Genomic DNA, 53,406 nt, shown 5'->3' with positions numbered 1-53,406 from the left:
AAAGCATGCCGCCAGCGTTCAATCTGAGCCAGGATCAAACTCTTCAGTTCAATCTCTGTTTAAAGTCATTGCTGACTTGGTCGCCCTTCAAAATAACTGACGATTCCTTCTTTCGAAGGTCACGTTTGTTTTTCGTTGAGCGTTTAAATAATTTGAGTTTCGCAGCTTGCGCTGCGGGCCTCATCATCAAACGCCCACACTTATCGATTGTAAATTTTTAAAGAATTCTGCGTTGTTGCTGAAGCGTTTTGTTCAGCAGCAGAGAGATGAGATTATGAGGCGTTTCGTTTAAACCGTCAACCCCTCATTTTCCTACTCCCCTGCGCTGCGTATGCTCAGCAGCGCGGGGACAGAACTATAACCGAACCCCGCCCCGCGCGCAAGGGCCGCCGCCCGGGCAGTCCCTATTCCCTTCCAGACGCCGTTTTATGCAGACTGTCGCAAGCCCGTGGCGGATCGCGGCCGTATTGCGTACAGTTGCACCATTCATGAAATTGAAAGCATTACATGTTTCCTCAACCCAAAGTACAAGACACGCTGAAGACCATACTGGCCTGGCTGCACAAAGGTTTCGATACGACCGCAACCTGGGTCACCCAGCTGTCGTGGTGGAAGTTCTTCCTGTTTGCGGCACTGGCCCTGATCGCCGGATCCATTCTGCAGGACGAGCTGTTCTCCTCGCGGCCGGACGAGGAGTATGTAGTGACCAAGGAGCGCAAGCGCGCCCGTCCCGGCAGCGACACTAATATATTGATCGACGACAGCGGCATCCACTTCAATCCGCGCGGCGGCAAGATCCGCAAGGACGCGCCGCCCAGCAACACGGATGAAGCCGAAGCCGCAGCGCCAGCCCTGCCCGAACCAGCTGCACCGGCGGCGCCAGCCGAGGCGCCTGCAGCCCCCGCCGCCCCTGCCGCGCCCGCAGCACCGGCCGTAGCCGGCAAAGCAGACAGCGCCGGCCGCGCCGGCCGGGCTGCGCGCGCCCCCGCTGCGCCGGCCGCCCCCTCCCTCCCCGGCGAGGAAGTCCATATCGAACTGCCGCCGCAAATCGGCGAAGAACTGTCCAATGCCATTGAAGAAGCCGTGGACGACGCGGCCGAACAGAAGGTGTCGCGCTACCACAAGCAGGCATCGACCTGGTTCAAGAGCTTCGTGTCGCTGCTGGTGCTGGCCCTGTTCGCCACCAAGGCGCTGATGGGCGGCAAAAAACGCGCCGAGGCGCAAACCCAGTCCGCCAATGCCGCAGCAGAGCGCGAATCCATGCAGCGCCAGCTGAGCGAAGCAAAGATGCAGATGATGCAGGCCCAGGTCGAGCCGCACTTCCTGTTCAACACCCTGGCCTCGGTTGAGCACCTGATTGAAACCGACCCGCCGCGCGCGTCGGCCATGCAGCGCAGCCTGATTAAATACCTGCGCGCCGTCCTGCCCCAAATGCGCGACAGCAATCTGATCACCAACCTGGGCCGCGAGGCCGACATGGTGGCGGCCTATCTTGCGCTGCTGAAGATGCGCATGGAAGAGCGCCTGATCATCGACTTCGACGTGCCTGACGGCCTGCGCACCGCCGCCTTCCCGCCCATGATGCTGCAATCGATGGTGGAGAACGCCATCAAGCACGGCCTGGAAGGGAAGCCCGAGGGCGGCACGCTGCAAGTGCGCGCCGAGGTGGCGCACAACAAGCTGCGCGTGATTGTGGCCGACGACGGCCTGGGCTTCGGCGCCAAGCCCAGCGACGGCACCGGCCTGGGCCTGAGCAACATCCGCGAACGCCTGAAGCTGCTGCACGGCAGCCAGGGGGCGCTGAACATCGAGCCCAATCAGCCCAGCGGCGTAATCGCCACGATAGAAGTGCCTTACGCGCTGGCCGCCAAATAGGCTGCGCCAGTAATCGATTGCGCACGCCGCCGATTCGTTGAATAATTAGTACTCACTTTTAACATGATTATTAAAAATGCCAACAGCAATTCTTGCCGATGATGAAAGACTGATGCGCGACCAGCTGCGCATGCGCCTGGGCCAGGTATGGCCGGAACTCGACATCATCGGCGAAGCCAAGAATGGCGAAGAAGCGATTGAGCTGGTGGACCAGCTCAAGCCCGACTTCGCCTTCCTGGATATCCGCATGCCGGGCAAGACCGGCATGGAAGCGGCCGCCGCCATCGGCAACAAGAGCAATGTGGTGTTCGTGACCGCCTACGACGTGCACGCGGTGGAGGCCTTCGAGCGCGGCGCAGTGGACTACGTGCTGAAACCAGCCGAACCCGAGCGCCTGCAAATTACCGTGGAGCGCCTGAAGCACCGTCTGAGCGCGCCGTCCGGCGCCGGCGGTGCGGACGTGAACGCCAGCGTGACGGCCATGCTGTCGCAGCTGGCCGAAAAGATCGCGGCGCCGAAAAAGACCTATCTGCAATGGATACAGGCCAGCATCGGCCAGGACTTGCGCATGATACCGGTGGAGGAAATCCTGTTCTTCCGCTCGGACGAAAAATACACCTGCGTGCAGACCGCCAAGTACGAGGCGCTGATACGCAAGCCGGTGCGCGACTTGGCCGAAGAGCTCGATCCCGACCTGTTCTGGCAAATCCACCGCGCCACCCTGGTCAACGTGAACGCCATCGAAGGCGTGACCCGCGACATCCGGGGCCGCCACCTGGTGCTGATCAAGGACCGCTCCGACAAGCTGGAAGTCTCGCGCAGCTTCCTGCACTTGTTCAAGCAGATGTAATCCACGCCGCCCTGCGCCAGATCAAAGTCCGGCGTGGCGGCTGCCCTATTGTGTGAGCGTGGGGCCGGCTCTCCGGCGCCCCGGTCACCGAGGGGCGCACATGAATACTCCCGACAAACCCGCACCGCCGCAGTCCAAGCCCGCAGGCCACGGCACGCGCCGCGACGGCCAGGCGGCCGGCCGGCGCGCCACCGACAGCGCCAGCTCCTACGAGCAGCTGCGCGAACTATCCGCCGCCCTGCAAGCCATACGCGAAGAAGAGCGCACCCACATCGCGCGCGAGCTGCACGACGATCTGGGCCAGCTGCTGGCCACGCTGCGCGTCGACCTGAGCCTGTTGCAGCAGCAAGGCCCCGCCACCCCGCAGGCGGTGCGCCAGATGCGCTCGATGGACAAGCTGCTGCAGCGCGCCATCACCTCGCTGCGCCGCATCGCCGCCGATCTGCGGCCGCACGCGCTCGACGAGGGCGGCCTGTACTATGCACTGCAAACGCTGCGCCAGGAATTCAGCCAGCGCCACGGCATTGCCTGCCAGCTCGACGCGCACGAGCAGGAACTGGTGCTGGACGACCGCTACAGTACCGCCGTGTTCCGCATCGTGCAGGAATCGCTGACCAATGTGTCGCGCCACGCCGGCGCCGACCATGTGTGGATCACGCTGCAACGGCAGGACGACCGGCTGGACCTGACCATAGAAGACAACGGGCGCGGCATCTCCTCAGCCGATCTTAACAAGGCGCACTCCTTTGGCCTGCTGGGCATGCGCGAGCGCGTGTGGGCGCTGGACGGCGCCATCGACATCCAGGGCCGCGACAGCAGCGGCGACGGCGGCACCCGCATCGTGATCGAGCTGCCGCTGCCCGGCAATTAAAAAGGCGCCCCGCAGGGCGCCCTTTCATGCCAGCAAGACCAGCTTAGAACGAGTGGCGGATGCCCACGTTGAAGGCTTTGTCGCCAGTACCGGCTTCGTTGTTGTTGCCAACGGTGTAGCCGGCGCCGTTCTTGTTCTTGATCTTGGCGTAAGCAACGTAGGTGCTGGTACGCTTCGACAGCGGGTAGATGTAGCCCAGGGCCCACTGGGTGGCGTCCTGGTTGTTGACGGTCTTGTCATCCTTGCTGGTGTAGGAAGCCAGCACATTGCCTGGGCCTGCAGGTACGGAAACGCCGATCAGGATGTCGCGCGCGTCGGTGCTTGGCTTCGGTGCGGTCTTGTAGCCGAAAGCGTTGGCGACCGGGATAGGCGAGCTGTTCAGGCCCTTGTCGGTGGCGTAGGCGAAGAAGGCTTTGACCACGGTGAAGTCATAGTTCACGGCCAGCAGGGTGTTCTTGGCTTCGTCCTGCTTCTTGGCAGGGGTGGTGCCGACGGCGGCGGTGTCCTGGTTGCGGTTGTTGTACACCAGGCGCGCGTTCAGCGGGCCTTGGGCGTAGTTCAGGCCGAAACCGATCTGGCGGCCGGCGGTGCTGTCGCCAGCCTGTTCGCCCAGCGCGTACAGCAGCTCGCCCGAGAAACCGTTCACGACTGGCGACGCGTACACCATGGCGTTGCTGACGCGGGTGTTGGCGCCGGCGGTGGCGAACAGGTTCTTGATCGAACCGGCGTAGCCCGCGCCGAATGGGTCGGCGACCTGGCTCATGGCGTTGTACAGCATGGTGTACTGGCGGCCCAGGGTGAAGGAACCCAGTTCCTTGCTCTTCAGGCCAACGTAGGCCTGGCGGTTGAACAGGGTGCTGGTGCTGTTGTCGAGCGCGCCGTCGTCCACCTTGATGCCGCTTTCCAGGGCGAACACAGCCGACAGGCCGTTGCCCAGGTCTTCCACGCCGCGGAAGCCGAGGCGCGACTGGCCGCCGATGCCGCTGGTGACTTTGGTCACGCTACCGGCCACGCCGCCGCTTTCTTTCACCAGGCCCGCGTCCACCAGACCGTAGATGGTCACGTTGGATTGCGCTTGTGCGCTTGCCGAGAAGGCGCCGATTACCAGTGCTGCCAGAGTAAGTTTTTTCACTTGTTGATCCATTGTTTGTTGAGGAAAGCGTCGCTTGAAACTTGACGGGACGAATCTTGCCTAACAAATGCTTCAACAATATGACATCAACAATTGTTGTTCTTTCCCAACAAACGCCAAAAAACAAAGGGGTCAGGGTTAATTACATGGTCCGCATGTGAACCGCGTAATCAACCCTGACCCCATTTTGTTGGGCGGCGGTGTTACTTCAGGCGGCAGGTGGCGAGCCAGTAGTGTTCCAGGCGTTCGACGCGCACTTCCTTGGCGGCGATCGAAAGGCGCTTGCGCAGCCAGCTGTCGGACGGGTAGCTTTGCGCCACGTCGTAGCGCTCGCCCTTGGTGTCGGTGAGGATGTGGAAGGTGTTGCCGTCCAGGTCGGTACGCGCGATGGGGGCGCTGTAGCCGTCGACGTAGTTGCTGTCGAGTAGCACCAGCAGCACGTCCTTGCCCAGCTTGGCGCGCAGATGGGCCAGGTATTTGTCCTGCGCCGAACGCGGCACTTGCGACCACCAGCCGGCGGCGAAGCAGGCCGTGAACTGGCCGGGGGCGATGTCTTCCGGCAGCTTGAAGGCGTCCGCTTCGGTGAACTGCACGAAATCCTCGTCCAGGCCGCGCTCGCGCGCCGCCGCCAGCATCTGCGGGCTGTTGTCGATGGCGCGCACCGAGTCGGCCACGTCCGAAATCACCTCGGTCCAGTAGCCGCTGCCGCAGGCCAGTTCCAGCACTTTATGGCCGCGCAGCAGCTCGGACAGCGCTTCGTGCAATTCTTCCAGGTCTTCTTCCACCTCGGGACGCTCGTATTGCAGGTCGTAGGTGGCGGCGACGGCCGCGTAGTATTGTTCTTGGGTCTTCATAGTCAGTTTACAACTCGTAAGTGTCTTTTTCACCGTTCATGGCCTGCTCGATCAACTTGCGGTTGAGCGTGGGGGCCAGCAGTTCGATGAAGGTATAGATATAGCTGCGCAAATAGGCGCCCTGCTTGACCGCCACGCGCGACACGTTCATGCCGAACAGGTGGCCGGCCGGGATGGCGCGCAGGCTGCGGTCGCGCTCGGGATCGAAGGCCATGCCGGCAATAATGCCTATGCCCATGCCCAGCTCGACGTAGGTCTTGATCACGTCCGCGTCGATGGCTTCCAGCAGCACGTCCGGCTTCAGGCCGCGCAGCGAGAACGCGTGGTCGATCTTGCTGCGGCCGGCGAAGGCGCCATCATAGGTGATGAGCGGGAATGCGGCAATCTCCTCCAGCGTGACGGACTTCGATTTCAGCAGCGGATGGTCGGGCGGCACCACCACCACATGCTCCCATTGGTAGCACGGTAAGGTGATCAGATTGTCAACTCCGGCGATCGATTCGGTGGCGATCGCCAGGTCGGCCTGGTCGCGCTGCACCATCTCGGCGATCTGGCGCGGATTGCCTTGCAATAATGACAAGCGCACCTTGGGGAACTTCAGCATAAAAGCCTGCACCACCTTGGGCAACGTGTAGCGCGCCTGGGTGTGGGTGGTGGCGATGGTGAAGCTGCCGCTGTCCTGCGCCGCGTACTCCTTGCCGATGCGCTTGAGGCTGTCGATCTCCTGCATGATCAGTTCGACCGAGGACAGCACCAGCCGGCCCGGCTCGGTCAGGCCCCGGATGCGCTTGCCGTGCCGCGTGAAAATGTCCACCCCGAGCTCTTCCTCCAGTTCGATAATGGCCTTGGACACCCCGGGCTGGGAGGTGAACAAGGCCTTGGCGGCGTCGGTCAGGTTGTAGTTCTGGCGTACTGCTTCTCGGACGAAACGCAATTGATGAAGATTCATTGTTGTTCTCAGGGTCGGTCTAACCGTATTTTACGCTCATGCTTATACCCAATACGTATATAAGCAAATAAAGACTAAGTCGTTTGGAATAAAGATGAAGTTTATTACCATTAGCGCCAGTTTGGGATACTTTGAAAGAGCCAGCCCCGCCGGCAAGCGATTTTTTTAGGAATGATATGTATCAATACGATCAATACGACCACCTCATCGTCCGCGAACGCATCGCGCAGTACCGCGACCAGGTGCGCCGCCGTCTGGCCGATGAGCTGACCGAAGCGGAATTCCTGCCCCTGCGTTTGCAGAATGGCCTGTACTACCAGCGCCATGCCTATATGCTGCGCATCGCCGTGCCGTATGGCATGCTGGCCAGCAAGCAGATGCGCATGTTCGCCCACATCGCGCGCAAGTACGACCGGGGCTACGGCCACTTCACCACCCGCCAGAACATCCAGTTCAACTGGATCGAGCTGGAACAGTCGCCCGACATCCTGACCGACCTGGCGTCGGTGGAAATGCACGCCATCCAGACCTCGGGCAACTGCATCCGCAACACCACCACCGACGAATTCGCCGGCGTGGCGGCGGACGAGATCATCGATCCGCGCCCCTACTGCGAGATCCTGCGCCAGTGGTCCACCTTCCACCCTGAATTCATCGCCCTGCCGCGCAAGTTCAAGGTTGCCGTCAACGGCGCCGTGGAAGACCGCGCCGCCATCGCCGTGCACGACATCGGCCTGACCGTGGTGTACAACGAGCAGAACGAAATCGGCTTCAAGGTCATGGTCGGCGGCGGCATGGGCCGCACCCCCATCCTGGGCAGCGTGATCCGCGAGTTCCTGCCGCGCGAACACCTGCTGACCTATGTGGAAGCCATCATGCGCGTCTACAACCTGCACGGCCGCCGCGACAACAAGTACAAGGCCCGCATCAAGATCCTGCTGAAAGCCATCGGCGCGGAAGAATTCGCGCGCCAGGTGGAAGCCGAGTGGGAAGACCTGAAGAACAGCGAAGAAACGCTGACGCTGGAGGAAATGGAGCGCGTGATCGCCTACTTCCAGCCTCACCCGTACAAGCAGCTGGAAGCGATCGACCCGCTGGCCGCGCAGGCGGACAACAAGGCCTTCGCCAACTGGCTCAAGCGCAATGTCAAGCCGCACAAGCAGCCGGGCTACGCTTCCGTGGTGCTGTCGCTGAAGAAAACCGGCGTGCCGCCGGGCGACGCCACCGCCGAGCAGATGGACTTCATGGCCGACCTGTCGGACCGCTACAGCTTCGGCGAACTGCGCGTGACGCACGAGCAGAACATCGTGCTGGCGGACGTGGAACAGACCCAGTTGTTCGCGCTGTGGCAGGAAGCCAAGGCGCACGGACTGGCCACGCCCAACATCGGCCTGCTGAACGACATGATCTGCTGCCCGGGCGGCGACTTCTGCGCCCTGGCCAACGCCAAGTCGATCCCGATCGCTTCGGCCATCGCCGAGCGCTTCGACAGCCTGGACTTCCAGCATGACATCGGCGACATCGAACTGAATATCTCGGGCTGCATCAACGCCTGCGGCCACCACCACGTCGGCAACATCGGCATCCTGGGCGTGGACAAGGACGGTAGCGAATGGTACCAGGTGTCGATCGGCGGCGCGCAGGGCAACCACTCGGCCATCGGCAAGATCATCGGACCGTCGTTCTCCGCGCTGCAAATGCCGGAAGTGATCGGCCGCCTGCTGCAAGTGTATGTGCGCGAACGCGTGGAAGGCGAACGCTTCGTCGACACCACGCAGCGCATCGGCGTTGCGCCGTTCAAGGAATTTGTATACGCCACGCCTATCGTCGATGCGGGCCGCCTGGTTGGAGAAGATGAATATGTCTGAACAAAAGCTGATTATCAAAGGCCGTGAAGTTGTCGGCGACGACTGGACCGTACTGCGCGCCGCAGGCGAAGCGCCTAGCGCCGAAGACGTGGCCGCGCTGGCCGTCCCGGCCGGCAAGGTGATCGTGCCGCTGGCCACCTGGCTGGCGCAGGCCGAGGCACTGGCCGCGCGCCGCGCCGCCGGCGAGATCGGCGTGTGGTTCGGCCCGGACGAGCGTCCTGAAACGCTGAAAGGCCAGCTGGACGCCTTCGCCTTGGTGGCGGTGGACTTCCCCAAATTCACCGACGGCCGCGGCTACTCCATCGCCTACAACCTGCGCACCCGCCTGGCCTACGCCGGCGAGCTGCGCGCCATCGGCGACGTGCTGCGCGACCAGCTGTTCTCCATGCAGCGCGTGGGCTTCAACGCCTACGACGTGCGCGCCGACCGCAGCATCCACGATGCGCTCAAGGGCCTGTCGGACTTCTCGGAGACCTACCAGGCGTCCGTGGACCAGAAGGTGCCGCTGTTCCGCCGCGCCGTCCGCGCCGCGCCGTCGGCCAATGTAGCCAACGGCGGCGACGCCGGCTACGGCATCTGAATCGGAGCGCCAGCCATGAGCGAGCTCAATGCCCTGATCCAGTCCACGCAGCAGACGCTGGAGCGCATCGCGCGTGATTTCACGCCAGCGGTGTTCGCCTCCAGCCTGGCCGCCGAAGACATGGTGCTGACCGACCTGATTTTGAAGGCCAAGCTGCCTATCGCCATCTTCTCGCTGGAGACCGGCCGCCTGCACGCGGAAACCCTGGCCATGCTGGACAAGGTGAAGGAAAACTACGGCTACGAGATCGCGCTGTACCGCCCGCAGCCCGAGGCGGTGGAGGCCTACGTGGCGCAGAACGGCCTGAACGCCTTCTACGACAGCGTGGACATGCGCAAGGAGTGCTGCCGCATCCGCAAGGTGGAGCCGCTGGGCCGCGCCCTGGCCGGCAACAAGGCCTGGGTCACCGGCCAGCGCCGCGCGCAGGCCGCCACCCGCACCTCGCTGATGGTGGAGGAAGACGATCCGGCGCACTTCATGACCAAGTTCAATCCGCTGGCCGACTGGTCCGAGCAGGACGTGTGGGACTACCTGCGCGGCAACGGCGTGCCGTACAACGCCTTGCACGACAAGGGTTTCCCCTCGATAGGCTGCGAGCCCTGCACGCGCGCCATCGAGCCGGGCGAGGATGTGCGCGCCGGCCGCTGGTGGTGGGAGAACCCGGAGTCGAAGGAATGCGGCCTGCACGTGGTAGACGGCAAGCTGATACGCATCAAACCCGTGGCCGCGTGAATGCCGGCGGGTTACGCGCTCCGCGCTAACCCGCCCTACTCACCGGACACCGCTGCACCGTAGGGCGGGTTAGCGCTTGCGCGTAACCCGCCAAGCACCAACAGACACAATAGAATAGGCAAAGCCATGAACACTGTAGTTGACCGTTACGCCTCGACGATAGGCCTGAGCGCCGTGAACGCGCGCCACCTCGACACGCTGGAGTCGGAAGCCATCCACATCCTGCGCGAAGTGGCAGCCGAGTGCAGCAACCCTGCCCTGCTGTTCTCCGGCGGCAAGGACTCCGTGGTGCTGCTGCGCCTGGCCGAAAAGGCTTTCCGTCCCGGCAAATTCCCCTTCCCGCTGGTGCACATCGACACCGGGCACAACTTCCAGGAAGTTATCGACTTCCGCGACCAGCGCGTGGCCGAACTGGGCGAGCGCCTGATCGTGGGCTCGGTGGAAGACTCGATCAAGAAGGGCACGGTGCGCCTGCGTAATCCGCAGACCGACTCGCGCAATGCCGCGCAGGCGGTCACGCTGCTGGAAACCATCGCCGAACACGGCTTCGACGCCTGCATCGGCGGCGCCCGCCGCGACGAAGAGAAGGCCCGCGCGAAAGAGCGCATCTTCTCCTTCCGCGACGAATTCGGCCAATGGGATCCGAAGGCGCAGCGCCCGGAACTGTGGGACCTGTATAACACCCGCGTCCATCCAGGCGAAAACATGCGCGTGTTCCCGATCTCGAACTGGACCGAACTCGATGTGTGGCAGTACATCGCCCGCGAAAAACTGGCGCTGCCGCCGATCTACTTCGCGCACGAGCGCCAGGTGATCCCGCGCAACGGCCTGCTGGTGCCGCTGACCGATTTGACCCCGGCGCGCGAAGGCGAAGCCGTGGAAACCCAAGTGGTGCGCTTCCGCACCGTGGGCGACATCTCCTGCACCTGCCCCGTGTCCTCGGACGCGGAAACGGTGGAAGCGATCATCGCCGAAACGGCCATCACCCAGATCACTGAACGCGGCGCTACCCGGATGGACGACCAGACCTCCGAAGCCTCCATGGAAAAACGCAAGAAAGCAGGTTACTTCTGATGAACGCACGCATAGACAACACCGACAACCAGGCCAGCCTGCTGCGCTTTATCACCGCCGGCTCCGTGGACGACGGCAAGAGCACGCTGATCGGCCGCCTGCTGTTCGACAGCAAAGGCATCTTCGCCGACCAGCTGGCCGCCGTGTCGCGCGCCAAGAACAAGCGCACCGTGGGCGACACCATCGACCTGTCGCTGCTGACGGACGGCCTGGAAGCGGAACGCGAGCAAGGCATCACCATCGACGTGGCCTACCGCTACTTCGCCACGCCCAAGCGCAAATTCATCATCGCCGACACCCCGGGCCACGAGCAGTACACCCGCAACATGGTCACCGGCGCCTCCACCGCCGACGCCGTCATCATCCTGATCGACGTGTCGAAAGTGAAGCTGCGCGAAGACGGCGGCGTGGACTTGCTGATCCAGACCAAGCGCCACTCCACCATCGCCCACCTGCTGCAGATCGAGCACGTGGTGGTGGCCGTGAACAAGATGGACCTGGTGAACTACGACCAGGCGATCTATGACCGCATCATCAAGGCCTACCAGGAATTCGCGCAGTCCCTGGGCCTGAAAGACATCACGCCTATCCCGCTGTCGGCCCTGAGCGGCGACAACGTGGTGGACGCGGGCGAGAACATGCCCTGGTATAAGGGCCCGACGCTGATCGAGCTGCTGGAATCGCTGTCGGTGTACGACGAAGCCCACCACGCGCCGTTCCGCTTCCCGGTGCAGCTGGTGGCGCGCCACAACGGCCACGAAGCGAACGACTTCCGCGGCTACATGGGCCGCATCGAAGCGGGCAATGTGAAGGTGGGCGACAAGCTGGTGGTGCAGCCTTCGGGCCAGGCCGCCACGGTGAAAGACATCCTGACGCTGGAAGGCTCGCACCAGTCGGCGTCGGCCGGCCAATCGGTCACGCTGCTGCTGAACGAATACCTGGACATCTCGCGCGGCGACCTGCTCGCCAGCAGCGAGCAGCCTGCCACGCTGCTGAAGACCCTGAGCGCGGACGTGTGCTGGCTGTCGGAAGACGCGCTGGACCTGCGCCGCAAGTACTGGATCAAGCACGGCACCAAGCAGACCGCCGCCAAGATCACCAAGATCGAGTCGCTGCTGGACATCAACACCCAGGAACGCAGCAGCGCGGAAGTGCTGAAGCTGAACGATGTGGCACGCATTGCGCTGACCGTGCAGCAGCCGCTGGCCGCCGACGACTATACCGACAGCCGCGCGACGGGCGCCTTCATCCTGATCGATGAAGTCACCCACCAGACCGTGGCGGCCGGCATGATACGCCTGGCCTGATCGATGTCCGCGCCTGTTCCCAGCTACGGCAAGGTCTACCTGATAGGCGCAGGTCCCGGCGCGCAGGATCTCATCACCCTGCGCGGCGCGCGCCTGCTGCAGCAGGCGGACGTGGTGCTGCACGATGCGCTGGTAACGCCGGAGATGCTGGAACTGTGCCCGCAGGCCGAGAAGATTTCGGTCGGCAAGCGCTCGGGCCAGCGCTCCACCGCGCAGCAGGCCATCAACGCGCAGCTGGTGGAATGCGCCAGCCGCTACGCGCTGGTGGTGCGCCTCAAGGGCGGCGATCCCATGCTGTTCGGCCGCGCCGACGAGGAGCTGCGCGCGCTGGAGGAAGCGGGAATTGAAGTGGAAGTGGTGCCCGGCATTACCACCGCCGTGGCGGCGGCGGCGGCCACCAAGCAGCCGCTGACCAAGCGCGGCGTGTCACGCAGCGTGGCCTTCTTCACCTCCAGCACCGCGCCCGAACACCCGGCCGACGTGGACATGCCCGACAGCGACACGCTGGTGCAGTACATGGGCGGACGCGAAGCCATCATCACCGCGCAGCGCCTGCTGGAGCAAGGGCGCTTGCCGGACACGCCGGTGGTCGTGATTGAAAACGTCAGCCGCGCCGACCAGCGCATCCTGCGCCTCACGCTGGACACGCTGGCGCACGGACTGGAGCCGACGCACGGACCGGTGCTCGTCATGCTCGGCCACGCCATGGCCCGCCGTCCGCATCAAGCCGCCGACTGAGCACGGCGGGTTACGGCGTTCCGCCTAACCCGCCCTACGCATTGCGGCTCGCCCCGTTGCCCCTTGCGTAGGGCGGGTTAGGCGCTCGCGCCGTAACCCGCCAGCGCCGCCGCGATTGCCATTTCAATAATTCCCGCCGTAGAATAGCTGCTTCGACTCACGGAGCACCACATGCGCAAATTCGCCCCCTTGCTGCTGGCCCTCAGCGCCAGCACCGCCTACGCCCAATCGTCCGACGCGCCGCTGCCCTCCCTGCCCTACACGCCAGGCCTGGACGTGACGGCCATGGACAAGACCGTGGACCCGTGCGAAGACTTCTACCAGTACAGCTGCGGCGGCTGGATGAAGAACAACCCCATCCCCGCCGACCAGAGCGCGTGGAGCGTGTACGGCAAGGCCGCGCAGGACAACCAGCGCTTCCTGTGGGGCATCCTGGCCACGCTGGCCGCCCAGCCGGCGCAGGACGGCGTCCGCACCGCCTCCCAGCAAAAAATAGGCGACTACTTCGCCGCCTGCATGGACGAGAAAACCGTCAATGAACGCGGCGCGGCGCCGCTGCAGGAATACCTGGCGCTGATCGCCGGCATGGCGTCCAAGCAGGACCTGCCGCGCGTGCTGGCCAAGCTGCACACCAGCATTGCCAACAGCATGCTGTTCGGCTTCTCGTCCAACCAGGACCTGGGCGACTCCACCCAGGTGATCGCCTTCGCCACCACCGCCGACGCCGGCCTGCCCGACCGCGACTACTACCTGAAGAACGACGCCAAATCGAAGAAGATGCGGGCAGACTACGCCGCCCATATCGCCCGCTCGCTGGAACTGGCGGGCGACACGCCGCAGGCGGCCAAACGGGCCGCCGCCGCCATCCTGAAATTCGAAACCGTGCTGGCCCAAGCCTCGCTGTCCCGCGTGGACCAGCGCGACCCCTACAAACTGTTCCACAAGACCGACCTCAAAGGCCTGCAGTCCATGACGCCGGCCTTCAGCTGGAAGGACTATCTGCAAGCGGTGGGCATGGAAGGCGTGAACAGCTTCAACGCCACCGAGCCGGCCTACCTGCGCGCGCTGAACAAGAGTCTGAAGCAGCTGAGCCTGGACGACATCAAGACCTATCTGCGCTGGCACACCACGCGCGCGATGGCGCCCTTCCTGTCACAGGACTTTGTGGCCGAGAACTTCGCCTTCTATCACAAGACCCTGCTGGGCACGCCCGAGCAGAAGCCGCGCTGGAAGCGCTGCGTGCAGCTGGTGGACCAGCAGCTGGGCGAGGCGCTGGGCCAGGAGTTCGTCAGCCGCGCCTTCAGCCCGGAGCTGAAGGAAAAGACGCTGCACATGACGCGCCAGATCGAGGCCGCCATGGAGCAGGACATCAACGCGCTGACCTGGATGAGCGAGCCCACCAAGGAAAAGGCGCGCGAGAAGCTGCACGCGGTGGCCAACAAGATCGGCTACCCGGATAACTGGCGCGACTACAGCGCCTACAGCGTCTCGCGCGGCGACTTTGCGGGCAACGTGGTGCGCGGCACCGCCTTCGAAGTACGGCGCCAGCTCGACAAGATAGGCAAGCCGCTGGACCGCTCGGAATGGGGCATGACGCCGCCCACCGTGAACGCCTATTACAACCCGCAGATGAACGACATTAACTTCCCTGCGGGCGTGCTGCAGCCGCCGCTGTTCGATTCCAAAATGGACGATGCGCCCAACTACGGCAACACAGGCGGCACCATAGGCCATGAGCTGATACACGGCTTCGACGACGAAGGCCGCCAGTTCGACGCCAAGGGCAACCTGAAGGACTGGTGGGGCAAGCAGGACGCCAAGGCCTTCACGCAGCGCGCGCAGTGCATCGTGGACCAGTACGCGCAGTACACCATCGTGGACGACATCAAGATCAACAGCAAGCTGACGCTGGGCGAGGACGCGGCCGACCTGGGCGGCCTGGTGCTGGCCTGGATGGCGTGGAAAACCGAAATCGCCGGCAAGGTGCTGGAAAACCGCGACGGCCTGACGCCCGAACAGCGCTTCTTCGTCGGTACGGCGCAATGGACCTGCGAGAACGAGCGCCCCGAGCGGCTGCGCGTGAATGCGCTCACCAATCCGCATTCGCCGGGCAAATACCGCATCAACGGCCTGGTGGTCAATATGCCGGAATTCGCCAAGGCCTTCTCCTGCAAACCCGGCCAGGCCATGGTCAAGCCCAAGGAGAAGCTCTGCCGGGTCTGGTGAAGCATCAGGCTGCGCCTGTTAGAATATCGCCTTCGATTTCCAAGGAGGTGATATGCAGCAGCCGAATGAAGTATTTGAACGCGCCCGCGAAGCCCGTCTCGCAGGCCGTTACCAGGACGCGCTGAAGGACCACCTCTGGCTGCATGACCATGCGCTGGAGGTGTCGCCGGATTGGCGCGGCGTGCGCCTGTCCTTCGCCCTGCGCGACTGGATCTACCTGGCCGACGCCTTCCCGCCGGCCCTGGCGGCCCTGAAAAGCATCCGCGACCGCGAATCGTCGCGCATGCTGCTGGGCGCCGCCACCGTGGAGCGCTTCCGCGAAGTGGCCGCCATCAACGAGGCGCTGCGCGAAGTGGGCGCCACCCATGCGCTGTTCCTGAAACTCGATGAAGTCGACTCCGCCCTGGCTGAACAATGCGCCGAACTGGCCATGACCGCGCTGGTGAAGTGCAACGACTTCCAGCTGGCGCGCCGATTCCTGCCTTCGCCGTCCGGCCGCATCGAGGCGCTGGCCGCGCGCCTGAACGACGGCGCCGACGCGCTGGCCAACCAGCCGGCATCGGCCGCGCCCACGCTGCTGGCCTATGTGCTGAACTATGCGAAGGAAGTGCGCCTGGTGCTGGCCGTGCTGAACGGCCTGGAAGAAGACGGCGAAGCGGACAATATGCAGAAACTGGCGCTGGACGCGATCCGTTCGGACGGCCTGCGCGCCATTATCCAGCGCGAGCTTGAGCAGCCCGGCTCCACGCTGGCGGCCATGGCCGCCCAGTCCGAAGCCGAAGGCGAGGAGTAAGACCTAGCCGCCCGGCGGCGCGCCGGCGACCGTGCCAATGCAGTAATCGGCAATGGCGTTCAGCACAGCCGGGTTTTCCCCCACCGCTTCGGCCACGCTGAAGCGGATCGCCGGGTAGGCGGCGCGCAGCTCATCGAGCATCAGCGGCAGATCGCGCAGCACATGGCCGCCCTGGCCGAGAAACACCGGCACCACCGCCACTTCCGCCACCCCGGCGGCGGCCAGCTCGGCCACCCGCTCCGGCAGGCGCGGCGACATCAATTCCAGGAAGGCCAGCGACACGTCCACGTCCGCCAAACGGGCTTGCGTGATGCCGCGCAGGCGCTCGAACGGCTCCGCCCAGCTGGCGGCGCGCGCGCCGTGCGCAAACAGGATGAGTGCTTTTTTGTTCATGGTTGTGTCCATCAGTGCCGCTCCACCCACCACAGCGCGCCCATGGCCAGCAGCAGATACAGCACGCTGGGGGCCGCCGCCGTGAGGAAGGGAGGCCAGGTGCTCAGCATGCCCACGTGCGAGAACAGGGTGTTCACCAGCAGGAAGCTCACGCCTATCATGATGCCGACGAAGACTTTCAGGCTCACACCGCCGCTGCGCGCGTGCAGGTAGGCGAACGGCAGCGCAAGCGCCATCAGCACGAACACGGCCAGCGGATCGATCAGCTTCTTCCAGAACGCGACCTTGAACACCTTGGTTTCCTGCTTGTTCTCCTGCAGGTGGCGGGTGTAGACCACCAGTTCATTGGCCGTCATGCGTCCTGGATCGCTGCGCGACACGGTCAGGATTTTCGGCGTGATCTCGGACACCAGGTCGCGCGATTCCAGCTTCACCACCTCGATCCGGCTGGTTTCCTGCGCAAAGTGGTTCTGCACCGTGGCCGCCGCGCCAGCCACCAGCAGGGCCGGATTGCTGAAACGGCTCTCGGTCACGTCATATAGCCGCCAGACGCTCTTGCCCTGGAAGTTGGCGCGCTTGGCCTGGATCAGCGCGCGCAGGCGGAAGCTGTTGTCGAATTCGTAGAGCTTCACGTCCAGCAGCTGGCCGTCCGGCCGCGCTTCGCGCACATTGAAAAAGCGCGAGCCCAGCACTTCGCCGGTCAGGCCGTCGCTCTTGATGATGTCCTTCGTCCACAGGCCTGAGCGGAACTCGGCCGACACCGTGGCGCCCTGCGCCGTCAGGCGCACCTTGTCCGCCAGCGGCGAAGTGCGCGGCACGATCAGCTCGCCGACGATAAAAGTCACCGCCACGATCACCAGGCCTATCTTGAACAGCATGCCGATCGCCATGCGGGTGGACATGCCGGCCGCGCGCATGATGGTGAATTCGGACGACGAGGCGAATTGCGCCATGGTGTAGATGGTGCCGATCAGCGTGGCCACCGGCAGCACGCGATAGATCTGCTCCGGCACCATGATGACCACGTACAGCAGCGCGTGCTGCAGGCTGTAGCCGTTCTTGCCCACGGACGGCAGCTCGCCGGTCAGGTCCAGGAAGGCCAGCAGGGCGAGCAGCGCGAGCAGCACAAAGGCCACCGCCTGCGCGATCGAGGAGGCGAAATAGCGTTGCAGGATACTCATTTGACGGATGCTTCCCTGGCCGGCTGCTTGCCGCGCTTGATGGCGGCCCACAGCACGAGCGGATGATAACGATGGTTCACGTTCTGGCGCCAGATGAACAGCAGCGCCACCAGCACGGCCAGGCCCACGTGCAGCGGCCACCACGACAGCGCGAATTTCAGGCGGCCCTGGCGCACGCTCGCTTCGAGCACCTTCACCAGGTTGATGTAGCTGAAGAAGACCAGCACGGCCACGATCAGGTTGGTCGAACTGCCCGCGCGCGGATTGACGAAGCCGAGCGGTATGGCCAGCAGCGGCAGCAGCAGGCCGGTAATCGGCAGCGCAACGCGCCACAGGATTTCGCCGTGGATAATGGGGCCGGTGCCCTTGAACAGTTCCGCGCTCGGCATGGCGTCCACGCCGCGCGCGCCGCCCAGTTCCTGCGACTTGCTGGCCACGCGCATGCTGTAGCGCTCAAATTCCATGGTCTGCACATCGGCGCTGCCGGGCGTGCCCTGGTAGCGGCGGCCGTTGTTCAGCACCAGGAAGCGGTCTCCCTCGGGCGTGGTGGTGACCACGCCTTCCTTGGCCACCACGGTGGCCGTGCCTTTTTCGTCGACGGTGTTGACGAATACATTGTGCACCACCGCGCTCTGGCCGGACACGCCTTCAACAAAGAAGATGCGGTTGGCGGACGCCGACTCGCGGAACTGGCCGGGCGAGACCTGCTGCAGGTCTTCGCGTTTCTGGAAGCGCTCGGAGTACTCGCTGCTTTTCTGCTTGGCCCAGGGCGTGGCGTAGAAACTGAGCACCCCGATCAGCAGCACGATGGGCAGCACAAAGGTCAGCACGGGGCGCAGCCAGCGCGCCAGACTCAGGCCGGAGGCGAACCACACCACCATCTCGGAATCGCGGTAGCTGCGGGTCACCACCATCAGCACAGAAATAAAGCTGGTGAGTATCAGGACAGTTGGCAGATAATTCAGGGCTGCGAACGCAATCAGCGCGACCACGTCGCTCGATGCGACCTTGCCGCCCGCGGCTCTGCCGAGGATGGTGATCAGGGTCCAGGTGACGATGAGGGAGAACAGCACCGTGAAGGTTGCCCCGGCGGCACTGGCCAGCTCGCGCTGAAGGGCACGTTGAAAAATCATTCGAAGTTTATAATTCGGTCGTCAAGTTAAGTAAGAACCAAGCCTACACGGAGAAATCTAATGGACTTTAGCATAAAAGCATTCGACGCAAAAAACACCATTGCGTCCGCCAAAACCGGCTGCATCGCCGTCGCGGTATTCGAAAACAAGAAGCTGTCGCCAGCCGCCAAGGCCCTCGACAGCGCCGGCGAAATCACGGCTGCGCTGAAGTCCGGCGACATCACCGGCAAAGCGGGCACCTCGCTGCTGCTGCGCGGCCTGAAGGGCGCCGCCGCCGAACGCGTGCTGCTGGTCGGCCTGGGCGCCGATGAAGCGGCCGGCGAGAAAAGCTTCGCCTCCGGCGTGCAAGCTGCGATCAAGGTGTTTTCCACCCTGGGCGCGGCGGACGCCATTATCGCACTACCAATGGAAGAAGTGAAAGAGCGCGACGCGGCGTGGGCCATCCGCACCGTGGTGCAGGCCGGCCGCGAGAGCATCTACCGCACCGACAGCCAGAAGAGCAAAAAAGACCCGGCCCCTGCCGGCGTGAAGAAAGTGGCGCTGGCTGTGGCCAACAACGCCGCCAACAAGCTGGCGCTGTCGCAAGCGGTCGCCATCGCCAACGGCATGGAACTGACCAAGGACCTTGGCAACCTGTCGGCCAACGTCTGCACCCCGACCTACCTGGCCAACACCGCCAAGAAGCTGGCCAAGGACTTCGGCTTCGACGTCGAGATCCTGGACCGCAAGCAGCTCGAAGCGCTGAAGATGGGCAGCTTCCTGTCCGTCACCAACGGCAGCGAGCAGCCGCCCAAGTTCATCGTGCTGAAGCACAAAGGCGGCAAGGCCAAGGACGCGCCGGTGGTGCTGGTAGGTAAAGGCATCACATTCGACACCGGCGGCATTTCGATCAAGGCCGGCCCCGGCATGGACGAGATGAAGTACGACATGTGCGGCGCCGCTTCCGTGCTGGGCACCTTCCGCGCCATCGGCGAAATGGGCCTGAAATCGAACGTGATCGGCGTGATCGCCGCCTGCGAGAACATGCCTTCCGGCCGCGCCACCAAGCCGGGCGACATCGTCAGCTCCATGAACGGCCTGACCATCGAGATCCTGAACACCGACGCCGAAGGCCGCCTGGTGCTGTGCGACGCCCTGACCTATGCCGAGCGCTTCAACCCGGCCGCCGTGATCGACATCGCCACCCTGACCGGCGCCTGCATCGTGGCCCTGGGCCACCACAACAGCGGCCTGTTCACGCGCGACGACGACGCCCACAACGCGCTGGCGGCCGAGTTGCTGGCAGCGGGCAAAGCTACCGGCGACACCGCCTGGCGCCTGCCGATCGGCGAACAGTACAACGAGCAGCTGAAGTCCAACTTCGCCGACCTGGCCAACATCGGCTCGCCGGGCGGCGCGTCGTGCACGGCGGCCGCCTTCCTGGAGAACTTCACCCGCAAGTACAACTGGGCCCACCTGGACATCGCCGGCACCGCCTGGAAGTCGGGCGGCGCCAAGGGCGCCACCGGCCGTCCGGTGCCGCTGCTGACGAACTTCCTGATCAACAGGGTATAAATAACAAACGGGCCGCAAGGCCCGTTTTTTTTGCTCAGTACACCGCGCGTCCCGCATCCGGCGGCGCGCGCCCGTCTCCCGCATCGAAACGCTTCATCTCCACCGTCAGCACGGCGGGATAGTCGAAGCCCTGCCCCGTGTTGCGGTCGACCACGATGCCCACGCCTGCCGTCAGGGCCACATTGCCCCACAGCGTACCGTTTTCCCTGGAATTGATTTTCTCGAAAGCCCAGGCGGCGCGCTCCAGGCGGCAGTCCACCCGCAGCTGGCCGGAGCTCTTGCGGATTTCCACGCGCGCAGGCGTGGTGACAAACCATTTGCCCGCGTCGTTGTACAGGATGCAGCCCACGCCCGCCACTTCGCGGTGGTCGAGCACGGTCTGCACCAGCACTTGCTGGGTCGGGGATTCGGTCAGAGTGCCGCAGCCGGCCACCAACGTCAGGGCGGCAGCAGCGGCAAACAAGGCTGGGCGGGACATATGAGTCCTTTAGGCAAGGCGGCAACTATCCGGGGCGGCGCCGTCAGGCGCTGCCCGCTGCAAGCCGTATCGGCGGCTGTTAGCGCTCGATGGCCTTGCTGTCCATTGCACGCTCGATGGCTTGCGGCTTGGCAGGCTGCTTCAGGCTCTGTATCACCTGGAGTATGTCTTCCATGCCCGACTCGCCATTCAGCCGCGAAAACGCGTCCAGTACCTCATTGAGCACCTGGTTGCGAACCACAGCGTCGTCCTGGCTCAAGGCCGGCGCGCGCTGCAGGCCCGGCGAACGCGCAGCGGCGGCTTTCTCGGCGGCAGCTGCTTCCTTCTGCGCTGCCGTCTTTCGCCCCGCCGGCGTTTTGCCGTGCTCCAGCGCCGCCTGCCAGATCACCCAGCGGCGTTGCGTTTCGAATACCAGGTATTCTTCTGGCTTGTCTTCGCGGCGGCGCACAATGTGGCCATCGCGTTGCGCCCATGCTTCAAATGCAGATCGCATTTCAGTCCTTTACAAATGCTTCGCGCACATCTCACTGTTTAAACAACAACTATTTCCCAATAGTACCATTTATTGATGCGTTCCAACGATATTCTAACTTTTTTTGCATCAAAAGTGTTGCTGCGTGGAAAATTCAGTGTCATCCCGAGTTCTTTAAGTATATTTCTGTTTTCGGCAGCCGTTTATGGAATATTAGTACCAATTTGATAACAATGAAGCACTATCGGCAATTATTTTTTAGATTGTTACATTTTGCAAACAGCTTGCCTATCGATAGTGCCATTTACAGTACGGTTTCCGGCCGGCTTTTTTACCAGGCTATATGATGCGGCTTTGTAAGATTTCCGCCAACACAATAGAAAAAGCCCGCTGCGACGCTAGCGGGCTTGGACTTACTTCGCGCTGAAAAATTCCACCCGCCGGTCCTCCAGCAGGGGCAGGATGCGCCCCACCACCAGGCCCTGGTAGTGGGACGACTGCTTGTGGGCGTCGAGCGCGGCCTCGTCGCGGTAGCGCTCGAACAGCAGCAGGCTGTTCGGCGCGTCCACGCCCTGGTACACCTCGTAGCCCAGGCAGCCCGGCTCGCCCAGCGACAGCGGACGCAATTCGGCAACGATGGCGAGCACTTCGCTGAAAGCGCCCTCCTTCACCTGCCAGCGGGCGGCGACGGTGATGTGGCCGGCCGCGCTCATTGCTGCGCTCCGTTCAGCGCGGCGACGATGGCTTGCGCCAGCGGCGCGCCCGAGGCCGGATTCTGGCCGGTCAGCAAGCGCCCGTCGACCACCACCTTCTCCTGCCACACTGCCGCCGCCGAGTACGCGGCGCCTTCTTCACGCAGCGCATCCTCCAGCTTGAAGGGCACGTCGGCCTCGGCGTAGCCCGCTTCCTCCTCGTTCGAGAAGGAAGTCAGCTGGCGGCCGCGCAGCAGCGGCGTGCCATCCGCCAGCGTCACACCCAGCAAGGCGGCGGGGCCGTGGCAGACGGCGGCCACGATCTTGCCCGCATCCCAGGCACGCGCCACGGCGCGCTTCACGTCCGGGTCGGTGGCGATGTCCACCATGGGACCCAGGCCGCCGGGGAAGAAGATGGCGTCGTAGTTGGCCACATCGACTTCGGACAGCTTGCGGCTGTGCGCCATGCGGCGCATGGCCGGGCTGCCGAGGAAGGCGCGCTGCGCCGGATCGTTCTCGTCGTAGCCGTCATGCGGAGGGGTGCCGCCCAGCGGCGACGCGTATTCCACCGCAACACCCGCATGCTCGAATACTTCCACCGGGTGGGCGACTTCAGGGAAGAAATATCCCGTAGCGCGTTTGTTCGGGCCGATTTCAGCGGCATTTGTCAAAATAAACAGTACATGTTTCACACTCATGGCAATCTCCTTCAGTCTGCAAGAAATCCCAGTGTTCCGGGGCATGAGCTAACTATAGGAGCGCGCAAGGATATCGGGTAGATACTGCCAGCATGACTCAATGTCAAACAATTTGATACAATCTTTGAAATGAAAGACCACTCCCCCATACTCGACGAGCTGCGCGCCATGGCGGTGTTTGCGACCGTGGTGCGCAGCGGCAGCTTCGCCGCCGGCGCCCGCGCGCTGGGGCTGACCCGCGCCGTCGTCAGCCACCACATTCGCGCGCTGGAAGCCAAGCTGGGCGTGCCGCTGGCCCAGCGCAGCACGCGCAGCTTCAGCCTCACGCCGGCCGGCGAAGCCTTCCGCGTGCATTGCGAACGCCTGCTCGACGAGGCGCAGGACGGCATACGCGGCATGGAGCTGCTGCGCGCCGAACCGCGCGGCGAGGTCCGCATCACCTGCTCCCACCACTTCGGCAACAAGCGCATCCTGCCGGCGCTGCTCGAGTTCCGGCGGCGCTATCCGGCCATCCGCCTGCACGTGGCCATGAGCGACGCCAATGTGGATCTGGTGCAGCACGGCATAGAGCTGGCCGTGCGCGCCGGGCCGCTGGCCGATTCCGCGCTCATCGCGCGCCGCCTGCTGCGCGAACAGACCATGCTGTGCGCCTCGCCCGCCTACCTGCGCCGCCACCGCGCGCCAGCCACCGTGGCCGAGCTGGGATCACACCGCTGGATCGCCTACCCGCCCAGCCAGCGCAGCCTGGCCGCGCGCGCCGGCGGGCAGGAGATCCTGATCCCCATCCGGGGCGACGTGGTGACCGACAGCGCGGCGGCGCGGCTGGCTTTCGTGCTGGCCGGCGAAGGCATGGCGCGCCTGCCCGCCTACGACGCGGCCGCGCTGATCGCGTCGGGCGAGTTGGTGCATGTGCTGCCGGAAGTGGAGACCGCGCCGCTGGAAATCTACCTGGTCCACGCCCAGCGCATCGGCCCCAGCGCCCAGCTGCTGCGGGACTTCCTGCTCGATGCGGAACGCGGCGAGGCATTCGGTTAGAATGCGTGAAAACTTGATTTACGAAGAAAGACAAACGCCATGAAACTCGCAACCTGGAACGTCAACTCGCTGAACGTCCGCCTGCCCCACGTGCTCAAATGGCTGGAGGAAAATCCGGTCGATGTGCTGTGCATCCAAGAGACCAAGCTGACCGACGACAAGTTCCCTACCGCCGCCATCGAGGCGGCCGGCTACCACGTGGTGTTCAGCGGCCAGAAGACCTACAACGGCGTGGCCATCCTGTCCAAGCAGCCGATGACGGACGTAGTGGTCAACAATCCGCATTACGAGGACGCGCAGCAGCGCATCCTGGCCGTCACCACGGCCGGCGTGCGCGTGGTGTGCGCCTATGTGCCGAACGGCCAGGCGGTGGGCACGGACAAGTATGAATACAAGCTGGGCTGGCTGGCGTCGTTCCGCCACTGGCTGGAACTGGAAGCGGCGCAGCACCCCAACTTGGCCGTGCTGGGCGACTACAACATCGCGCCGGACGACCGCGACGTGCATGATCCGGTGGCGTGGGCCGGACAGGTGCTGTGCTCGGAGCCGGAGCGCGCCGCGCTGCAGGCGCTGTTCGCGCTGGGCCTGACGGATTCCTTCCGCCTGTTCGAACAGGCCGAGAAGACCTTCAGCTGGTGGGATTACCGCATGCTGGGCTTCCAGAAGAACAAGGGCGTGCGCATCGACCATGTGCTGCTGTCGCCGCCGCTGGCCGCGCGCTGCACGGCCTGCATGGTGGACCGCGCGCCGCGCAAGTGGGAACAGCCTTCGGACCACGCGCCGGTGATCGCCACGCTGAGCGACTAAGCCGTTTTCCGGTCCAGCATGTGCTGGGCGTTGGCGTGGGGGACCGGCTGCGAGAACAGATAGCCTTGCGCATAGCGGCAGCCCTGGCGCTGCAGCAGGGCGAACTGCCCTTCCGTTTCCACGCCTTCAGCCACCACCGGCATCTGCAGGCTGTCCGATAGCGCGATGATGGCCGCCACGATGGCGCGGTCCTCCGCGCTCTCCTCCAGCTCCTTGATGAAGGCGCGGTCGATCTTGATCTTCCTGACCGGGAAGCGCTTCAGGTAAGCCAGGCTGGAATAGCCGGTGCCGAAATCGTCGATCGACAGCCGGATGCCCATGGCGTTGATCTGCCCCAGGATTTCCATGGTGTGCTCGCCGTGCTGCATCAGCGCCGTCTCGGTGATTTCAAACTCGATCATGGACGGGTCTATGCCGGTTTCGTCCAGGATGCGGCGGATCGATTCCACCAGGCCGCGGTGCATGAACTGGCGCGGCGACAAATTCACGGCCAGCGGCACCGGCTGCAGGCCCATCCTGAGCCACTCCATGCTCTGCTCGCAGGCGCTGCGCATCACCCACTCGCCTATCGGCACGATCATGCCGTTCTCTTCGATCAGCGGGATAAAGCTGTCCGGCATCACCAGCCCCTGGCCGGGACGGCGCCAGCGCAGCAGCACCTCCATGGCGTGCACGCGGCGCGTGGCGATGTCCATGATGGGCTGGAAATGCAGTTCGAACTGGCCCAGCGACAGCGCGCTGCGCAGGCTGTTTTCCAGCTCGAAGCGCTGCGCCGCCGACACGTTCATCTTCGGCGTGAAGAACTGGTAGTTGTTGCGGCCGGACGCCTTGGCGTGGTACATGGCGCCGTCGGCGTGGCGCATCAGCGTTTCCACGTCCTCGCCGTCGTCCGGGTAGACGCAGATGCCGATGGACGGCGTGATGTGCAGCATGCGCCCTTCCAGCGGGAAAGGCACAGCCAGCGATTCGATGATTTTCTCGGCCACCCGGCTCGCTTCTTCGATCGAGCGTATGCCCGGCACCAGCACCACGAATTCATCGCCGCCCAGGCGGGCCACGGTGTCGCTGGCGCGCACGGCGCGGCACAGGCGGCTGGCCACTTCCTTGAGCAGCTGGTCGCCGGTCAGGTGGCCCAGCGAGTCGTTGATGGTCTTGAAGCGGTCCAGGTCCAGGAACATCACAGCCAGGCGCCGCTCGGAGCGCTGCGCGGAGAGCATGGCGCGGTCCAGGCGGTCGGCCAGCAGCGCGCGGTTGGGCAGGCCGGTCAGGGTGTCGTGGTAGGCCATGTGGTGCACGCGCGCCTCGGCCTGGCGCCGTTCGACGATCTCGCCTTGCAGCTGGGCGTTGGCGCCGGCCAGTTCGGCGGTGCGTTCCAGCACCCGCACTTCCAGTTCATCGCGCGCCTGGCGCACCGCTTCGGCGTCGGCGCGGCGCGCGGTGATGTCGTCCACCAGCCATACCGAGCGGCCGCGCGGCTGCGCCATGTCGAAGGGCCGGCCGGACAGGCGCGCCCAGAAGCGGCTGCCGTCCTTGCGCACCAGCTGGTACTCGGAGGTGTTGACGTGGCCGGAGCGGAAGTCGCGCGCGGTCTGCTTGCGCGCCATGTCCCAGGACTCGATATCGGCGTAGAAGGCCTGCACGCTCAGGTTGTTCATTTCGCCCGGCGCGTAGCCGAACAGTTCTTCCATCTTGGTGTTGCAGCGCAGGTTGTAGCCGCCCTCGCACACCGAGATGCCCAGCACCGCGCTGTCCAGTATCGCCTGGTTTTCCAGCAGCGCGTTGCGCAGCGATTCCTCGGCCAGCTTCTGTTCGGTGCGGTCTTCGGCGATCCAGATGGTGCCCTGGCTGGGGTCGTCCGGATTCACCACGTAGGCGATCAGCTGGGCCCAGAAGGTGGTGTTGTCCTTGCGCCGCATTTCCACTTCGGTCTGGAAGGGCTTGCCCACCATGAGGAAGGGCGTGGCGGCCGCGCCCAGGCGCTCGTAGGCGGCCTGCGACGGATACAGCGACATGCCGGTCAGGCCCAGGCCCTCGTCGCCTTCGTAGCGGAACATCTCCGCAAAGCCGCGGTTGTAGCGCGTGATGATGCGGTTCTTGGTGAACAGGATGCTGATCGACGCGTTCGTCATGATGGCTTCGACTTCCATCTGCGTCTGGCGCGACTGCGTAATGTCTTCCATGATCCAGATGGTGCCGCCATCGCTGCGCTCGTGGCTGATGGCCTGTGCCCGCACGCGGCACCACAGCAGGCTGCCGTCCTTGCGCTTGAACTGGAATTCCTTCTTCTCGAAGGGCTGGCCGCTGCCCAGCAAGGGGCCGGCCTCCATGCCGAATTCGGCGTAGGCCTGCGGCGAGGGGAATACTTCCACCGCCGGGCGTCCGTACATTTCCTCGCGCGTGTAGCCGAACATTTCGGCCATGCGCGGATTGCAGTTCAACAGGGTCTGCGCCTTGGTGAACAGGATGCCGACCGAGGCATTGTCGAGAATGGCGTTCTGCTCCATCAGCAGCTGGCGCATGCTTTCCTCGGCTGCGCGCTGCTCGCTGATGTCCTCCACGATCCAGACCGTGCCCTCGGCGATGTCGGACGGGTCGAGCGAACGGCCATACAGGCGGCCCCAGAACAGCGTGCCGTCCTTGCGGCGCAGCTGGATTTCGGTCTTGTAGGACTGCCCCTGCGTCAGCAAGGGGCGCGACTGATCGGCCACGCCCTGGCGGATTTCGTCGCTGCCGTACAGGATATTGCCGCTGGCGCCTTCCAACTCGTCGCGCGCATAGCCGAACATTTCGGCCGCGCGGATATTGCACTCGATGATGGAGCCCGACTTGCCGAAGATGATGCCGACCGCCGCGTTTTCCAGGATGGCCTGCTGTTCCAGCAAGGTCTTGCGCAGCGCGCGCTGGTCGCGCTGGAAGCCGCTGGTGTCGTGGAACACCACGATGGCGCCGGCCGCCGGGCCTTCGCCGGGCAGGGGCTTGAGCGTGGCCTGCACCGGGATGTACTGGCCGGTGGCGTGGGCCAGGCAGCTGTCCCATTGCCGCGCCGCCTTGGCGTCGGCGCTGTCCGCAGCGCCAGCGCCGGCCTTGCCGCCCATGGCGGCGTCCAGCCGCGCCATGCTGTCGCTGCGCGCGTGGCGCGCGAACACGTCAGCCACCGGACGGCCACGGGCGGCGAAGCCCAGCAGTTCGTCCAGTTCCGGGCTGGAGGCGAGCACCAGCCCGTCGCCGCCGCATGCGCACGCTGGCAGGCCGATCAGCTGCAAGGCTTCGGCCACGGAATCCGGATGGGGTGGAACACGACTCATGTACACCTGGGCACCTTTTAGTAACGTGCCGGTCTCCTGTGGCAGCGTAGTTGGCAGATCATAAACCACAACGTGCGGGTCCGCCACCGCGCACGCCGACAGCGGCCTCTAAAAGCGGCTATGCCCGCGTATAGCGGGCATAGTTACAACAAAGCAAGGACAGTGACAGGCTAGAAAGCGTCGCCCGGCACCCGGACCCAGCCCTCCATCAGCACCCGCGCGCTGCGGCTCATGATGGCCTTGGTGACGCTCCATTCGCCGTCCGCCCGGGCCGCCTCGGCACCCACCCGCAGCGTGCCGGACGGATGGCCGAAGCGCACCGCGCTGCGTGCTCCGCCGCCGGCGGCCAGGTTGACCAGCGTGCCCGGCACCGCCGCCGCCGTGCCGATGGCCACCGCAGCGGTGCCCATCATGGCGTGGTGCAGCTTGCCCATCGAGAGCGCGCGCACCAGCAGGTCGATGTCGCCCGCCGCGACCTGCTTGCCGCTGGACGAGGTGTAGCCGGCCGGCGGCGCCACGAAGGCCACCTTGGGGGTGTGCTGCCGCTGCGCCGCTTCGTCGATATGCTTGATCAGGCCCATGCGCAGCGCGCCGTGCGCGCGTATGGTTTCAAAGCGGGCCAGCGCCTTGGCGTCGCCATTGATGGCGTCCTGCAGCTCGGTGCCGGTGTAGCCGATGTCTTCCGCGTTGACGAAGATGGTGGGAATGCCGGCGTTGATCATCGTGGCCTTGAAGGTGCCCACGCCGGGCACCTCCAGCTCGTCGACCAGGTTCCCGGTCGGGAACATCGAGCCTCCGGCGCCCTCCTCGTCCGCCGCCGGGTCCATGAATTCGAGCTGCACTTCGGCGGCCGGGAAGGTCACGCCGTCCAGTTCGAAGTCGCCGGTTTCCTGCACTTCGCCATTGGACATGGGGATGTGGGCGATGATGGTCTTGGCGATGTTGGCCTGCCAGATGCGCACCACGGCCACGCCGTCGCGCGGCACGCGGTCCGCGTCCACCAGGCCGCCGCTGATGGCGAAAGCGCCAACGGCGGCGGACAGGTTGCCGCAGTTGCCGCTCCAGTCCACGAAGGCCTTGTCGATAGCGACCTGGCCGAAGAGGTAGTCCACGTCATGCTCCGCCCTGGCGGACTTGGACAGGATGACCGTCTTGCTGGTGCTGGAGGTGGCGCCGCCCATGCCGTCGATCTGCTTGCCGTAAGGGTCCGGGCTGCCGATCACGCGCAGCAGCAAGGCGTCGCGCGCCTTGCCCGGCACTTGCGCGGCCGCCGGCAAGTCCTGCAGCCGGAAGAACACGCCCTTGCTGGTGCCGCCGCGCATATAGGTGGCGGGGATTTTGATTTGAGTTTGGTGTGCCATATTTTTTGGTCCTGGTGAAATGGCGGCTTACGGCCTTCGGCCTAACCCGCCCTACGTGATACCGGAACGCCTCCGGGATTTCGTAGGGCGGGTTAGCGCGAAGCGCTTAACCCGCCAGCACTTATGCGGCCTTTGCGGATTCGAGGAAGTCCTGCGCGAAGCGCTGCAGCACGCCGCCCGCTTCGTAGATCGAAACTTCCTCGGCGGTGTCCAGGCGGCAGATGACGGGAACGTTGAGCTGCTCGCCGTTCCTGCGCGTGATCACCAGCGTCAGCGTGGCGCGCGGGGTGCGCTCGCCTAGCACGTCGTAGGTCTCGGTGCCGTCTATGCCCAGGGTCAGGCGGTTCACGCCCGGCATGAACTCCAGCGGCAGCACGCCCATGCCCACCAGGTTGGTGCGGTGGATGCGCTCGAAGCCTTCGGCCGCGATGGCTTCCACGCCGGCCAGGCGCACGCCCTTGGCGGCCCAGTCGCGCGAGGAACCCTGGCCGTAGTCCGCACCGGCGATGATGATCAGCGGCTGCTTGCGCTCCATATAGGTCTCGATGGCTTCCCACATGCGCGTGACCTTGCCTTCCGGCTCAACACGCGCCAGCGAACCGGCTTTCACCTTGCCGTCTTCCAGCACCATCTCGTTCTTCAGCGTGGGGTTGGCGAAGGTGGCGCGCTGCGCGGTCAGGTGGTCGCCGCGGTGGGTGGCGTAGGAGTTGAAGTCCTCCTCCGGCAAGCCCATTTTGTGCAGGTACTCGCCGGCCGCGCTGTCCATCATGATGGCGTTCGATGGCGACAGGTGGTCGGTGGTGATGTTGTCGCCCAGGACGGCCAGCGGACGCATGCCCGACAGCGTGCGCGCGCCGGCCAGCGCGCCTTCCCAGTACGGCGGACGGCGGATGTAGGTGGTCTGCGGGCGCCAGTCGTAAAGCGGGCTCACTTTGATGCCGTCGTCTTCCTGCTTGGCGAACATGGGAATGTAGACCTTGTGGAAGTGCTCCGGCTTCACGCTGGCAGCAACCAGCGCGTCGATATCCTCGTCGCTAGGCCAGATGTCGGCCAGGCGGATCTCCTTGCCGTCCGCGCTCACGCCCAGCACGTCCTTCTCGATATCGAAACGGATGGTGCCCGCGATGGCGTAGGCCACCACCAGCGGAGGCGAGGCCAGGAAGGCCTGCTTGGCGTAAGGGTGGATGCGGCCGTCGAAGTTGCGGTTGCCGGACAGGACGGCGGTGGCGTACAGGTCGCGGTCGATCACTTCCTTCTGGATCACCGGATCCAGCGCGCCGGACATGCCGTTGCACGTGGTGCAGGCGTAAGCCACCACGCCGAAGCCCAGCTGCTCCAGCTCGGGCATCAGGTGCGCTTCTTCCAGGTACAGGGTCACGGCCTTGGAGCCGGGCGCCAGCGAGCTTTTCACCCACGGCTTGCGGGTCAGCCCCAGCTTGTTGGCGTTGCGCGCCAGCAGGCCGGCGGCGATCATATTGCGCGGGTTGTTGGTGTTGGTGCAGCTGGTGATGGCGGCGATGATGACGGCGCCGTCGGGCATCAAGCCAGGTTCGTTTTCCACCACGCCCGAGATGCCGCGCGCGGCCAGCTCGGAGGTCGGCACGCGCTTGTGCGGATTGGACGGGCCGGCAATGTTGCGCACCACGGTCGAGAGGTCGAAGCGGATCACGCGTTCATATTCGGCGTGCTTCAGCTCATCTGCCCACAGGCCGGTTTCCTTGGCATATACCTCCACCAGGTCCACCAGCGCGGCGTCGCGGCCGGTGAGCTTGAGGTACTTGATTGTCTGCTCGTCGATGTAGAACATGGCGGCGGTGGAGCCGAATTCCGGCGCCATGTTGGAGATGGTGGCGCGGTCGCCCAGCGTGAGGTGCGAAGCGCCCTCGCCGAAGAACTCCAGGTAGGACGACACCACTTTTTCCTTGCGCAGGAATTCGGTCAGCGCCAGCACCGTGTCGGTGGCGGTGATGCCGGGCTGCGGCTTGCCGGTCAGCTCCACGCCGATAATGTCCGGCAAACGCATCCACGATGCGCGGCCCAGCATCACGCTTTCCGCTTCCAGGCCGCCCACGCCGATGGCGATCACGCCCAGCGCGTCCACCATCGGCGTGTGCGAGTCGGTGCCCACCAGCGTATCCGGATAGGCCACGCCGTTCTGCACCTGCACCACCGGCGACATGCGCTCAAGGTTGATCTGGTGCAGGATGCCGTTACCCGGCGGGATCACGTCGACGTTCTTGAACGCCTTCTTGGTCCAGTTGATGAAGTCGAAGCGGTCTTCGTTGCGGCGGTCTTCAATGGCGCGGTTCTTGTCGAAGGCGTCCGGATCAAAGCCGCCGCATTCCACCGCCAGCGAGTGGTCCACCACCAGTTGGGTCGGCACCACGGGATTGACCAGCGCAGGGTCGCCGCCTTGCAGGGCGATGGCGTCGCGCAGGCCGGCCAGGTCCACCAGCGCGGTCTGGCCCAGGATGTCGTGGCAGACCACGCGCGCAGGGAACCATGGGAAGTCCAGGTCGCGCTTGCGCTCGATGAGCTGGGACAGCGAGGCGTTCAGCGTGGCGGGCTCGCAGCGGCGCACCAGGTTTTCGGCCAGCACGCGCGAGGTGTAGGGCAGCTTGTCGTATGCGCCCGGCTGGATCGCGTCGACTGCGGCGCGCGCGTCGAAGAAATCGAGCTTGGTGCCCGGAAGGGCTTTGCGGTGTAGCGTATTCATTATTTGCGGTCCTTGATCGGCATGAACTTCAGGTCGTCCGGGCCGACGTAATTTGCGCTCGGGCGGATGATCTTGTTGTCGATGCGCTGTTCGATAATGTGGGCAGCCCAGCCGGAGGTGCGCGAGATGACGAACAGCGGCGTGAACATGGCGGTCGGCACGCCCATCATGTGGTAGGACACGGCCGAGAACCAGTCCAGGTTGGGGAACATCTTCTTGATTTCCCACATGACCGATTCCAGGCGCTCGGCGATGTCGAACATCTTGGTGGAACCGGCTTCCTCGGACAGCTTGCGCGCCACTTCCTTGATGACCACGTTGCGAGGGTCGGAGATAGTGTACACAGGATGGCCGAAGCCGATCACCACTTCCTTGTTTTCCACGCGCTTGCGGATGTCCGCTTCAGCTTCGTCGGCGTTCTCGTAGCGCTTCTGGATCTCGAAGGCGAATTCGTTGGCGCCGCCGTGTTTCGGGCCGCGCAACGCGCCGATGGCGCCGGTGATGGCGGAATGGATGTCCGAACCCGTGCCGGCGATGACGCGGCTGGTGAAGGTCGATGCATTGAACTCGTGCTCCGCATACAGGATCAGCGACACGTGCATGGCTTTCACCCACGATTCGCAAGGCTTCTCGCCATGCAGCAGGTGCAGGAAGTGGCCGCCGATGGAGTCGTCGTCGGTTTCCACTTCAATGCGCTTGCCGTTATGGCTGTAGTGGTACCAGTACAGCAGCATGGAGCCGAAGGAAGCCATCAGGCGGTCGGCGATGTCGCGCGCGCCCGGCACATTGTGGTCGTCCTTCTCCGGCAGCACGCAGCCCAGCACGGATACGCCGGTGCGCATCACGTCCATCGGGTGGGCCGACGCGGGCAGCGCTTCCAGCGCCGACTTCACGGCTTGTGGCAGGCCGCGCAGCGATTTCAGCTTGGTCTTGTAGGCGTTCAGTTCCGACTGGGTCGGCAGCTTGCCGTGCACCAGCAGGAAGGCGATTTCTTCGAACTCGCTGGTGGTGGCCACGTCCAGGATGTCGTAGCCGCGGTAGTGCAGGTCGTTGCCGGTCTTGCCGACGGAGCACAGTGCGGTATTGCCGGCGGTGACGCCGGACAGGGCGACGGATTTCTTGGGCTTGAAGGTTGGGGCTTGTTCGGTCATTTTGGGGTCTCCTTGAATACTTGGCGGGTTACGGCCTGCGGCCTAACCCGCCCTACGATAATTTGCGCTGATGACGTAGGGCGGGTTAGGCGCAGCGCGCCGTAACCCGCCGGACGCGGATTATTTCTTTTGCGCGGCGAACAGCGCGTCGAGCTTCTGCTCGAAGTCGTGGTAGTTGATGCGGTCGTACAGTTCGGCGCGGGTCTGCATGGTGTCGAGCACGTTCTGCTGCGTGCCGTCGCGGCGGATGGCGCCGTAGACGCTTTCAGCGGCCTTGTTCATGGCGCGGAAAGCGGACAGCGGATACAGCACCAGGCCCACGTCGGCGGTGCGCAGCTCGTCCACGGTGAACAGCGGGGTGGAACCGAATTCGGTGATATTGGCCAGGATGGGCACGCCCACCGCCTTGGCGAACTGCTTGTACATGTCCAGCGAGATCATCGCTTCCGGGAAGATCATGTCGGCGCCGGCTTCCACGCAGGCCACGGCGCGTTCGATGGCGGCGTCCAGCCCTTCCACGGCCAGCGCGTCGGTGCGCGCCATGATGACGAAGTTTTCGTCGGTACGGGCGTCCACCGCGGCCTTGATGCGGTCCACCATTTCAGCCTTGGTGACGATCTCCTTGCCCGGACGATGGCCGCAGCGCTTGGCGCCCACCTGGTCTTCGATGTGCATGGCGGCGGCGCCGAACTTGATCATGGACTTGACGGTGCGCGCCACGTTGAAGGCGGAGGCGCCGAAGCCGGTGTCCACGTCCACCAGCAGCGGCAGGTCGCACACGTCGGTAATGCGGCGCACGTCGGTCAGCACGTCGTCCAGGCTGGAGATGCCCAGGTCGGGCAGGCCCAGCGAGCCGGCCGCGACGCCGCCGCCGGACAGGTAGATGGCCTTGAATCCGGCGCGCTTCGCCAGCAGGGCGTGGTTGGCGTTGATGGCGCCGACGACCTGCAGCGGGGATTCTTCCTGGACGGCTTTGCGGAACGCGGCGCCTGCGGAGTATTGGCTCATGTGATGCCCTTTCAAGTTAGGTTGCAGCCACTATTGCAAGCGCCGTGCCAGCCGGTGAAACATAGCAAAATCAAGCACTTGGCACTATGGTGCTGCTGTTCGCGCGTTTCATTTTGAAACACTGAAACATTAAGTTGCGAAACGTGGCCTATAATTGAAACATGCGCCCATCCGCCCCGCCCCCCTTCGACCCGGCCGACAAACCCGTCATCTGGACGGTGGCCGTATCGCGCCTGTCCGAACTGTTCCGCGACATCACGCTCGAATACGACAACCTGGCCACCATCGAGCCGATCAACCTGGGCTTCGACGAGGCGGCGCGCCACATCCGCGAGCGCATGGCCACCGAGCGCTGCGACGCGGTGATCGCGGCCGGCTCCAACGCTGCCTATCTGAAGGGCCGCCTGTCGGTGCCGGTGGTGATCGCCAAGGCGAGCGGCTTCGACGTGATGCAGGCGCTGGCGCGGGCGCGGCGCGTGTCCGAGCGCATCGCCGTCGTCACCTACCAGGAGAAGATGCCCGAGCTGTCCGAATTCGCCGCCACCTTCGGCTTCGGCGTGGAGCAGCGCACCTACGCCACCGAGGAGGACGCGCGGGCCCAGATCAACGAGCTGAAAGCCTCCGGCGTGCGCGCCATCGTCGGCGCCGGGCTGATTACCGACCTGGCCGAAGAAGCCGGGCTGACGGCGGTGTTCGTCTACTCCGCCGCGTCGATACGGCGCGCCTTCGACGACGCGCTGGAGATGGCGCGCCTGACCCAGCTCGAATCGAACCGCGCGCGCAGCCGCCTGGGCGTGGTGGCGGACACGCTGCGCGCGCGGCACGGCCTGAACGATTTGCGCGGCGATTCGGCCGCCATGGAGAAGATGCGGCAGGCCGTGGTGCTGTACGCGAAGTCGCCAGCCACGGTGCTGATCCAGGGCGAGACCGGCTGCGGCAAGGAGCTGGTGGCGCAGGCAATCCACCGCGAGGCGCCGCGCAGCCTGGGCGCCAGCCGGCCATTTGTGGCGGTCAACTGCGGCGCCATCGCCGAATCGCTGCTCGAGTCCGAGCTGTTCGGACACGAGGAAGGCGCGTTCACCGGCGCGCGGCGCGGCGGGCACGCCGGCCTGTTCGAAGCGGCCAACCGTGGCACGCTGTTCCTGGACGAGATAGGCGAAATGCCCCTGGCGCTGCAAACGCGCTTGCTGCGGGTGCTGGAGGAACGGGAAGTGGTGCGGGTGGGCGGCACGCGGCCGGTCGCCATCAATGTGCGCATCATCAGCGCCACGCACTGCGACCTGGAGCAGCGCGTGCGCGAGGGACGCTTCCGGGCCGACCTGTTCTACCGGCTGGCGGTGCTGCGCCTGGCGCTGCCGCCGCTGCGCGAGCGGCGCGAGGATATCGTGCCGCTGGCCGAGTGGTCGCTGAAGAATGCGCTGGCGGCGCTGGGCGCGCGGCCGCACCCCAACCTGCATGCCGAGATCAACGCCTGCGCCCCGCTACTGCTGGGCTACGGCTGGCCCGGCAATGTGCGCGAGCTGCGCAACCTGACCGAGCGGCTGGCGCTGTTCCTGGCAGCCGAGCCGCTGCAGGCGCTCACGCCGGGCTTTGTGCTTGGCGTGGCGCCGGAGCTGCAAAGCAGCGCCAGCATGGTTGCAGTGCAGGGAACGCTGCCTGCCGCATCGATGGCGGCCGCCGCGCAGGACGGCGCCAGCGGCCGGGAAAGCGCCAGCGCCGTGCTGGCGCGCTTCGGCGGCCGCCGCGACGCCGCTGCGGATTACCTGGGCATCAGCCGCACCACGCTGTGGCGCCGCTTGCGCGGCGAACAGGGTGGTTAGCACGCTTGTCCGGCGGGTTACGCTCCGCTAACCCGCCCTACGATGGACGCGAGATTCGTCGCTGCGTAGGGCGGGTTAGCGCAAAGCGCGTAACCCGCCAAACTGCGCGCCCCCTGCCCAGCGCCACCGCTACAATCGGCTGATCGGGGGAGCGCTATGGATCAGGTGGAAAAGGAGTCGCTGAAAGAGCAAATGGGCCGGGTGATCGAGGAGGCGCGCATGGTGCTGCCCGGCGTGCAGGCCCTGTTCGGCTTCCAGACCATCGCCGTCTTCAACGAGCCGTTCAAGCAGCTGCCCATGCTGGTGCAGGACTGCCACGTCGCCGCACTGGCGCTGGTGGTGGTGGCGATCGCCCTCGTCATGATGCCGGCCGCCTACCATCGCCAGGCCGAACCTTTCCATATTTCGCAGCGCGCCATCGCACTGTCGTCGCGCTGCATCTGCTATGCGCTGGCGCCCTTGGCGGCAGCCATCTCGCTCGACGTGTTCGTGGTGCTGCAAATGGTGACAGGCGACACCACCCTCGCCGCATGCGGCGGGGGCGGCGCCTTTGCGCTGCTGATTACCATGTGGTTCGGCTACCCGCAGCTGATGCGGAGCAAACTCGGCCGCACCGGCTGATTACTTGCTCTTGTCCGGGAAGGCCGGACGCACAGGCCGCACCGGCGGATTCTTCGCCAGTTCCGCCTTGATCACCTCGATCGCCTTCTCCAGCTGCGGGTCGCGGCCCGCGATCACTTCGGCCGGCGTCTGCTCCACTTCGATGTCCGGCGCCACGCCCTCGTTCTCCACGCCCCAGCCGCCGTCGCGCGTCCAGAACGCCAGGTTGGGCGCCGTGATCGTGCCGCCGTCCATCAGCACCGGGAAGCCGAGGATGCCCACCAGGCCGCCCCAGGTGCGCTTGCCGATCAGCGGCCCCATTTGGTTTTTGCGGAACATCCACGGCAGCAGGTCGCCGCCGGAACCGGCCGTCTCGTCGATCAGCATGGCGCGCGGGCCCTGGATGGAGGCGGACGGCGTCTTCATGTCCGCGCCGTAGCGCATGGTCCACCAAGCGATCTCTTTTTTCTGCAGGATCTCGATGTAGTAGTCCGCCACGCTGCCGCCGCCGTTGAAGCGCTCGTCGATGATGACGGCATCCTTGTCGGCCTGCGGGAAGAAGTAGCGCTTGAAGTAGGTGTGGCCCAGGCCCGCCGTGTTGGGCACGTAGACATAGGCCACGCGGCCGTTGGTGGCGGCGTTGACTTTGCGGATATTCCCCTCCACCCAGTCGCGGTTGCGCAGCGCGTCCTCGCTGGGCACGGGAACCACGGTGATGGTGCGCGACTTGCTGCCGTCCGCGTTGGGACCGACGGTAATGTCGATGGCCTTGTTGGCGGTGTTTTCAAACGCGCTGTACAGATTGGTGGGCGGCAGCAGCGGACGGCTTTCCACCGCCAGCAGGTACTCTCCCGCCTTCACGTTCAGGCCCGGTTCGGTAAGCGGCGCGCGCAGCGAGGGATTCCAGTTCAGGCCACCGTACACTTTCTTGAAGCGGTAATGGCCATTGGCGATCTCGTAGTCCGCGCCCAGCAGGCCGCCCGGCACGGCGCGGCTTTCGATAAAGTTGTCGCCCCCGCCGCCGCGATGGTGGCCCACCGCCAGTTCGCTGCACATCCACTGTATCAGCCGGTTCAGGTCAGCGCGGCTGGACAAGTCGGGCAGGAAAGCGGCGTATTTGGCGCGCATCTTGTTCCAGTCCACGCCGTGCATGCCGGGGTCGTAGAAGAAGTCGCGGTTGATGCGCCAGGCTTCGTTGAAGATTTGCGTCCACTCGGCGCGCGGCTCGGCTTTCACTTCGATACTGTCGACCTTGATGCGGCCTTCGCCCGGCGGCAGCAGCTTGCCGGTGGCCGAACCCATGGCCCAGTTGTCCTTGAACACGTAGAGCAGCTTCTTGCCGTCGGCGGAAATGTCGTAGCCGTCCGATTCCGCCACCAGGGTCTCGGTTTTCCTGTCCTTCAGGTCGAAACGCTGAATGGCCTTCTTGCCGTCCGCGTCGCGCACGAAGAAGATCTGCCCGGCGGCGCCCACATCCAGGTCGGAGATTTTCGCAGCGGGGACGGGCAGGTCGATGATGCGAGTGTCGATGCCGTCGAAGTCTATGCTGATGGGAGCGACCACGGCCAGCGCCACCTTCGGGTCGTCGCGGCCGGTCTTGGGGTCGATCTTGGGATCGGCCTTGGCTGCTTCGGCCGCCTCGGGTTCGGCCTTGGCGGTCTTGGCGGCGTCCTTCTTCTCCGGTTCTTTCGCAGCCGGTGCGCCCTTCTCCTCGTCGCTTTCCTTGATCAGCGGCGAAGGCAGGTCGCGCCGCAGCACCGCCATCCAGATGGTGCGCGTGACCTGGTTGTCCTCGTTCTGCTGCGAGAACCAGTTGTTGCTCGGGCCGGCGTTGGTGGAGGCGAAGAAGTACAGATACTTGCCGCTCTTGTCGAACACGGGATTGGCCACGTCCGACAGGCCATCCGTCACCGCATGCGATTTGTTCTGCTCCAGCGAGTAGATGTAGACGCTGCGCGTGTAGCTCATCGAATTGAGCGCGTAGGCGATCCAGCGCGAGTCCGGCGCCCACGCGGCGCGCAGCGTTTTGTTCACGCCATACAGCGGCTCGGAGGCCACCTTCTTCGTCGTGCCGGTGGCGATGTCCAGCACGTACAGGGTCCAGGCGTTGTCGGTGTAGGCGATCTTCTTGCAGTCGGGCGACCATACCAGGTTGTCGTAGTAGCCTGCGCCGGTGAGCTTGAGTTTCTTGGGCGCGCCTTTGCCGTCCTGGGCGCGGATGTGCAGTTCGTATTCGCCGGATTCGTCCGAAATATAGGCCACCGAGCGGCCGTCCGGCGACCAGGCCGGGTTGCGCTCGTGCGCGGACGAGGTCTGCGTGAGGTTGCGCACATCGCCCTTGTCGGCGGGGATGGTGACGATCTCGCCCCGGAACTCGTAGGCCACGCGCGCGCCGGACGGCGAAATGGACGCGTTGCGGATGTAGCGCGCGCCGCGCACCCAGCGCTCGCGAGTCAGGCCCAGGTCCGTGCTCACACCCACGGTGAGCTTGCGGGCTTGCGCATTGGCCTGGTTGCCGAGGCCCAGCGTGTGCAGATAGCCGGCCTGCTCGTACACCAGCGTGTTGCCCGACGCGGAGATATTCAGCACCGGGAAGTCGCGGTGGTTGGTGATCTGGCGCACGGCCTTGGTTTTCAGGTCGTAGGCGTGCAGGTTGAATTCGCCGCTGCGGTCCGAGCGGAAGTAGACGGTGTCGCCTATCCAGACCGGGTCCACGTCGTTGGCGTGCGTGGCAGGCTGCGGGATTTTCTCCACCGACTTGTCGCCGAAGCTGTACAGCCACAGGACGGAGTTGGTGCCGCCGCGATAGCGTTTCCATTGCAGGAAGGCTGGAGAGAATGGGTTATATGCCACGCGCTTGCCATCCGGCGAGTAGGCGGCGCGCGCCGCGTTCGGAATTTCCAGTTCGGTCTCCACGCCGCCGGTCACAGGCACGGTGAACAATTTGCGGAAGCGGTTGTTGAAGGCCGCGCGCGGCGACGTGAACAGCACCGATTTGCCGTCGGGCGCAAAGCCTTGCACGATGTCCTGGCCGGGATGGTAGGTCAAACGCTTGGGCACGCCGCCTTCCACCGGCAGCACATACACGTCCGCATTGCCGTCCAGCTGTGCGGTGTAAGCCACCAGTTTGCCGTCCGGCGAAAACACCGGGTTGGATTTCTCGCCCAGGTCCGAAGTCAGGCGGCGCGGCGCGCTGCCGTCCAGATTCGCCAGCCACAGGTCGCCCGCGTACATAAAGGCGATGTGGCGCGCAGAGACTGCGGGCTCGCTCAGCATGCGCGTGTCGCTGGTGTTCGGCAGCGCGGCGGCGGTTTGGGAGATCAGCATGGCGCAGGCGGCGGCCAGCGGGGCAAGGGGGGACTTCAGGCGTGGTAGTTTCAAATCTGGCTCGCTCGGTGAGGGGATCATGGCAATACCTGGTTGGCAAATATACACCAGCTTGCGGCGCCGTTCATCCTCAATTTTTGCCGTTCATCCAAAGGCGGTGGCCGGGCAGGCGGCGCACCGATAGCATGGTTTTCATCGCAACCACCCCAGGAGCCACACCATGTTCAAACGCCTGATCTGCAGCATCCTGCTCGCCGGCGCATTCAGCGCAGCCGCAGCCGCCCCTTCCGCCTTCAACGTCAAGGTAACGGGCGCCGGCGCGCCAGTCATCCTGATTCCTGGCCTGGCCTCCCCCGGCGAAGTCTGGGACGGCACTGTGCAGCGCTTCTGCGCCAGCCGCCAGTGCCATGTGCTGACGCTGGCCGGCTTCGCGGGCGCGCCCGCCATTGACGCGCCGCTGCTGCCGGCGGTGGAGCAGCAGCTGTCCGCCTACATCAGCGAAAACAAACTGGCGCGCCCGCTGCTGATCGGCCACAGCATGGGGGGCTTCCTGGCGCTGAAGATGGCGGCCGACCATCCGGCGCAGGTGGGCCGCGTGGTGGTGGTGGACGCCCTGCCCGCGCTGGGCGCCACCCAGCTGCCGAACGTGACTTCCGAGCAGCTGGAGGCCATGGCGGCGCAGATGCGCGACCGCCTGCTCGGCACCGACCCGGCCTCCTTCGCCGCGCAGCAGCGCCGCACCGCCGGCACATTGGTCAGCGGTGAAGCGGATGCCGAACGCGTGGCCGGCTGGAGCCTGCAGTCGGACCGCAAGACCATGGCCACCTCGATTTATCAGATGCTGTCGCAAGACTTGCGGCAGGAACTGGCGCGCATCCAGGCGCCCACGCTGGTGCTGGGCAGCTGGGCCGCGTACAAGAGCTTCCTGCCACGCAGCGCGGTGGAAGCCATGTTCAAAAGCCAGTACCAGCAACTGCCGGGCGTGCAGGTCGAACTGGCCGACACGGCGCGCCATTTCATCATGTACGACGATCCTGATTGGATGTATGCTCGCATCGACCAATTTCTGAAATAAGCGCAATGGACCATTCCACCCGCCCCTGGCTCGCCCGCCTGCATTGGTACTGGATACTGCAGCTAGGCGGCTGGTTCGGCATCCTGATGTTCATGCTGGCCATGTACCGCTCCGCGCTGCAGCTGGACGGCGTGGCGCTCACCACGGTGTGGACCGCCGCCAGCGGCCTTCTGCTGTCGCATGGATGGCGCAGTCTGTTCAAGCGCAAGGGCTGGCACACGCCGCGCTTGCGCTGGCAGATGTGGGCCGTGCCGGCACTGGCGCTGCCGCCGCTGCAGGCCGCCAGCGTGGTGCTGGGCCTGGTGCTGCTGCAGGACGCGCGGTTCGACAGCTTCGGCTTCCTGCCGATGGCGCTCATCTTCTGGACGCTGGTGTTCGCCAGCTGGACCGGCTTCTATCTGATGGTGAAAGCCATCGGCCGCGCGGCGCGCTTCGAAGCGGAGGCGCTGCGGCTGGAGATAAGCGCCAAGGACGCGGAGCTGCGCGCCTTGCAGGCGCAGGTCAATCCGCATTTCTTCTTCAATAGCCTGAACAGCGTGCGCGGCCTGATCTACGAGGACCACGACGCGGCGGCGCAGATGATAGACCAGCTGGCGAGCCTGATGCGCTATGCGCTGCAGTCCGGACAGAGCAGCACGGTGCCGCTGGCGGCGGAGCTGGAGGCGGTGCAAGCCTACCTGGCGATCGAGCAGATCCGCTTCGAGGAGCGGCTGCGCGCCAGCCTGCATATCGAGGCGGGTACGGAGACGGTGCAGGTGCCGCCGATGGCGCTGCAAACGCTGGTGGAAAACGCGGTGAAATATGGCGTGGAGAGCAGCGTCACAGGCAGCGACATCACCATCAGCGCGCGGCGCGATGCAGGCGGCGTGCGCATCGAGATTGCCAACACGGGCGCGCTGCGGCAGTTCAGCAGCTCCACGCAGGTGGGACTGAACAATGCGCGCAAGCGGCTCAAGCTGGCGGTGGGACCGGAGGCCAGCCTGGAGCTGGCGGAAACCGGCGGCTGGGTGCGCGCCACGCTGACCTTGCCGGAGGCTGCCTGATGCGGGTGCTGCTGGTGGACGACGAGCGCCTGGCGCGCGCCGAGCTGCGGCGCCTGCTGGCGGCGCACCCGGACATGGAAATCGTCGGCGAGGCGGCCAGCGCGGCGGATGCGCTGACGCAGATCGCCGCCCTGCAGCCGGACCTGCTGCTGCTCGACGTGCAAATGCCGGGCGGTAGCGGCTTTGATCTGCTGGCCTCGCTCGACAGCGTGCCGGACGTGATCTTCACCACGGCCTTTGACCACTACGCGCTGCAGGCTTTTGAAGTGAACGCGCTGGATTACCTGCAGAAGCCGATCCAGCCCGTGCGCATGGCTGCGGCACTGGCCCGCGCGGCGCAGCGGCGCCAGCCTGCCACTGGCGCCCTGCCCCGCCCAGCGCCGCAAAAACTCTTCATCAAGGACGGCGAACGCTGCTGGTTCATCGGCCTGCATGACATCCGCCTGTTCGAGTCCGAAGGGAATTACACACGGGTGTACTTCGGCAGCCAGCAGCCGCTGATGCTGCGCACGCTGAAGGAGCTGGAGGAAAAGCTCGACCCGCAGCGCTTCTTCCGCGCCAGCCGCCGCCACATCGTCAACCTGGACCTGGTGCGCAGCGTGGCGCCCAACGATGCAGGCGGCCTGGATCTGGCGCTGCAAGACGGCCCGGCGGTGGAAGTCTCGCGCCGCCGTGCCGCGCAATTCAGAACCCTTGCCGACTTATGACCCCTCTTGTTCTGATACCCGGCTATATGCTGGACGAAACCCTGTGGGATGAGGTGCTGCCGCTGTTGGACGCGGACTATCCCATTATCCACGGCAGTCTGCGCGAAGGCGGCACGGTGGAGGAAATGGCGCGCCATGTGCTGGACGCGTGTCCGCCTCGCTTTGCGCTGGCCGGATTCTCCATGGGCGGCTACATTGCGCGGGAAATGGCGCGGCTGGCGCCGCAGCGCGTGGCGTCGCTGATCTTGATCGCGACGTCCGCGCGCCGGGACTCGCAGGCAACGCGTGAGCAGCGCGCGAAGGCGGCACTGGCGACGCCGCCGGGGCCGTTCAGGGGGCTGAGCAAGGGCGCCATCGTCACTTCGCTGCATCCTGGCCTGGCGGGCAACGCCGGGCTGATTGCGCGCGTGCGCGCCATGGGCGAGCGGCTGGGGCGGGATGTGTTTTTGCGCCAGTCGCTGCTGGAGCGCGGCGATCTGGAACGGCTGGGGGAGATTGCATGCCCTACCTTGGTGGTCGCTGCGGCGCAGGACCAGTTGCGTTCGCCGGACCAGGCGGTGGAGCTGCGCGACGGCATCCCGGGTGCGGTGCTGGAGGTGGTTGAGGACTCGGGGCATTTGATACCGCTGGAACAGCCGGGGCCGCTGGCGGCGCTGATGCGGCGGGTTACGCGCTCGCGCTAACCCGCCCTACGAAATAAAAAACCCGCCTCGGAGGCGGGTTTGGTTTTTACTCGACTTCCACCGTTTCGGGCGGCTGGCTGGGCGCCGCGTCCGACTCGGGGAACTCCAGCTTGACCTGGTCTTTCTCGTCCAGATCCACCGTCACGCGGCCACCGGACACCAGGCGGCCGAACAGCAGCTCGTCGGCCAGCGCCTTGCGTATCATGTCCTGGATCAGGCGCGACATAGGGCGCGCGCCCATCAGCGGGTCGAAGCCTTTCTTGCCGAGGAACTTGCGCAGCGCCTCGGTGAACACGGCTTCCACTTTCTTCTCGTGCAGCTGCTCTTCCAGCTGCATCAGGAACTTGTCCACCACGCGCAGGATGATTTCCTCGTCCAGCGCGCGGAAGCTGATGGTGGCGTCGATACGGTTGCGGAACTCAGGCGTGAACATGCGCTTGATGTCGGCCATCTCGTCGCCCGCCTGCTTGGTGGTGGTGAAGCCGATCGACGTCTTCTGCAGGCTCTCGGCGCCCGCGTTCGTGGTCATGATGATGATCACGTTGCGGAAGTCGGCCTTGCGTCCGTTGTTGTCGGTCAGCGTGCCATGGTCCATCACCTGCAGCAGGATGTTGAAGATGTCCGGATGCGCTTTCTCGATCTCGTCCAGCAGCAGCACCGCGTGCGGCTTCTTGGTGATCGCTTCGGTCAGCAGGCCGCCCTGGTCGAAACCAACGTAGCCCGGCGGCGCGCCGATCAGGCGCGACACGGCGTGGCGCTCCATGTATTCGGACATGTCGAAGCGGATCAGCTCAATGCCCAGGATGAAGGCGAGCTGCTTGGCCACCTCGGTCTTGCCCACGCCGGTGGGACCGGAGAACAGGAAGGAGCCGATCGGCTTGTCGGTCTTGCCCAGGCCGGCGCGCGCCATCTTGATGGCGGACGACAGCGCGTCGATGGCAGGATCCTGGCCGAACACCACGTTGCGCAGGTCGCGGTCGATGGTTTGCAGCTTGCTGCGGTCGTCCTGGTTGACGGTCTGCGGCGGGATGCGCGCGATCTTGGAGATGATCTCCTCGATCTCGGTCTTGCCGATGGTTTTCTTCTGCTTGGACTTCGGCAGGATGCGCTGCGCTGCGCCGGCTTCGTCGATCACGTCGATGGCCTTGTCCGGCAGGTGGCGGTCGTTGATGAAGCGGGCCGCCAGTTCGGCTGCGGTGGACAGCGCGGACGCGGAGTACTTCACGCCGTGGTGTTCCTCGAAGCGCGACTTCAGGCCGCGCAGGATCTGCACGGTCTGTTCGACGGTAGGCTCGTTCACGTCCACTTTCTGGAAGCGGCGGCTCAGCGCGTGGTCCTTCTCGAACACGCCACGGAATTCCGTGTAGGTGGTCGCGCCCACGCATTTCAGCTGGCCGTTGGCCAAGGCTGGTTTCAGCAGGTTGGACGCGTCCAGCGTGCCGCCCGAGGCCGACCCCGCACCAATGATGGTGTGGATCTCGTCGATGAACAGGATGCCGTTCGGGTTATCCTTGAGCTGCTTGAGCACGGCCTTCAGGCGCTGCTCGAAGTCGCCGCGGTACTTGGTGCCGGCCAGCAGCGCGCCCATGTCCAGCGAGTAGACCACGGCGTTCTGCAGGATTTCCGGCACGTCGTTCTGCGTGATGCGGTAAGCCAGGCCTTCGGCGATGGCGGTCTTGCCCACGCCGGCTTCGCCCACCAGCAGCGGATTGTTCTTGCGGCGGCGGCACAGGATCTGGATCACGCGGTCCACTTCCTCTTCGCGGCCGATCAGCGGATCGATCTTGCCGTCGGCGGCGGCCTTGTTCAGGTTCTGCGTGAACTGGTCGAGCGGGCTTTCCTTCTGCTGGCCCTCGGCGCCCGGGGCACCCTCTTCCACGCCTTCGGAGGCCTTGGCGGCGTCCGACTGCTGGTCCTTGCGCACGCCGTGCGAAATGAAGTTGACCACGTCCAGGCGGGTCACGCCCTGCTGATGCAGGTAGTAGACCGCGTGCGAATCCTTCTCGCCGAAGATGGCCACCAGCACGTTGGCGCCGGTGACTTCCTTCTTGCCGTTGGAAGCGGACTGCACGTGCATGATGGCGCGCTGGATCACCCGCTGGAAGCCCAGCGTCGGCTGGGTATCCACTTCGCCCGTGCCAGGCACGGTCGGCGTGTTGTCGCCGATGAAGTTGGTCAGGGTTTTGCGCAAATCCTCGATGTTGACGGCGCACGCACGCAGCACTTCGGCCGCAGACGGGTTGTCCAGCAACGCCAGCAGCAGATGCTCTACCGTGATGAATTCATGCCGTGCCTGCCGTGCTTCGACAAACGCCATGTGCAAACTTACTTCCAGTTCCTGCGCAATCATACTTCCTCCATCACACACTGCAGGGGGTGGCCTGCCTTGCGTGCATGCGTTAATACAAACTCCACTTTGGTACTCGCGATATCCTTCGAGAAGACGCCGCACACGCCCTTGCCGTAGCGGTGCACGCTGAGCATGATCTGGGTGGCCGTCTCACGGTCCTTGTTGAAGTACTCCTGAATCACGGCCACGACAAATTCCATCGGGGTGTAGTCGTCATTCAGCAACGCCACCTGGTACAGGGGAGGCGGTTTTAGCGTCTGCCGTTCCAGCAGCTGTTCGGTGTCATGCTTGGTTGCCATACGCTTATATTCTAATGCTTTCGGTGTTGTTGCAACGTGCTTTATGGAGGTAAATCCACATGTATTCCATCTTACGCGTTTTCCCGACTTGGCGCAGATGGCGGCCACCGCCGAAAAATCAAGAGTTGCTTTTTTGTTGAGCAATGTTGCTGTTGCAAGAAAAATACCAACAGCGCGCCGAAAGCGCTTGACATTAAAAATTGTTCCGCCAACAATGCCATATCGACTTGTGCAGAAATGTACATGTTGATAAGAAGTGAGGCGTCGAGGAGGGGGCAGGAAGCTTCTTGCTTTTATGGCTCGTGTGATTCGTTTTTATTGAAAGTTTTTTTTATGGCAACTGGTACCGTTAAGTGGTTCAATGACTCCAAAGGCTTTGGCTTCATCACTCCTGATGATGGCGGCGAGGATTTGTTCGCACACTTCTCCGCGATCAACATGAACGGCTTCAAGACCCTGAAAGAAGGTCAAAAAGTTCAGTTCGAAGTCACCCAAGGCCCTAAAGGCAAGCAAGCTTCCAACATCCAGTCGACCTAAGCGTTAGCTGTCCGGAAGTGAGAAACCCCGCAATCGTGGGGTTTTTTTTCGTTCCTGCCCTGCGTACAACCCGGCGCGGCGTTGCTGACGTGCCTATGCCGATCAAAAGACGGTCGTCGGAAATGGGCAGTGCGTCGGCTCGGCCTCCCCGCAGCCGGCGTAGCGCAACGACCGGAACTCTATTCGGTGATCGAATGAACATCACCTGCCGATTGCTTATGACGGCAGCAATGGCTGCGGCGGCGGAACAAGGGTTTGCGCAACAGGTCTCTTGCCCGGCCAGTGCACCCGCGAAATGGGGAATTCCAGCAAGCCGCCTGGAGTCTGTTCGCGTTCTATGTTTCCCGGCGGGCCAGGCGGCAGACGCGACAAGCAGCCTTCCGATCATGGCGCCATCCGATGAGCGCAAATCGAACGCGAAGATCCACCAGACTTGGCCAGTCAATGCGGATGCGCCATCCTACAGGTATCAAGTGGATTGCTTGTACGCCCGTACTGAGCGTTACCTGAGGCTGGACGTCCCTCCTCCAGCGAAGCTATGCACGGCGACAGACGAGTTACGCACTGGAAAATTCAGCTTCCAGTGCAAATAACCTCAGTCACCCTCGCCGCCAAGCACAGGCTGGCTGGAGTCGGGTTCACTTTGCACGGCGGCGGCGGATCAGGCCGGCCAGGCCCAGGCCGGTCAGCAGCAAGGCTGCGCTGGCCGGTTCCGGCACGGTGGTCGCCAGCACGCTCACGTTGTCGATGAACAGCGTCGAATCGCTTGCGTTGGACAGGTTGATGCCATTGAAGCTCAGCGTGTGCGTGCCGCCCGTCAGGCCTGCAATATTAAAAGTGTACGAGGTCCATTCCGATCCCACCGGCTGCAGCGTCGGCGCCAGCGCCTTGCCGTCCAGCTTGACGTTCACGCTTTCGTAGTTGCCGCCGCGCTGCGACAACTGGAAGCTCACCTGGAAGCTGCTGGCGGACGAACTGAACGCTTGCGACAGGATGGGATCGGCCCAGTGCAAAGGGCTATAGTTCTGCAGGAAGGCCACCGTGCCCTGGCTCGCCATGCTGTCCCACGCGTGGTCGATGATGCCGCTGCCGTTGCTGAAGGTCCAGCCGGGGGCCGATACCACAGTCTGCGTAAAACCATTGGCGTACAGCGCGCTGCCATAGGCAACGCTGGAGTTGGAGAAGCTGCCGTTCTGTATCAGGTTGGCGTGGGCGCTGGTGGCGAAAGCACTGGCGAAGGCCAGGAACAACACGGAACGGAACATGGGAGCCTTGTATTTGGGAAATTGATTTTTCCCATTATACATTTAAATTACATAATTGAAACTAAATTGCCTGTTTATTAAGCGCCGCTATTCACTAGCCGGTTGAAAGCCAGCATGGCGTCGCCGATGCGCTTGCTTTCCTTGTCGGTGAACACGCACTCCCCGCAGGCGCCGCAAAAGTCCCCCGTGACGGCCGGGATCACGGTCGATTTGCCTTCGTAGGTGTAAGGCATATCCTTGGTCTGGTGCACCAGGGCGCCCTCGCCGCAAAATGGACACTGCATGTGGATTCCTTTGTTGTCTGAGAGCATCAGCATACACCAATGAAAAAGGCCCCGCACTGGCGAACAGTGCGGGGCCATGCAAACCAGCGTGGCAGCGATGCCGCACTGGCTTGCAAATTACATGTTATCGATCATCACATCGCCGAACCCTGAGCACGAGACTTGGGTTGCGCCTTCCATCAGGCGCGCGAAGTCGTAGGTGACTTTCTTCGAGGCGATGGATTTTTCGGTGGACGAGATGATCAGGTCGGCCGCTTCGGTCCAGCCCATGTGGCGCAGCATCATTTCGGCCGACAGGATCAGCGAACCCGGGTTCACGTAATCCTTGCCGGCGTACTTGGGCGCGGTGCCGTGGGTGGCTTCGAACATGGCCACCGAGTCCGACAGGTTGGCGCCCGGCGCGATGCCGATGCCGCCCACTTGCGCGGCCAGCGCGTCGGAGATGTAGTCGCCGTTCAGGTTCAGCGTGGCGATCACGCTGTATTCCGCCGGGCGCAGCAGGATCTGCTGCAGGAAGGCGTCGGCGATCGAGTCCTTGATGGTGATCTCGCGGCCGGTCTTCGGATTCTTGAACTTGCACCACGGGCCACCGTCGATCAGCTGGGCGCCGAATTCCTTCTGCGCCAGCGCGTAGGCCCAGTCGCGGAAGCCGCCTTCGGTGTACTTCATGATGTTGCCCTTGTGGACTATGGTCACGGAGGGCTTGTCATTGTCGATGGCGTACTGGATGGCCTTGCGCACCAGGCGCTCGGTGCCCTCGATCGATACCGGCTTGATGCCGATGCCCGAGGTTTCCGGGAAGCGGATCTTCTTCACGCCCATTTCCTTGACCAGGAAATCGATCAGCTTTTTCACGCCTTCCGAACCCTGCTGGTATTCAATACCGGCGTAGATGTCTTCCGAGTTCTCGCGGAAGATCACCATGTCGGTCTTCTCCGGCTCGCGCACCGGCGACGGCACGCCCTTGAAGTAGCGCACCGGGCGCAGGCAGACGTACAGGTCCAGCTCCTGGCGCAGCGCCACGTTGAGCGAGCGGATGCCGCCGCCCACCGGCGTGGTCAGCGGGCCCTTGATGGAGACCACATAGTCCTTCAGCACCTGCAGCGTTTCTTCCGGCAGCCACACGTCCGGGCCGTACACGGTGGTCGACTTCTCGCCCGCGTAGATCTCCATCCAGCTGATCTTGCGCTTGCCGCCGTAGGCCTTGGCCACGGCCGCGTCCACCACCTTGATCATGACCGGGCTGATGTCCACGCCGGTACCGTCGCCTTCAATGTAAGGAATGATGGGGCAGTCAGGCACGTTCAGGGAAAAATCGGCGTTGACGGTGATCTTCTGGCCGTCAGCGGGAACTTTGATATGTTGAAACATCGTGATCTCCGGGTGGTGTGGTCGAGTCTTCTATAAGACATAAGACGTGTGTTTCACATTATGCACCAGTATTTTGCCGGGCGCCACGGTACAATTCGTCTATGCCGCTCATCTTATTCAATAAGCCCTTCCAGGTATTGTGCCAGTTTTCGCCGCAGGACGGCCGCGAAACGCTGGCCGACCATGTCAAGATCCCCAATGTTTATCCGGCCGGCCGGCTGGACGCCGACAGCGAAGGCCTGCTGCTGCTCACCGACGACGGCAAGCTGCAGCACGAGATCGCCCACCCGGACCGCAAGGAGGCCAAGGTCTACCTGGTGCAGGTGGAAGGCGTGCCGGACGCGGACGCGCTGGCGCGCCTGCAGGCGCCGCTCGACCTGGGCGACTTCACCACCAAGCCCTGCCAGGCGGTGCGCATTGCCGAGCCGGGCTGGCTGTGGCCGCGCAATCCGCCCATCCGCAGCCGCGCCGACGCGCCCACGGCCTGGCTGGCCATCACCCTGCAGGAAGGCAAGAACCGCCAAGTGCGGCGCATGACGGCGGCCATCGGCCACCCCACGCTGCGCCTGGTGCGCAGCGCCATCGGCGGCATCTCGCTGGCCAGCCATCCGCTGATGCCGGGCGAGTGGATGGAAGTGTCGCCCAAGGATCTGCGGCCGCGCTGAGGCTGCCCATGCTGCACCTGCGGCACCGGCGTCACACCCTGAAAAGCCGCCCTTCTTAATGCAGCGCAACAAAAATAGTTGCGCGATTTGATGTGCCGTATGTCAACTGGCGATTTTTCTATGCGTTAAGGAAACAGATTCGTGAAGCAAATTCATTTGAATCCCGTGTTTTCCACCAACCGCTAAAGGAAATCGCCATGTCCAAACTTATCGCCGCTCTGGTTGCATCCCTGTTCGCCGCATCCGCTTTTGCCGCAGCTCCCGCAGCCCCCGCTTCGGCGTCGGCATCGGCCATGGCGTCCGCTCCTGCAGCTTCGGCACCTGCATCGGCCTCCGCTTCCGCGCCCAAAGCGAAAAAACACAAAAAAGCATCGGCTTCGGCTGCCGCTTCGGCCGCCTCCGCAGCATCGGCCGCATCCAAGTAATGCGCCGCGCCTGCGGGCGCGCAACGTACAAAAACCCGCTATGGCTTGCGCCATGCGGGTTTTTGCATCCTGCTCAACTACGCGGCGGCGCAAGCGCCGCCAGCGGAATTAGGCTGCCAGTGCTTTCAGGGCAGCGGCCAGACGGCTCTTATGGCGAGCTGCCTTGTTTTTGTGGATGATCTTCTTGTCGGCGATGCTGTCGATGGTCGACACGGATGCCTGGAAGATTGCGGTAGCAGCAGCTTTGTCGCCGCCCTGGATCGCTTTACGCACTGCCTTGATAGCGGTGCGCAGGGTCGAACGCTGCGACGAGTTGTGAGCGTTTTGCTTGACTGCTTGACGAGCGCGTTTGCGCGCTTGTGCGGTATTTGCCATGGTAGTTCCTAATCGTTGTCAAAGTTCGTTTGCAAACAATAGCGTTTGCCAAACAGGTGTTTGTTCAGTCTGTCTGCCTAACCATGTAAGCCAAGGGACGCTGGCAAAACATTAGTGTCTGCGATACTGAAATCTGTACAGCCTTAAATTATAGCGGGCTTTTGGCGGTAGAGCAATTCCCAAAACGCCGCGCGCGCCGCAAATTGCTCTTTTTGCAGCGAATTCACGGCGATTTCACGGTCCCTTCATGCTGTGCGGCGGATGCGCCCGCTATAATCGCCGCCCATGAACCTGCTCAAAACCCTCGCTGCCATCTCCAGCATGACGATGCTGTCCCGCGTGACCGGCCTGCTGCGCGAAAGCCTGTTCGCGCGCGCCTTTGGCGCCGGCGCCTACACGGACGCCTTCGTCGTCGCCTTCCGCATTCCCAACCTGCTGCGCCGGCTGTTTGCCGAAGGCGCGTTCTCGCAGGCCTTCGTGCCGATACTGGCCGAGTACAAGAACCAGCACGGCCAGGAAGCCAGCAAGGAGCTGGCCGACCATGTGGCCACCACCTTGGTGTGGGCCACGGTGCTGGTCAGCGCGATCGGTATTATAGGCGCCCCGCTGTTCGTCTACCTGATCGCCACCGGCCTGCGCGCCACGCCGGAAGCCTTCGACGCCTCGGTCTGGATGACGCGGCTGATGTTCCCCTATATCGCCTTCATGTCCTTCGTGGCGCTGGCCGGCGGCATATTGAACACCTGGCGCCAGTTCAAAATCCCCGCCGTCACGCCGGTGCTGCTGAACCTGAGCTTTATCGCCGCCTCGCTGTTCCTGGCGCCCTATTTAAAGCAGCCCATCTACGCCATGGCCATCGCCGTGTTCGTGGGCGGCATTTTGCAGGTGGCGATCCAGGTCCCGGCGCTGATACGCATCGGCATGCTGCCGCGCCTGTATCTGAACCCCTTGGTGGGCCTGCGCGACGGCGGCGTGCGCCGCGTGCTGAAGAAGATGGGGCCGGCCGTGTTCGCCGTGTCGGCTGCGCAGATCAGCCTGATGATCAACACCAGCATCGCCTCGCGCCTGGCCGAGGGCAGCATCTCCTGGCTGTCCTATGCCGACCGCCTGATGGAATTCCCCACCGCCATGCTGGGCGTGGCGCTGGGCACCATATTGCTGCCGAGCCTGGCCAAGGCCAATGCGGACGCCGACCACGAGGAGTATTCAGACCTGCTGGACTGGGGCCTGCGCCTGACCTTCCTGCTGGCGCTGCCGGCGGCGGTGGGCATGGCCGCGCTGGCGGTGCCGCTGATCAGCACCCTGTTCCACTACGGTAAATTCACCGCCGAAGCGGCCACCATGTCGGCCCAGCCGCTGGTGGCCTATAGCGCCGGCCTGATCGGCATCATCCTCGTGAAAACGCTGGCGCCGGCGTTTTACGCCAAGCAAGATATCCGCACGCCGGTGAAAATCGCGGTCGGCGTGCTGATCGCCACGCAGCTGATGAACCTGTTGTTTGTTCCCTACATCGCCGTGGCGGGACTGGCGCTTTCAATCGGACTCGGGGCCTGCATCAACGCGGCATTCCTGTACCGGGGCCTGCGCCAGCGCGGCGTCTATCAGCCGAAAGCTGGCTGGGGGAAATTCTATTTGAAACTCTTGGTAGCGGTGGGGCTGATGGGCGCGGCCGCATGGTTCGGTGCAGCAAAAGTCGACTGGCTGGCAATGGGCCACCATCCATTCTTGCGTGCTGGAACATTATTTCTGATAATAACTATTTGCGCGGCAATTTATTTCCTCGCATTATATGCAATGGGCTTCCGCTTCCGCGACTTCAAGCGCCGCGCAAAGTAATTCCAAAAAACAAAACCCGCTCGCGAGCGGGTTTTTTAATGCTGGTTCCCGCCTCAGGCGTCAGAGTCTTGTTTACGGCGAGCCAGGAAAGCCAGGATACCCAGGCCGCCGATCAGCATGCCGTAGGTGGCTGGTTCCGGTACCGCCGTCACGCTCACTTCGCCGCTGTATTTCGCGCCCGCAGCACCCGTGCCGAACAAGCTCAGCACGAATGGAGCGGCGCCGCTGTGTTCAACGCCGAAGAAGCGCAGCTTGCCATCGCTGAAGACGCTGCCGGTGGTGCCGTTCAGGTTCGACAGGGTGCCGTCGAAGGTCAGGTTTTGGCCGCTGATCGTCACGACGATCTCGTACAGGCCTGGTGCCAGGCCGCCAAAAGTGATTACGTCGGAGCCGCCGGACAGTACATCATCGACCGGGGATTTGACGGATTGGAAGAAGTTGTTTGCCAGCGGGTTATCATCCAGAATGACCAGTTGATCCGCCGCCGAGGCGCCCAGGGAAGCTGCGGCTAATAAGCTCGCAACAATAAGTTTCAATTTCATAGGTTATCCTTAAAAAGTTGATTTTATTGGTTGATGAGCTAACCAAAGAGTTCGGGACTGCGAAAACCAATATAGCATAAACACGGCAAAACCATTGTTCTTTTGATTATATTTAATTTCCGTCAATAAAGAAATTTATGCAAGTATATTTACTATGTTGCACAGCAATATTTCAGTAAATAAAAAGCCCGGTCTGCGTGGGCATCCGGGCTGGTGTTTTATCGCTGCTGTTCGGGCGGCGGATCGGGATCCGGCTTGGTGTCGTCTGGCCGCGGCGGCGGCTCGGCGGGCTCGGCCGGCTCGGCCGGCGGTTCCGGCGCCGGTTCAGCCGGCATGGACGGCGGGGCGCCCGGCTCCGCACCGGCAGGC

The 53,406-nt window shown here is 64.0% G+C and carries 48 protein-coding genes; 24 read left to right on the top strand and 24 right to left on the bottom strand.

Features of this window, described 5'->3' with window-relative positions; translation table 11 throughout:
• Nucleotides 1–507 precede the first annotated feature (507 nt).
• The 3 genes from GTP77_RS25250 to GTP77_RS25240 all read left to right on the top strand — a co-directional run bounded on the left by GTP77_RS25250 (nt 508) and on the right by GTP77_RS25240 (nt 3,596).
• Complete coding sequence (locus GTP77_RS25250) at nt 508–1,875, top strand: sensor histidine kinase (RefSeq protein WP_161074916.1); 1,368 nt, start codon at nt 508–510, stop codon at nt 1,873–1,875.
• Nucleotides 1,876–1,951: 76 nt separating this feature from the next.
• Nucleotides 1,952–2,725, top strand: a complete 774-nt coding sequence (locus GTP77_RS25245; RefSeq protein WP_161074915.1) for a LytR/AlgR family response regulator transcription factor — start codon at nt 1,952–1,954, stop codon at nt 2,723–2,725.
• Nucleotides 2,726–2,825: 100 nt separating this feature from the next.
• Nucleotides 2,826–3,596 carry a sensor histidine kinase gene (locus tag GTP77_RS25240; RefSeq protein WP_161074914.1) on the top strand — a complete coding sequence of 257 codons (771 nt, stop codon included), beginning with the start codon at nt 2,826–2,828 and terminating at the stop codon, nt 3,594–3,596.
• Between the two features lie 43 nt (nt 3,597–3,639).
• Here the strand turns inward: GTP77_RS25240 and GTP77_RS25235 are convergent, their stop codons facing one another.
• From GTP77_RS25235 to GTP77_RS25225, 3 genes are all read right to left on the bottom strand, one after another.
• The gene (locus tag GTP77_RS25235; protein ID WP_371869398.1) at nt 3,640–4,728 is read right to left on the bottom strand and encodes a porin; all 1,089 of its coding nucleotides are present in this window, start codon (nt 4,726–4,728) and stop codon (nt 3,640–3,642) included.
• Between the two features lie 203 nt (nt 4,729–4,931).
• On the bottom strand, nt 4,932–5,582 hold the full coding sequence (locus GTP77_RS25230) for a class I SAM-dependent methyltransferase (RefSeq protein WP_161074913.1): 651 nt from the start codon (nt 5,580–5,582) through the stop codon (nt 4,932–4,934).
• A gap of 7 nt (nt 5,583–5,589) precedes the next feature.
• Nucleotides 5,590–6,531: a CysB family HTH-type transcriptional regulator gene (locus tag GTP77_RS25225; RefSeq protein ID WP_161074912.1), complete on the bottom strand. Its 942-nt coding sequence runs from the start codon at nt 6,529–6,531 to the stop codon at nt 5,590–5,592.
• A 176-nt stretch (nt 6,532–6,707) separates the two neighbouring features.
• On the opposite strand from GTP77_RS25225, the gene GTP77_RS25220 reads away from it, so the two are divergent.
• From GTP77_RS25220 to GTP77_RS25185, 8 genes are all read left to right on the top strand, one after another.
• Nucleotides 6,708–8,399, top strand: coding sequence for a nitrite/sulfite reductase (locus tag GTP77_RS25220; protein ID WP_161074911.1), 1,692 nt, complete (start codon nt 6,708–6,710; stop codon nt 8,397–8,399).
• Nucleotides 8,392–8,979 carry a DUF934 domain-containing protein gene (locus GTP77_RS25215; protein WP_161074910.1) on the top strand — a complete coding sequence of 196 codons (588 nt, stop codon included), beginning with the start codon at nt 8,392–8,394 and terminating at the stop codon, nt 8,977–8,979. The genes GTP77_RS25220 and GTP77_RS25215 overlap by 8 nt, the downstream gene beginning before the upstream one ends.
• 15 nt (nt 8,980–8,994) lie before the next feature.
• Nucleotides 8,995–9,711: a phosphoadenylyl-sulfate reductase gene (locus GTP77_RS25210; protein WP_161074909.1), complete on the top strand. Its 717-nt coding sequence runs from the start codon at nt 8,995–8,997 to the stop codon at nt 9,709–9,711.
• Nucleotides 9,712–9,837: 126 nt separating this feature from the next.
• Nucleotides 9,838–10,785: a sulfate adenylyltransferase subunit CysD gene (gene cysD / locus GTP77_RS25205; RefSeq protein WP_161074908.1), complete on the top strand. Its 948-nt coding sequence runs from the start codon at nt 9,838–9,840 to the stop codon at nt 10,783–10,785.
• Nucleotides 10,785–12,092, top strand: coding sequence for a sulfate adenylyltransferase subunit 1 (locus GTP77_RS25200; protein ID WP_161074907.1), 1,308 nt, complete (start codon nt 10,785–10,787; stop codon nt 12,090–12,092). The genes cysD and GTP77_RS25200 overlap by 1 nt, the downstream gene beginning before the upstream one ends.
• A 3-nt stretch (nt 12,093–12,095) precedes the next feature.
• On the top strand, nt 12,096–12,830 hold the full coding sequence (gene cobA, locus GTP77_RS25195) for a uroporphyrinogen-III C-methyltransferase (RefSeq protein WP_161074906.1): 735 nt from the start codon (nt 12,096–12,098) through the stop codon (nt 12,828–12,830).
• A gap of 171 nt (nt 12,831–13,001) precedes the next feature.
• Complete coding sequence (locus GTP77_RS25190; RefSeq protein WP_161074905.1) at nt 13,002–15,056, top strand: M13 family metallopeptidase; 2,055 nt, start codon at nt 13,002–13,004, stop codon at nt 15,054–15,056.
• Nucleotides 15,057–15,108: 52 nt separating this feature from the next.
• A complete protein-coding gene (locus GTP77_RS25185) occupies nt 15,109–15,849 on the top strand; it encodes a hypothetical protein (RefSeq protein WP_161074904.1) in 741 nt (246 codons plus the stop codon).
• Nucleotides 15,850–15,852: 3 nt separating this feature from the next.
• On the opposite strand, the gene GTP77_RS25180 is transcribed toward GTP77_RS25185, so the two are convergent.
• From GTP77_RS25180 to lptF, 3 genes are read right to left on the bottom strand one after another with little or no spacing between them, the layout of a single operon-like run.
• Nucleotides 15,853–16,242, bottom strand: a complete 390-nt coding sequence (locus GTP77_RS25180; protein ID WP_161074903.1) for a sirohydrochlorin chelatase — start codon at nt 16,240–16,242, stop codon at nt 15,853–15,855.
• Between the two features lie 11 nt (nt 16,243–16,253).
• Nucleotides 16,254–17,423, bottom strand: coding sequence for an LPS export ABC transporter permease LptG (gene lptG / locus GTP77_RS25175; RefSeq protein WP_161074902.1), 1,170 nt, complete (start codon nt 17,421–17,423; stop codon nt 16,254–16,256).
• Complete coding sequence (lptF, locus tag GTP77_RS25170; protein WP_161074901.1) at nt 17,420–18,556, bottom strand: LPS export ABC transporter permease LptF; 1,137 nt, start codon at nt 18,554–18,556, stop codon at nt 17,420–17,422. The genes lptG and lptF overlap by 4 nt, the downstream gene beginning before the upstream one ends.
• Before the next feature lie 60 nt (nt 18,557–18,616).
• Between lptF and GTP77_RS25165 the strand changes: the two genes are divergently transcribed.
• Entirely contained in the window at nt 18,617–20,110 is a 1,494-nt protein-coding gene (locus tag GTP77_RS25165; protein ID WP_161074900.1) for a leucyl aminopeptidase, read from the top strand.
• A 34-nt stretch (nt 20,111–20,144) separates the two neighbouring features.
• Here the strand turns inward: GTP77_RS25165 and GTP77_RS25160 are convergent, their stop codons facing one another.
• The 4 genes from GTP77_RS25160 to GTP77_RS25145 form a co-directional block, all read right to left on the bottom strand.
• Complete coding sequence (locus GTP77_RS25160) at nt 20,145–20,588, bottom strand: hypothetical protein (protein WP_161074899.1); 444 nt, start codon at nt 20,586–20,588, stop codon at nt 20,145–20,147.
• Nucleotides 20,589–20,667: 79 nt separating this feature from the next.
• A complete protein-coding gene (locus tag GTP77_RS25155; RefSeq protein WP_161074898.1) occupies nt 20,668–21,081 on the bottom strand; it encodes a phiTE_015 family protein in 414 nt (137 codons plus the stop codon).
• A gap of 392 nt (nt 21,082–21,473) precedes the next feature.
• Nucleotides 21,474–21,773 (bottom strand): putative quinol monooxygenase, encoded by a 300-nt coding sequence (locus GTP77_RS25150; RefSeq protein ID WP_161074897.1) that lies wholly within the window; start codon nt 21,771–21,773, stop codon nt 21,474–21,476.
• Nucleotides 21,770–22,450 carry a type 1 glutamine amidotransferase domain-containing protein gene (locus GTP77_RS25145; protein WP_161074896.1) on the bottom strand — a complete coding sequence of 227 codons (681 nt, stop codon included), beginning with the start codon at nt 22,448–22,450 and terminating at the stop codon, nt 21,770–21,772. The genes GTP77_RS25150 and GTP77_RS25145 overlap by 4 nt, the downstream gene beginning before the upstream one ends.
• Before the next feature lie 129 nt (nt 22,451–22,579).
• Between GTP77_RS25145 and GTP77_RS25140 the strand changes: the two genes are divergently transcribed.
• A complete protein-coding gene (locus GTP77_RS25140) occupies nt 22,580–23,485 on the top strand; it encodes a LysR family transcriptional regulator (protein ID WP_161074895.1) in 906 nt (301 codons plus the stop codon).
• 39 nt (nt 23,486–23,524) lie between these two features.
• On the top strand, nt 23,525–24,292 hold the full coding sequence (xth, locus tag GTP77_RS25135) for an exodeoxyribonuclease III (RefSeq protein ID WP_161074894.1): 768 nt from the start codon (nt 23,525–23,527) through the stop codon (nt 24,290–24,292).
• Here xth and GTP77_RS25130 read toward each other — a convergent pair.
• The 5 genes from GTP77_RS25130 to prpB form a co-directional block, all read right to left on the bottom strand.
• The gene (locus tag GTP77_RS25130; RefSeq protein WP_161074893.1) at nt 24,289–27,597 is read right to left on the bottom strand and encodes a bifunctional diguanylate cyclase/phosphodiesterase; all 3,309 of its coding nucleotides are present in this window, start codon (nt 27,595–27,597) and stop codon (nt 24,289–24,291) included. The genes xth and GTP77_RS25130 overlap by 4 nt on opposite strands.
• A gap of 170 nt (nt 27,598–27,767) precedes the next feature.
• Nucleotides 27,768–28,958, bottom strand: a complete 1,191-nt coding sequence (gene prpF, locus GTP77_RS25125; RefSeq protein ID WP_161074892.1) for a 2-methylaconitate cis-trans isomerase PrpF — start codon at nt 28,956–28,958, stop codon at nt 27,768–27,770.
• Between the two features lie 121 nt (nt 28,959–29,079).
• Nucleotides 29,080–31,674 (bottom strand): Fe/S-dependent 2-methylisocitrate dehydratase AcnD, encoded by a 2,595-nt coding sequence (acnD, locus tag GTP77_RS25120; RefSeq protein ID WP_161074891.1) that lies wholly within the window; start codon nt 31,672–31,674, stop codon nt 29,080–29,082.
• A complete protein-coding gene (gene prpC, locus GTP77_RS25115; protein ID WP_161074890.1) occupies nt 31,674–32,825 on the bottom strand; it encodes a bifunctional 2-methylcitrate synthase/citrate synthase in 1,152 nt (383 codons plus the stop codon). The genes acnD and prpC overlap by 1 nt, the downstream gene beginning before the upstream one ends.
• A gap of 120 nt (nt 32,826–32,945) precedes the next feature.
• Entirely contained in the window at nt 32,946–33,833 is an 888-nt protein-coding gene (gene prpB, locus GTP77_RS25110; RefSeq protein WP_161074889.1) for a methylisocitrate lyase, read from the bottom strand.
• 161 nt (nt 33,834–33,994) lie between these two features.
• Between prpB and prpR the strand changes: the two genes are divergently transcribed.
• Nucleotides 33,995–35,653: a propionate catabolism operon regulatory protein PrpR gene (gene prpR / locus GTP77_RS25105; protein WP_161074888.1), complete on the top strand. Its 1,659-nt coding sequence runs from the start codon at nt 33,995–33,997 to the stop codon at nt 35,651–35,653.
• A 156-nt stretch (nt 35,654–35,809) separates the two neighbouring features.
• Nucleotides 35,810–36,274, top strand: coding sequence for a DUF6328 family protein (locus tag GTP77_RS25100; protein ID WP_223149398.1), 465 nt, complete (start codon nt 35,810–35,812; stop codon nt 36,272–36,274).
• Here GTP77_RS25100 and GTP77_RS25095 read toward each other — a convergent pair whose 3' ends face one another.
• Nucleotides 36,275–39,634 carry a S41 family peptidase gene (locus GTP77_RS25095; protein ID WP_229202359.1) on the bottom strand — a complete coding sequence of 1,120 codons (3,360 nt, stop codon included), beginning with the start codon at nt 39,632–39,634 and terminating at the stop codon, nt 36,275–36,277.
• A gap of 166 nt (nt 39,635–39,800) precedes the next feature.
• On the opposite strand from GTP77_RS25095, the gene GTP77_RS25090 reads away from it, so the two are divergent.
• Genes GTP77_RS25090 through GTP77_RS25075 form a run of 4 tightly spaced genes read left to right on the top strand, consistent with a single transcriptional unit; the run spans nt 39,801 to nt 43,088 of the window.
• Nucleotides 39,801–40,655 (top strand): alpha/beta fold hydrolase, encoded by an 855-nt coding sequence (locus tag GTP77_RS25090; protein WP_161074887.1) that lies wholly within the window; start codon nt 39,801–39,803, stop codon nt 40,653–40,655.
• A 5-nt stretch (nt 40,656–40,660) separates the two neighbouring features.
• A complete protein-coding gene (locus tag GTP77_RS25085) occupies nt 40,661–41,698 on the top strand; it encodes a sensor histidine kinase (RefSeq protein WP_161074886.1) in 1,038 nt (345 codons plus the stop codon).
• Complete coding sequence (locus GTP77_RS25080; RefSeq protein WP_161074885.1) at nt 41,698–42,405, top strand: LytR/AlgR family response regulator transcription factor; 708 nt, start codon at nt 41,698–41,700, stop codon at nt 42,403–42,405. The genes GTP77_RS25085 and GTP77_RS25080 overlap by 1 nt, the downstream gene beginning before the upstream one ends.
• Nucleotides 42,402–43,088, top strand: a complete 687-nt coding sequence (locus GTP77_RS25075) for an alpha/beta fold hydrolase (protein WP_161074884.1) — start codon at nt 42,402–42,404, stop codon at nt 43,086–43,088. Before GTP77_RS25080 ends, GTP77_RS25075 begins: the two co-directional genes overlap by 4 nt.
• 46 nt (nt 43,089–43,134) lie before the next feature.
• On the opposite strand, the gene clpA is transcribed toward GTP77_RS25075, so the two are convergent.
• Nucleotides 43,135–45,438, bottom strand: a complete 2,304-nt coding sequence (gene clpA, locus GTP77_RS25070; protein ID WP_161074883.1) for an ATP-dependent Clp protease ATP-binding subunit ClpA — start codon at nt 45,436–45,438, stop codon at nt 43,135–43,137.
• Nucleotides 45,435–45,737 carry an ATP-dependent Clp protease adapter ClpS gene (gene clpS, locus GTP77_RS25065; RefSeq protein WP_161074917.1) on the bottom strand — a complete coding sequence of 101 codons (303 nt, stop codon included), beginning with the start codon at nt 45,735–45,737 and terminating at the stop codon, nt 45,435–45,437. Before clpS ends, clpA begins: the two co-directional genes overlap by 4 nt.
• Nucleotides 45,738–46,070: 333 nt before the next feature.
• On the opposite strand from clpS, the gene cspE reads away from it, so the two are divergent.
• Nucleotides 46,071–46,274, top strand: coding sequence for a transcription antiterminator/RNA stability regulator CspE (gene cspE / locus GTP77_RS25060; RefSeq protein ID WP_019921881.1), 204 nt, complete (start codon nt 46,071–46,073; stop codon nt 46,272–46,274).
• Between the two features lie 95 nt (nt 46,275–46,369).
• A complete protein-coding gene (locus GTP77_RS31290; protein WP_371869397.1) occupies nt 46,370–46,867 on the top strand; it encodes an STY0301 family protein in 498 nt (165 codons plus the stop codon).
• Nucleotides 46,868–46,912: 45 nt separating this feature from the next.
• On the opposite strand, the gene GTP77_RS25055 is transcribed toward GTP77_RS31290, so the two are convergent.
• The 3 genes from GTP77_RS25055 to icd form a co-directional block, all read right to left on the bottom strand.
• The gene (locus GTP77_RS25055) at nt 46,913–47,539 is read right to left on the bottom strand and encodes a PEP-CTERM sorting domain-containing protein (RefSeq protein WP_161074882.1); all 627 of its coding nucleotides are present in this window, start codon (nt 47,537–47,539) and stop codon (nt 46,913–46,915) included.
• Nucleotides 47,540–47,616: 77 nt separating this feature from the next.
• On the bottom strand, nt 47,617–47,823 hold the full coding sequence (locus GTP77_RS25050) for a type II toxin-antitoxin system MqsA family antitoxin (protein WP_161074881.1): 207 nt from the start codon (nt 47,821–47,823) through the stop codon (nt 47,617–47,619).
• A gap of 117 nt (nt 47,824–47,940) precedes the next feature.
• The gene (gene icd, locus GTP77_RS25045) at nt 47,941–49,194 is read right to left on the bottom strand and encodes an NADP-dependent isocitrate dehydrogenase (protein WP_161074880.1); all 1,254 of its coding nucleotides are present in this window, start codon (nt 49,192–49,194) and stop codon (nt 47,941–47,943) included.
• Nucleotides 49,195–49,295: 101 nt separating this feature from the next.
• On the opposite strand from icd, the gene GTP77_RS25040 reads away from it, so the two are divergent.
• Nucleotides 49,296–49,859 (top strand): pseudouridine synthase, encoded by a 564-nt coding sequence (locus GTP77_RS25040; protein ID WP_161074879.1) that lies wholly within the window; start codon nt 49,296–49,298, stop codon nt 49,857–49,859.
• Nucleotides 49,860–49,977: 118 nt separating this feature from the next.
• On the opposite strand, the gene GTP77_RS25035 is transcribed toward GTP77_RS25040, so the two are convergent.
• Together GTP77_RS25035 and rpsT are read right to left on the bottom strand one after the other, a co-directional pair.
• Nucleotides 49,978–50,280 carry a hypothetical protein gene (locus tag GTP77_RS25035; RefSeq protein WP_161074878.1) on the bottom strand — a complete coding sequence of 101 codons (303 nt, stop codon included), beginning with the start codon at nt 50,278–50,280 and terminating at the stop codon, nt 49,978–49,980.
• 112 nt (nt 50,281–50,392) lie between these two features.
• Nucleotides 50,393–50,659 carry a 30S ribosomal protein S20 gene (rpsT, locus tag GTP77_RS25030; RefSeq protein ID WP_161074877.1) on the bottom strand — a complete coding sequence of 89 codons (267 nt, stop codon included), beginning with the start codon at nt 50,657–50,659 and terminating at the stop codon, nt 50,393–50,395.
• Nucleotides 50,660–50,944: 285 nt separating this feature from the next.
• On the opposite strand from rpsT, the gene murJ reads away from it, so the two are divergent.
• Nucleotides 50,945–52,495 (top strand): murein biosynthesis integral membrane protein MurJ, encoded by a 1,551-nt coding sequence (gene murJ, locus GTP77_RS25025; RefSeq protein WP_161074876.1) that lies wholly within the window; start codon nt 50,945–50,947, stop codon nt 52,493–52,495.
• A 53-nt stretch (nt 52,496–52,548) separates the two neighbouring features.
• Here the strand turns inward: murJ and GTP77_RS25020 are convergent, their stop codons facing one another.
• Nucleotides 52,549–53,037: an FxDxF family PEP-CTERM protein gene (locus tag GTP77_RS25020; RefSeq protein WP_161074875.1), complete on the bottom strand. Its 489-nt coding sequence runs from the start codon at nt 53,035–53,037 to the stop codon at nt 52,549–52,551.
• Nucleotides 53,038–53,406: the final 369 nt, after the last annotated feature.

It is taken from the genome of Pseudoduganella aquatica (assembly GCF_009857595.1).
Taxonomy (GTDB): domain Bacteria; phylum Pseudomonadota; class Gammaproteobacteria; order Burkholderiales; family Burkholderiaceae_D; genus Rugamonas; species Rugamonas aquatica_A.
This window is presented reverse-complemented; position numbering and strand designations above follow the sequence as displayed.

Excerpts from the sequence above, each read along its gene's own strand:
- cysD (WP_161074908.1), top strand. The coding sequence starts at position 9,838 with ATGAACACTGTAGTTGACCGTTACGCCTCGACGATAGGCCTGAGCGCC.
- GTP77_RS25240 (WP_161074914.1), top strand. The coding sequence starts at position 2,826 with ATGAATACTCCCGACAAACCCGCACCGCCGCAGTCCAAGCCCGCAGGC.
- lptF (WP_161074901.1), bottom strand. The coding sequence starts at position 18,556 with ATGATTTTTCAACGTGCCCTTCAGCGCGAGCTGGCCAGTGCCGCCGGG.
- GTP77_RS25225 (WP_161074912.1), bottom strand. The coding sequence starts at position 6,531 with ATGAATCTTCATCAATTGCGTTTCGTCCGAGAAGCAGTACGCCAGAAC.
- prpB (WP_161074889.1), bottom strand. The coding sequence starts at position 33,833 with ATGAGCCAATACTCCGCAGGCGCCGCGTTCCGCAAAGCCGTCCAGGAA.
- prpC (WP_161074890.1), bottom strand. The coding sequence starts at position 32,825 with ATGACCGAACAAGCCCCAACCTTCAAGCCCAAGAAATCCGTCGCCCTG.
- GTP77_RS25055 (WP_161074882.1), bottom strand. The coding sequence starts at position 47,539 with ATGTTCCGTTCCGTGTTGTTCCTGGCCTTCGCCAGTGCTTTCGCCACC.
- GTP77_RS25245 (WP_161074915.1), top strand. The coding sequence starts at position 1,952 with ATGCCAACAGCAATTCTTGCCGATGATGAAAGACTGATGCGCGACCAG.
- GTP77_RS25180 (WP_161074903.1), bottom strand. The coding sequence starts at position 16,242 with ATGAACAAAAAAGCACTCATCCTGTTTGCGCACGGCGCGCGCGCCGCC.
- GTP77_RS25130 (WP_161074893.1), bottom strand. The coding sequence starts at position 27,597 with ATGAGTCGTGTTCCACCCCATCCGGATTCCGTGGCCGAAGCCTTGCAG.
- GTP77_RS25100 (WP_223149398.1), top strand. The coding sequence starts at position 35,810 with ATGGATCAGGTGGAAAAGGAGTCGCTGAAAGAGCAAATGGGCCGGGTG.
- prpF (WP_161074892.1), bottom strand. The coding sequence starts at position 28,958 with ATGGCACACCAAACTCAAATCAAAATCCCCGCCACCTATATGCGCGGC.
- GTP77_RS25155 (WP_161074898.1), bottom strand. The coding sequence starts at position 21,081 with ATGCGATCTGCATTTGAAGCATGGGCGCAACGCGATGGCCACATTGTG.
- GTP77_RS25150 (WP_161074897.1), bottom strand. The coding sequence starts at position 21,773 with ATGAGCGCGGCCGGCCACATCACCGTCGCCGCCCGCTGGCAGGTGAAG.
- GTP77_RS25220 (WP_161074911.1), top strand. The coding sequence starts at position 6,708 with ATGTATCAATACGATCAATACGACCACCTCATCGTCCGCGAACGCATC.
- GTP77_RS25140 (WP_161074895.1), top strand. The coding sequence starts at position 22,580 with ATGAAAGACCACTCCCCCATACTCGACGAGCTGCGCGCCATGGCGGTG.
- GTP77_RS25185 (WP_161074904.1), top strand. The coding sequence starts at position 15,109 with ATGCAGCAGCCGAATGAAGTATTTGAACGCGCCCGCGAAGCCCGTCTC.
- acnD (WP_161074891.1), bottom strand. The coding sequence starts at position 31,674 with ATGAATACGCTACACCGCAAAGCCCTTCCGGGCACCAAGCTCGATTTC.
- GTP77_RS25080 (WP_161074885.1), top strand. The coding sequence starts at position 41,698 with ATGCGGGTGCTGCTGGTGGACGACGAGCGCCTGGCGCGCGCCGAGCTG.
- prpR (WP_161074888.1), top strand. The coding sequence starts at position 33,995 with ATGCGCCCATCCGCCCCGCCCCCCTTCGACCCGGCCGACAAACCCGTC.
- GTP77_RS25250 (WP_161074916.1), top strand. The coding sequence starts at position 508 with ATGTTTCCTCAACCCAAAGTACAAGACACGCTGAAGACCATACTGGCC.
- GTP77_RS25075 (WP_161074884.1), top strand. The coding sequence starts at position 42,402 with ATGACCCCTCTTGTTCTGATACCCGGCTATATGCTGGACGAAACCCTG.
- GTP77_RS25165 (WP_161074900.1), top strand. The coding sequence starts at position 18,617 with ATGGACTTTAGCATAAAAGCATTCGACGCAAAAAACACCATTGCGTCC.
- clpS (WP_161074917.1), bottom strand. The coding sequence starts at position 45,737 with ATGGCAACCAAGCATGACACCGAACAGCTGCTGGAACGGCAGACGCTA.
- rpsT (WP_161074877.1), bottom strand. The coding sequence starts at position 50,659 with ATGGCAAATACCGCACAAGCGCGCAAACGCGCTCGTCAAGCAGTCAAG.
- GTP77_RS25190 (WP_161074905.1), top strand. The coding sequence starts at position 13,002 with ATGCGCAAATTCGCCCCCTTGCTGCTGGCCCTCAGCGCCAGCACCGCC.
- xth (WP_161074894.1), top strand. The coding sequence starts at position 23,525 with ATGAAACTCGCAACCTGGAACGTCAACTCGCTGAACGTCCGCCTGCCC.
- GTP77_RS25145 (WP_161074896.1), bottom strand. The coding sequence starts at position 22,450 with ATGAGTGTGAAACATGTACTGTTTATTTTGACAAATGCCGCTGAAATC.
- cobA (WP_161074906.1), top strand. The coding sequence starts at position 12,096 with ATGTCCGCGCCTGTTCCCAGCTACGGCAAGGTCTACCTGATAGGCGCA.
- icd (WP_161074880.1), bottom strand. The coding sequence starts at position 49,194 with ATGTTTCAACATATCAAAGTTCCCGCTGACGGCCAGAAGATCACCGTC.
- GTP77_RS25085 (WP_161074886.1), top strand. The coding sequence starts at position 40,661 with ATGGACCATTCCACCCGCCCCTGGCTCGCCCGCCTGCATTGGTACTGG.
- GTP77_RS25215 (WP_161074910.1), top strand. The coding sequence starts at position 8,392 with ATGTCTGAACAAAAGCTGATTATCAAAGGCCGTGAAGTTGTCGGCGAC.
- GTP77_RS25210 (WP_161074909.1), top strand. The coding sequence starts at position 8,995 with ATGAGCGAGCTCAATGCCCTGATCCAGTCCACGCAGCAGACGCTGGAG.
- GTP77_RS25050 (WP_161074881.1), bottom strand. The coding sequence starts at position 47,823 with ATGCAGTGTCCATTTTGCGGCGAGGGCGCCCTGGTGCACCAGACCAAG.
- GTP77_RS25020 (WP_161074875.1), bottom strand. The coding sequence starts at position 53,037 with ATGAAATTGAAACTTATTGTTGCGAGCTTATTAGCCGCAGCTTCCCTG.
- GTP77_RS25160 (WP_161074899.1), bottom strand. The coding sequence starts at position 20,588 with ATGTCCCGCCCAGCCTTGTTTGCCGCTGCTGCCGCCCTGACGTTGGTG.
- GTP77_RS25090 (WP_161074887.1), top strand. The coding sequence starts at position 39,801 with ATGTTCAAACGCCTGATCTGCAGCATCCTGCTCGCCGGCGCATTCAGC.
- lptG (WP_161074902.1), bottom strand. The coding sequence starts at position 17,423 with ATGAGTATCCTGCAACGCTATTTCGCCTCCTCGATCGCGCAGGCGGTG.
- GTP77_RS31290 (WP_371869397.1), top strand. The coding sequence starts at position 46,370 with ATGCCGATCAAAAGACGGTCGTCGGAAATGGGCAGTGCGTCGGCTCGG.
- GTP77_RS25200 (WP_161074907.1), top strand. The coding sequence starts at position 10,785 with ATGAACGCACGCATAGACAACACCGACAACCAGGCCAGCCTGCTGCGC.
- GTP77_RS25040 (WP_161074879.1), top strand. The coding sequence starts at position 49,296 with ATGCCGCTCATCTTATTCAATAAGCCCTTCCAGGTATTGTGCCAGTTT.
- murJ (WP_161074876.1), top strand. The coding sequence starts at position 50,945 with ATGAACCTGCTCAAAACCCTCGCTGCCATCTCCAGCATGACGATGCTG.
- clpA (WP_161074883.1), bottom strand. The coding sequence starts at position 45,438 with ATGATTGCGCAGGAACTGGAAGTAAGTTTGCACATGGCGTTTGTCGAA.
- GTP77_RS25230 (WP_161074913.1), bottom strand. The coding sequence starts at position 5,582 with ATGAAGACCCAAGAACAATACTACGCGGCCGTCGCCGCCACCTACGAC.
- cspE (WP_019921881.1), top strand. The coding sequence starts at position 46,071 with ATGGCAACTGGTACCGTTAAGTGGTTCAATGACTCCAAAGGCTTTGGC.